56 protein-coding genes and 3 pseudogenes (2 of these 59 running past the window's edge) are annotated in these 55154 nt (G+C 65.3%); 41 read left to right on the top strand and 18 right to left on the bottom strand.

Going from position 1 to position 55154, the window contains the following annotated elements:
- From cydB to BCO18175_RS09835, 3 genes are all read left to right on the top strand, one after another.
- Positions 1 to 206, top strand: the end of a protein-coding gene (gene cydB / locus BCO18175_RS09845; RefSeq protein ID WP_174969668.1) for a cytochrome d ubiquinol oxidase subunit II. Its footprint begins 802 nt before the window's first position; 206 of the gene's 1008 nt are visible here — the last part of the coding sequence; its start codon lies beyond the left edge, outside the window; it ends in the stop codon at positions 204 to 206.
- 186 nt (positions 207 to 392) lie between these two features.
- Positions 393 to 1313 carry a bestrophin family protein gene (locus tag BCO18175_RS09840; RefSeq protein WP_174980416.1) on the top strand — a complete coding sequence of 307 codons (921 nt, stop codon included), beginning with the start codon at positions 393 to 395 and terminating at the stop codon, positions 1311 to 1313.
- Between the two features lie 260 nt (positions 1314 to 1573).
- Entirely contained in the window at positions 1574 to 1960 is a 387-nt protein-coding gene (locus BCO18175_RS09835; RefSeq protein WP_174980415.1) for a VOC family protein, read from the top strand.
- A gap of 26 nt (positions 1961 to 1986) precedes the next feature.
- Here the strand turns inward: BCO18175_RS09835 and BCO18175_RS09830 are convergent, their stop codons facing one another.
- The 3 genes and pseudogenes from BCO18175_RS09830 to BCO18175_RS40970 form a co-directional block, all read right to left on the bottom strand.
- Positions 1987 to 2427, bottom strand: a complete 441-nt coding sequence (locus BCO18175_RS09830; protein WP_174969671.1) for a nuclear transport factor 2 family protein — start codon at positions 2425 to 2427, stop codon at positions 1987 to 1989.
- Between the two features lie 129 nt (positions 2428 to 2556).
- A complete protein-coding gene (locus BCO18175_RS09825; protein ID WP_174980414.1) occupies positions 2557 to 2907 on the bottom strand; it encodes a DUF1493 family protein in 351 nt (116 codons plus the stop codon).
- Positions 2907 to 3370: pseudogene (locus BCO18175_RS40970) on the bottom strand (STM2901 family protein). The gene BCO18175_RS09825 and the pseudogene BCO18175_RS40970 overlap by 1 nt, the downstream one beginning before the upstream one ends.
- A gap of 424 nt (positions 3371 to 3794) precedes the next feature.
- Here BCO18175_RS40970 and BCO18175_RS09820 point away from each other — a divergent pair.
- Entirely contained in the window at positions 3795 to 4208 is a 414-nt protein-coding gene (locus tag BCO18175_RS09820; RefSeq protein WP_174980413.1) for a VOC family protein, read from the top strand.
- 111 nt (positions 4209 to 4319) lie between these two features.
- Here BCO18175_RS09820 and trpS read toward each other — a convergent pair whose 3' ends face one another.
- Both trpS and BCO18175_RS09810 read right to left on the bottom strand, forming a co-directional pair.
- Positions 4320 to 5333, bottom strand: coding sequence for a tryptophan--tRNA ligase (gene trpS, locus BCO18175_RS09815; RefSeq protein ID WP_174969674.1), 1014 nt, complete (start codon positions 5331 to 5333; stop codon positions 4320 to 4322).
- 212 nt (positions 5334 to 5545) lie between these two features.
- Positions 5546 to 5701, bottom strand: a complete 156-nt coding sequence (locus BCO18175_RS09810; protein WP_174980412.1) for a hypothetical protein — start codon at positions 5699 to 5701, stop codon at positions 5546 to 5548.
- A gap of 478 nt (positions 5702 to 6179) precedes the next feature.
- Here BCO18175_RS09810 and BCO18175_RS09805 point away from each other — a divergent pair, with 478 nt between their 5' ends.
- The 4 genes from BCO18175_RS09805 to BCO18175_RS09790 all read left to right on the top strand — a co-directional run bounded on the left by BCO18175_RS09805 (position 6180) and on the right by BCO18175_RS09790 (position 8290).
- The gene (locus BCO18175_RS09805; protein WP_174980411.1) at positions 6180 to 6821 is read left to right on the top strand and encodes a hypothetical protein; all 642 of its coding nucleotides are present in this window, start codon (positions 6180 to 6182) and stop codon (positions 6819 to 6821) included.
- An 82-nt stretch (positions 6822 to 6903) separates the two neighbouring features.
- The gene (locus BCO18175_RS09800; RefSeq protein ID WP_174950012.1) at positions 6904 to 7236 is read left to right on the top strand and encodes a RebB family R body protein; all 333 of its coding nucleotides are present in this window, start codon (positions 6904 to 6906) and stop codon (positions 7234 to 7236) included.
- A 187-nt stretch (positions 7237 to 7423) separates the two neighbouring features.
- Complete coding sequence (locus BCO18175_RS09795) at positions 7424 to 7780, top strand: RebB family R body protein (protein ID WP_174973447.1); 357 nt, start codon at positions 7424 to 7426, stop codon at positions 7778 to 7780.
- Positions 7781 to 7963: 183 nt separating this feature from the next.
- On the top strand, positions 7964 to 8290 hold the full coding sequence (locus BCO18175_RS09790; protein WP_174980410.1) for a RebB family R body protein: 327 nt from the start codon (positions 7964 to 7966) through the stop codon (positions 8288 to 8290).
- A gap of 81 nt (positions 8291 to 8371) precedes the next feature.
- On the opposite strand, the gene BCO18175_RS09785 is transcribed toward BCO18175_RS09790, so the two are convergent.
- Positions 8372 to 9046 (bottom strand): Crp/Fnr family transcriptional regulator, encoded by a 675-nt coding sequence (locus BCO18175_RS09785; RefSeq protein WP_174980409.1) that lies wholly within the window; start codon positions 9044 to 9046, stop codon positions 8372 to 8374.
- 407 nt (positions 9047 to 9453) lie between these two features.
- Between BCO18175_RS09785 and BCO18175_RS09780 the strand changes: the two genes are divergently transcribed.
- The 4 genes from BCO18175_RS09780 (at position 9454) to BCO18175_RS09765 (ending at position 11821) form a co-directional block, all read left to right on the top strand.
- Positions 9454 to 10011 (top strand): RNA polymerase sigma factor, encoded by a 558-nt coding sequence (locus BCO18175_RS09780; RefSeq protein ID WP_174980408.1) that lies wholly within the window; start codon positions 9454 to 9456, stop codon positions 10009 to 10011.
- Positions 10012 to 10125: 114 nt separating this feature from the next.
- A complete protein-coding gene (locus tag BCO18175_RS09775; RefSeq protein ID WP_174938291.1) occupies positions 10126 to 10431 on the top strand; it encodes a RebB family R body protein in 306 nt (101 codons plus the stop codon).
- A gap of 35 nt (positions 10432 to 10466) precedes the next feature.
- Positions 10467 to 11072: a hypothetical protein gene (locus tag BCO18175_RS09770; protein WP_254608017.1), complete on the top strand. Its 606-nt coding sequence runs from the start codon at positions 10467 to 10469 to the stop codon at positions 11070 to 11072.
- Positions 11073 to 11374: 302 nt separating this feature from the next.
- A complete protein-coding gene (locus BCO18175_RS09765; protein WP_174980406.1) occupies positions 11375 to 11821 on the top strand; it encodes a hypothetical protein in 447 nt (148 codons plus the stop codon).
- Positions 11822 to 11936: 115 nt separating this feature from the next.
- Here the strand turns inward: BCO18175_RS09765 and BCO18175_RS09760 are convergent, their stop codons facing one another.
- The 3 genes from BCO18175_RS09760 to BCO18175_RS09750 form a co-directional block, all read right to left on the bottom strand.
- Positions 11937 to 13679 (bottom strand): thiamine pyrophosphate-binding protein, encoded by a 1743-nt coding sequence (locus tag BCO18175_RS09760; protein WP_174980405.1) that lies wholly within the window; start codon positions 13677 to 13679, stop codon positions 11937 to 11939.
- A gap of 79 nt (positions 13680 to 13758) precedes the next feature.
- Positions 13759 to 14637, bottom strand: a complete 879-nt coding sequence (locus BCO18175_RS09755) for a helix-turn-helix domain-containing protein (RefSeq protein ID WP_174980404.1) — start codon at positions 14635 to 14637, stop codon at positions 13759 to 13761.
- A 221-nt stretch (positions 14638 to 14858) separates the two neighbouring features.
- Entirely contained in the window at positions 14859 to 14999 is a 141-nt protein-coding gene (locus BCO18175_RS09750) for a hypothetical protein (protein ID WP_438820022.1), read from the bottom strand.
- A gap of 435 nt (positions 15000 to 15434) precedes the next feature.
- On the opposite strand from BCO18175_RS09750, the gene BCO18175_RS09745 reads away from it, so the two are divergent.
- From BCO18175_RS09745 to argE, 9 genes are all read left to right on the top strand, one after another.
- Entirely contained in the window at positions 15435 to 18320 is a 2886-nt protein-coding gene (locus tag BCO18175_RS09745; RefSeq protein ID WP_254608016.1) for a type VI secretion system Vgr family protein, read from the top strand.
- Positions 18321 to 18355: 35 nt separating this feature from the next.
- On the top strand, positions 18356 to 20437 hold the full coding sequence (locus BCO18175_RS09740; RefSeq protein ID WP_174980403.1) for a phospholipase D-like domain-containing protein: 2082 nt from the start codon (positions 18356 to 18358) through the stop codon (positions 20435 to 20437).
- A 340-nt stretch (positions 20438 to 20777) separates the two neighbouring features.
- Positions 20778 to 22109 carry a DUF6396 domain-containing protein gene (locus BCO18175_RS09735; protein ID WP_438820489.1) on the top strand — a complete coding sequence of 444 codons (1332 nt, stop codon included), beginning with the start codon at positions 20778 to 20780 and terminating at the stop codon, positions 22107 to 22109.
- A 10-nt stretch (positions 22110 to 22119) separates the two neighbouring features.
- Positions 22120 to 22422 carry a hypothetical protein gene (locus BCO18175_RS09730; RefSeq protein WP_174980401.1) on the top strand — a complete coding sequence of 101 codons (303 nt, stop codon included), beginning with the start codon at positions 22120 to 22122 and terminating at the stop codon, positions 22420 to 22422.
- Positions 22419 to 22922, top strand: coding sequence for a pentapeptide repeat-containing protein (locus BCO18175_RS09725; RefSeq protein ID WP_174980400.1), 504 nt, complete (start codon positions 22419 to 22421; stop codon positions 22920 to 22922). Before BCO18175_RS09730 ends, BCO18175_RS09725 begins: the two co-directional genes overlap by 4 nt.
- Positions 22923 to 23836: 914 nt before the next feature.
- A complete protein-coding gene (locus tag BCO18175_RS09720; RefSeq protein ID WP_174980399.1) occupies positions 23837 to 25177 on the top strand; it encodes a flavin-containing monooxygenase in 1341 nt (446 codons plus the stop codon).
- A 74-nt stretch (positions 25178 to 25251) separates the two neighbouring features.
- A complete protein-coding gene (locus tag BCO18175_RS09715) occupies positions 25252 to 25689 on the top strand; it encodes a RidA family protein (RefSeq protein WP_089454353.1) in 438 nt (145 codons plus the stop codon).
- An 8-nt stretch (positions 25690 to 25697) separates the two neighbouring features.
- Complete coding sequence (locus BCO18175_RS09710; RefSeq protein WP_122950566.1) at positions 25698 to 26375, top strand: DUF1028 domain-containing protein; 678 nt, start codon at positions 25698 to 25700, stop codon at positions 26373 to 26375.
- Positions 26368 to 27531: an acetylornithine deacetylase gene (gene argE, locus BCO18175_RS09705; RefSeq protein WP_174980398.1), complete on the top strand. Its 1164-nt coding sequence runs from the start codon at positions 26368 to 26370 to the stop codon at positions 27529 to 27531. Before BCO18175_RS09710 ends, argE begins: the two co-directional genes overlap by 8 nt.
- Before the next feature lie 69 nt (positions 27532 to 27600).
- Here argE and BCO18175_RS09700 read toward each other — a convergent pair whose 3' ends face one another.
- Complete coding sequence (locus BCO18175_RS09700; RefSeq protein WP_174980397.1) at positions 27601 to 28524, bottom strand: LysR substrate-binding domain-containing protein; 924 nt, start codon at positions 28522 to 28524, stop codon at positions 27601 to 27603.
- Between the two features lie 395 nt (positions 28525 to 28919).
- Between BCO18175_RS09700 and BCO18175_RS09695 the strand changes: the two genes are divergently transcribed.
- On the top strand, positions 28920 to 30341 hold the full coding sequence (locus BCO18175_RS09695; protein ID WP_174980396.1) for a purine-cytosine permease family protein: 1422 nt from the start codon (positions 28920 to 28922) through the stop codon (positions 30339 to 30341).
- 329 nt (positions 30342 to 30670) lie between these two features.
- The gene (locus BCO18175_RS09690; RefSeq protein WP_174980395.1) at positions 30671 to 31057 is read left to right on the top strand and encodes a RidA family protein; all 387 of its coding nucleotides are present in this window, start codon (positions 30671 to 30673) and stop codon (positions 31055 to 31057) included.
- A gap of 86 nt (positions 31058 to 31143) precedes the next feature.
- Here BCO18175_RS09690 and BCO18175_RS09685 read toward each other — a convergent pair whose 3' ends face one another.
- The 4 genes from BCO18175_RS09685 to BCO18175_RS09670 form a co-directional block, all read right to left on the bottom strand.
- The gene (locus BCO18175_RS09685; RefSeq protein ID WP_174980394.1) at positions 31144 to 33423 is read right to left on the bottom strand and encodes an FdhF/YdeP family oxidoreductase; all 2280 of its coding nucleotides are present in this window, start codon (positions 33421 to 33423) and stop codon (positions 31144 to 31146) included.
- Positions 33424 to 33548: 125 nt separating this feature from the next.
- Positions 33549 to 36398 carry an ATP-dependent Clp protease ATP-binding subunit gene (locus tag BCO18175_RS09680; protein WP_174980393.1) on the bottom strand — a complete coding sequence of 950 codons (2850 nt, stop codon included), beginning with the start codon at positions 36396 to 36398 and terminating at the stop codon, positions 33549 to 33551.
- Between the two features lie 621 nt (positions 36399 to 37019).
- Complete coding sequence (locus tag BCO18175_RS09675; protein WP_174980392.1) at positions 37020 to 37289, bottom strand: hypothetical protein; 270 nt, start codon at positions 37287 to 37289, stop codon at positions 37020 to 37022.
- 104 nt (positions 37290 to 37393) lie between these two features.
- A complete protein-coding gene (locus tag BCO18175_RS09670) occupies positions 37394 to 38209 on the bottom strand; it encodes a family 1 encapsulin nanocompartment shell protein (RefSeq protein WP_174980391.1) in 816 nt (271 codons plus the stop codon).
- Positions 38210 to 38656: 447 nt separating this feature from the next.
- On the opposite strand from BCO18175_RS09670, the gene BCO18175_RS09665 reads away from it, so the two are divergent.
- A complete protein-coding gene (locus BCO18175_RS09665) occupies positions 38657 to 39046 on the top strand; it encodes a GIY-YIG nuclease family protein (RefSeq protein ID WP_174980390.1) in 390 nt (129 codons plus the stop codon).
- 190 nt (positions 39047 to 39236) lie between these two features.
- Here BCO18175_RS09665 and BCO18175_RS09660 read toward each other — a convergent pair whose 3' ends face one another.
- Positions 39237 to 40298 carry a Dyp-type peroxidase gene (locus BCO18175_RS09660; protein ID WP_174980389.1) on the bottom strand — a complete coding sequence of 354 codons (1062 nt, stop codon included), beginning with the start codon at positions 40296 to 40298 and terminating at the stop codon, positions 39237 to 39239.
- A 368-nt stretch (positions 40299 to 40666) separates the two neighbouring features.
- On the opposite strand from BCO18175_RS09660, the gene BCO18175_RS09655 reads away from it, so the two are divergent.
- The 6 genes from BCO18175_RS09655 to BCO18175_RS09630 all read left to right on the top strand — a co-directional run bounded on the left by BCO18175_RS09655 (position 40667) and on the right by BCO18175_RS09630 (position 44381).
- Entirely contained in the window at positions 40667 to 41044 is a 378-nt protein-coding gene (locus tag BCO18175_RS09655) for a LysR family transcriptional regulator (RefSeq protein WP_174980388.1), read from the top strand.
- Entirely contained in the window at positions 41041 to 41490 is a 450-nt protein-coding gene (locus BCO18175_RS09650; RefSeq protein ID WP_174980387.1) for a phosphate-starvation-inducible protein PsiE, read from the top strand. The genes BCO18175_RS09655 and BCO18175_RS09650 overlap by 4 nt, the downstream gene beginning before the upstream one ends.
- A 54-nt stretch (positions 41491 to 41544) precedes the next feature.
- Positions 41545 to 41742, top strand: coding sequence for a hypothetical protein (locus BCO18175_RS09645; protein WP_174980386.1), 198 nt, complete (start codon positions 41545 to 41547; stop codon positions 41740 to 41742).
- Between the two features lie 68 nt (positions 41743 to 41810).
- The gene (locus BCO18175_RS09640) at positions 41811 to 42266 is read left to right on the top strand and encodes a DUF1269 domain-containing protein (RefSeq protein WP_174980385.1); all 456 of its coding nucleotides are present in this window, start codon (positions 41811 to 41813) and stop codon (positions 42264 to 42266) included.
- Between the two features lie 34 nt (positions 42267 to 42300).
- Positions 42301 to 42555, top strand: coding sequence for a hypothetical protein (locus BCO18175_RS09635; RefSeq protein WP_174980384.1), 255 nt, complete (start codon positions 42301 to 42303; stop codon positions 42553 to 42555).
- A gap of 401 nt (positions 42556 to 42956) precedes the next feature.
- Positions 42957 to 44381 (top strand): PLP-dependent aminotransferase family protein, encoded by a 1425-nt coding sequence (locus BCO18175_RS09630; protein WP_174973503.1) that lies wholly within the window; start codon positions 42957 to 42959, stop codon positions 44379 to 44381.
- Positions 44382 to 44415: 34 nt separating this feature from the next.
- Here BCO18175_RS09630 and BCO18175_RS09625 read toward each other — a convergent pair whose 3' ends face one another.
- Positions 44416 to 45576: an NAD-dependent formate dehydrogenase gene (locus BCO18175_RS09625; protein WP_174980383.1), complete on the bottom strand. Its 1161-nt coding sequence runs from the start codon at positions 45574 to 45576 to the stop codon at positions 44416 to 44418.
- Between the two features lie 239 nt (positions 45577 to 45815).
- Between BCO18175_RS09625 and BCO18175_RS09620 the strand changes: the two genes are divergently transcribed.
- Positions 45816 to 47348 (top strand): FAD-dependent oxidoreductase, encoded by a 1533-nt coding sequence (locus BCO18175_RS09620; RefSeq protein WP_174980382.1) that lies wholly within the window; start codon positions 45816 to 45818, stop codon positions 47346 to 47348.
- A 37-nt stretch (positions 47349 to 47385) separates the two neighbouring features.
- Positions 47386 to 47763, top strand: a complete 378-nt coding sequence (locus BCO18175_RS09615) for a DUF5594 family protein (protein ID WP_174980381.1) — start codon at positions 47386 to 47388, stop codon at positions 47761 to 47763.
- Positions 47764 to 47801: 38 nt separating this feature from the next.
- On the opposite strand, the gene BCO18175_RS09610 is transcribed toward BCO18175_RS09615, so the two are convergent.
- Together BCO18175_RS09610 and BCO18175_RS09605 are read right to left on the bottom strand one after the other, a co-directional pair.
- A complete protein-coding gene (locus BCO18175_RS09610; RefSeq protein ID WP_011349700.1) occupies positions 47802 to 48020 on the bottom strand; it encodes a DUF6566 family protein in 219 nt (72 codons plus the stop codon).
- A gap of 220 nt (positions 48021 to 48240) precedes the next feature.
- Complete coding sequence (locus BCO18175_RS09605; protein ID WP_174980380.1) at positions 48241 to 49443, bottom strand: RNA-guided endonuclease InsQ/TnpB family protein; 1203 nt, start codon at positions 49441 to 49443, stop codon at positions 48241 to 48243.
- Between the two features lie 112 nt (positions 49444 to 49555).
- On the opposite strand from BCO18175_RS09605, the pseudogene BCO18175_RS09600 reads away from it, so the two are divergent.
- The 9 genes and pseudogenes from BCO18175_RS09600 to BCO18175_RS09560 all read left to right on the top strand — a co-directional run.
- Positions 49556 to 49645: pseudogene (locus tag BCO18175_RS09600) on the top strand (IS200/IS605 family transposase); the annotation flags it as partial.
- Between the two features lie 106 nt (positions 49646 to 49751).
- Complete coding sequence (locus BCO18175_RS09595) at positions 49752 to 50336, top strand: MarC family protein (RefSeq protein WP_174980573.1); 585 nt, start codon at positions 49752 to 49754, stop codon at positions 50334 to 50336.
- Between the two features lie 45 nt (positions 50337 to 50381).
- Complete coding sequence (locus tag BCO18175_RS09590; RefSeq protein ID WP_174980379.1) at positions 50382 to 50846, top strand: DUF1269 domain-containing protein; 465 nt, start codon at positions 50382 to 50384, stop codon at positions 50844 to 50846.
- Between the two features lie 93 nt (positions 50847 to 50939).
- Positions 50940 to 51113 carry a hypothetical protein gene (locus BCO18175_RS09585; RefSeq protein WP_174980378.1) on the top strand — a complete coding sequence of 58 codons (174 nt, stop codon included), beginning with the start codon at positions 50940 to 50942 and terminating at the stop codon, positions 51111 to 51113.
- A 193-nt stretch (positions 51114 to 51306) separates the two neighbouring features.
- Positions 51307 to 52674 carry a sigma-54-dependent transcriptional regulator gene (locus tag BCO18175_RS09580; protein WP_174980377.1) on the top strand — a complete coding sequence of 456 codons (1368 nt, stop codon included), beginning with the start codon at positions 51307 to 51309 and terminating at the stop codon, positions 52672 to 52674.
- A gap of 244 nt (positions 52675 to 52918) precedes the next feature.
- Positions 52919 to 54370 carry an RNA polymerase factor sigma-54 gene (gene rpoN, locus BCO18175_RS09575; protein ID WP_174980376.1) on the top strand — a complete coding sequence of 484 codons (1452 nt, stop codon included), beginning with the start codon at positions 52919 to 52921 and terminating at the stop codon, positions 54368 to 54370.
- Positions 54371 to 54441: 71 nt separating this feature from the next.
- Positions 54442 to 54631 (top strand): annotated as a pseudogene (locus BCO18175_RS40520) (DUF3008 family protein).
- Between the two features lie 46 nt (positions 54632 to 54677).
- Positions 54678 to 54839, top strand: a complete 162-nt coding sequence (locus tag BCO18175_RS09565; RefSeq protein ID WP_174949968.1) for a DUF1328 domain-containing protein — start codon at positions 54678 to 54680, stop codon at positions 54837 to 54839.
- Positions 54836 to 55154, top strand: partial view of a DUF3022 domain-containing protein gene (locus tag BCO18175_RS09560; RefSeq protein WP_174980375.1) — the 5' portion only. It continues 68 nt past the right edge of the window; the window shows 319 of its 387 coding nt (coding positions 1-319); it begins with the start codon at positions 54836 to 54838; the stop codon falls past the right edge of the window. The genes BCO18175_RS09565 and BCO18175_RS09560 overlap by 4 nt, the downstream gene beginning before the upstream one ends.

The raw sequence follows: 55154 nt of genomic DNA, 5'->3' as shown, positions 1-55154 counted from the left end.
TCGGCTACACGGGGCTCGTGATCAGCATCTGGCCGAACATCGTGCCGCCGTCCCTGTCGATCTGGGACGCGTCGTCGAGCCCTTCGAGCCAGAAGTTCGCGCTCGTCGGCACCGTGATCGTGCTGCCGATCATCCTCGTGTACAACGCGATGCAGTACCGTGTGTTCCGCGGCAAGGTGCGCGAGGGCGATATCGGCTATCACTGAGCGGCTATCACCGAACCCCACACGATGTGACGGGCGAGGCGGGTGCAGTGGGCGCGGGCGTATCATCACGCGCAGCGCGGCGCCCGTGCCCGGCACTCACCCGACAGCGGCCCGCCACGCGCGGGCCGTTGCGCATCGGGCGCCGGCGCGCCGTTTGATGCACCCCCTGGCAGTCGAGAAAACACCATGATCGTCCGACCACAACAAAACTGGCTCAGGATGCTGTTCGTCTGGAACGGCTCCGTGCTGCAATCGATCATTCCGCAGCTCGTGTTCATGGCGGTCGTCAGCACGCTGGCGGTCTTCACGAACGGGCGCATCTTCGGCGAGAAGATCCCGCTCAACACCGCGCCGTTCACGCTGTTCGGGCTCGCGCTCGCGATCTTTCTCGGGTTTCGCAACAGCGCGAGCTTCGAGCGCTTCAAGGAGGCGCGGCATCTGTGGGGCAACCTGCTGATCGCGGCGCGTACGCTGACGTCGCAGTTCAATCGCTACCTGCCCGACAGCGTGAGCGACGCCGAGCGCAACAGGCTGGCCGACCTGCTGATCGCGCTCACCTATGCGCTGAAGCATCAGCTTCGTCATACCGATCCGACGGCGGACCTGCAGCGCATTCTCGGGGCGGAGCGCACGGCTGAGCTTGGCGGCAAATGCTTCAAGCCCGTCGCGATCCTCGACGAGCTGCGTGGCGGCATCGTCCGCGCGCTGGGCCGTGCGCCCGGCAGCGACGCGACCTGCTGGATGTTCGAGGCGCAACTCGATGAGGTGGGCAAATCGGTCGGCGGGTGCGAACGCATCCTGTCGACGCCGATCCCGTTCTCGTACAGCGTGCTGCTGCATCGCACCGTGTATGCGTATTGCGTGCTGCTGCCGTTCGGCCTCGTCGATTCGACGGAGTTCTTCACGCCGCTGATCTGCGTGTTCATCTCGTACACGCTGATCGCGCTCGAAGCGATCGCGAGCGAGGTGGCCGAGCCGTTCGGCCTCGCGCCGAATGCGCTGGCGCTCGATGCGATGACGCGCACGATCGAGCGGTCGGTGCTCGAACTGGGCGAACGCCCGATGCCGGAGGAATTCGTGCCGGCGTCGACATACCAGATCACGTAGGCGGGGGCGCGTCGCAGCGCTACATCGATTTCGAGCCGGCACCGGGCGGCGAGGTCGGGCAGGTCGTGCGCTTCCTGCACGATCCCGACAGCTATGCGGTGATCGCCGACGACTTCGACGGGTACCTGCGCAAGCTGATCGACGACGGTTATGCGTTTGTCATCGATTTCGACGAAGAATAGCGGCGGGGCGAGGCCCGTGATCGATGTGGCGTGACCGCGCGAGCGGCGGCGCCTGCTGCAATTTCAGGAGAGGTTGAAATGCGAATCTACGTGACGAGTATCTTTGTCGACGACCAGGACAAGGCGTTGACGTTCTACACCGACAAGCTCGGGTTCAAGCTGAAGAACAGCGTGCCGGTGGGCGAGTACCGCTGGCTGACCGTGGTGTCGAAGGATCAGCCGGACGGCACCGAGCTGCTGCTCGAGCCGAGCAACCATCGCGCGGTCGGGCCTTACAAGCAGGCGCTGTACGAGGACGGCATTCCGGCGGCATCGTTCCAGGTCGACGATCTCGATGCGGAGTTCGTGCGGCTCAGGGATCTCGATGTCCGCTTCACGCTGGAGCCGATGGACGCGGGGCCCGTGCGCGTCGCGGTCGTCGACGATACGTGCGGGAACCTCATTCAACTGATGCAGTTGAAGTGACTCATTGCGCCGCGCGGGGCGCTCGCTCAGCGCACCGCGACCGGTGGCGCATGGTGCATCCAGCTGCGCTCCTGCGTACGGCTTCGGATGCGCCACCCGCATTCGGTTCGCACCAGCAGGTCGCGATACCAGAGCCCGACGAAGCACACGCGATCGTCGCCGGCTTCATCTGCCGAGATCATCATCGCCTGGCCGGCCGTTCGCGCGGTTGCGGCGTCACCGTCGACGATCAGCAGCGCCGTCGAGATCGTATGCTGCGTGCCGCGCAATGCCGACGTCACCTGTTCCAGATAGGCGGCTATCTCCGCACGGCTGCCGGCCGGACCGCCGAAGGCCGTGTAGTCGAGGTTCGCATTGGCCGCGAAGAGGCGCTCGAATTCGTGCCAGTCGTGGCGATCGACGGCGTGGCAGTAGCGGGTCAGCAGATCCTGGATCTCCATCCGGTCGATCGTTTCCTGTGGCGTCATGGTGTCGTGGGTTGGGGGATGACGGGGAAACGATAGCGGGGGCGTGCGGGGGCGGCATCGGCGGAGTGGACTAAGGGCCGGCAGAGATTGACGACCGGTCGCGCAAGTGCGGGTGGCTGCCGGTGCCGATCATTCCTTGATCGCCTTGGCGTCCCACTTGCCCAGTGAGACAGCCTTGCACAGCATGCTGACGGTCAATGCCTCCCGTTCGAATGTATGGGGTTTCCTGAACAGGTACTTGCGCACGATGTGATAAAGGAACCCTTCGCCCTCCATCAGGAAGTAGCGTCCGAAATCGTAGTCGCCGCGATCCACCTCGAATCGGGTGAAGAATCGATCCATGAAGATGTCCGCATCGTTTCCGGTTTGTCCGAGATCGTCGGATACCGATGTACTCCCGGTAATCCGGCGCTTGCTCGATACGGCTGCTTCCTCGCGAACGAATGCTTCCAGTTTTTCCCACAATTGACGGTCGTCCATTACAGAATCCTGTCCTCCGGTTTTGCAATCTGGTTGTACCGGGAAACGTGTTCCGGACAATATGGAAGGCATCTTTGGCGAGCAGAACCCAGCCGACGCCCGGCACGGTCCGGCCAACGAACACTGCAAGACGATGAGTCAGGATCACACGCAGATTCTTGATGCTTTGTAGCGTGACGGTCGGTAGTACCTTGCGTTTGAATTCATGCCGGAATACCGATCGTGCCATCACGGATGCGACGGAGGTACCTTGGGTCGCCCCGAGCGGTTTGGCGCGGGTCGGCAGGATCGGCAGGCCGGAAAGAATCAGAATAACGGCTTCCACATCGTCTATTCCGGCTTGTTTGCGCGTTTCGTCGGCGGCAATCAGGAAGAATAGTTCGGTCGGACTCAGGTTTTGCTGGTTCTGGTAGCGATAGGTATTCACTCGCTGCCCTCGAGGTGCAGGCGAAACGAGCCGCATGTGCTGCATGTCTCGCTTGCTGTCTTTGCTATTGGTGGGGCACGTTAGCGAGACCGTCGCTGCAGGTCAATTTCGGAGAGAGGGAATGCGTGCGGCTTGCGATGGCTCGCGCGCTCGAGCGAAGGCTGCCTGATGGCCTGCGTTTGCAGTGCCGTCACCGACGAGCGGTGTGGAGGCCGTCAACGCACGCGCCGTTTCTGCAGCGACGGATGGCTTGAATCGAAAGGTTTCCAAGTGTCGCTGGCCGTGTTCCGGACCGACGCCTGCCTTGAAAGCGGCTTCGTGCTGCATCTGTGTGGGCGCGCAGTGAGTCGAAGTACTGACCGACATGCCGCATGGTCGCACGGGCGCCAGGAAAGATGGTCGGTCGGACGGAAACGGGCACGCTTGTGTAGACTCACGCTCATTCAATGGAGCAAACATCATGCAACTGCTTGATCACGTGTCAATCAGCGTGCCGGATATCGAACTGGCGCGCCCGTTCTACGATGCCGTGATGACTGCGCTGGGCGCAGCCAAGGTCTATGACCGGCCGGCCGCGCTCGGCTATGGCGAACGCTGCAATGCGAACGACACCGCATCGACGTTTCTGGCGGTCTATCTGGATCCCGCAGAAGTCGGCGTGAGCAAGCGGCACTGGTGCTTCAAGGCCGCGAGCCGCGAGCAGGTGGATGCGTTTTTCGAGGCCGGCCTGGCGACGGGCGGGCAATCCGACGGTGAACCGGGCTTGCGGCCGCATTACCACGGCGACTACTACGGCGCATTTCTCGTCGACCCGGCCGGCAACCGGGTCGAGGCGGTGTGCCACGCGTCCGTGCCGGCGCACGCATCGCGATGAAGTGGCAGTGGCATCGACGCGCGTTCACACACGCGATGCAGTGATCGCCGCGCGCCGGCGCGATACCGACCGGCGCGCGAAGTACGTTCTCGCGTGCTCTGCCTGCGCAGCTCAATCGAAGTAGTTCAACCCCATCGCCCCCTTCACCTCCGCAAGCGTCGCGCCGGCCACGTCCCGTGCGTGCATCGTGCCGCGCTTCAGGATCGCCATCACTTCGGCCTTGTCGGCCTCGAATTCGCGGCGGCGCGCGCGGATCGGTTCGATCAGCGCCTGCAGCCGCTCGTTCAGCACGCGCTTGACGACGCTGTCGCCGAGCCCGCCGCGACGGTAGTGCGCTTTCAGCTCGTCGACCTTCTGCACGTCGGGTTCGAACGCATCCAGGAACGTGAACACGACGTTGCCCTCGACCTGGCCGGGATCGCTCACGCGCAGGTGGTTCGGGTCCGTATACATGTCCTTCACGGCCTGCGTGATCTCGTCCGGCGTCGAGCCGAGCGTGATCGCGTTGCCGAGCGACTTGCTCATCTTCGCCTTGCCGTCGATCCCCGGCAGCCGCGTGACCGGCGACAGCACGGCCTCGCATTCGACCAGCACGGGCTGCTCGACAGTCGCGTTGAAGCGGCGCACGAGTTCGTTGGTCTGCTCGATCATCGGCAACTGGTCGTCGCCGACCGGCACGTGCGTTGCCTTGAACGCGGTGATGTCGGCCGCCTGGCTCACCGGATAGGTCAGGAAGCCGGCCGGGATGTCACGCTCGAAACCGCGCAGGCGGATCTCTTCCTTGATGGTCGGGTTGCGTTCGAGGCGCGCGACCGTGACGAGGTTGAGCAGGTATTGCGACAGTTCGGCGAGCTCGGGCACCTGCGACTGCACGACGATCGTCGAGATCGCCGGGTCGATGCCGACGGCGAGATAGTCGAGCGCGACTTCGATCACGTTCTCGGTGACGCGCTGGCGGCGGCCCATGTTGTCGGTCAGCGCCTGCGTGTCGGCGAGCAGCAGGAACTGCTTCGCTTCGTGCTGCATCTGCACGCGGGCGCGCAGCGAGCCGATGTAGTGGCCGAGATGCAGCGGGCCGGTCGTGCGGTCGCCGGTGAGGATGGTCGGTCGAGTCGGGTGGGTCATGTTTGGTCGTTGCTCCGGGTTATCGAAGCCGCCAGCCATGGTGTCTGCGCAGAAACGCAAATGCCGCCATCGCTGGCGGCATCACGTTTGGGACATGCAAAAGGAAACGGGCCGCCTGGGTCAGGCGCGCCACCAGCAATGCACGATCGGCGAGGCGGGTTGGGTTTCCATTGCGTGAGTATAGCGTAGTGCGTGCCGGACGGCCGTGCGCGTCAGCGGATCACCGACTCCATCGCGAGGTACGCGGTTTCGGCCGAAGGCCACAGCAGGTACAGCAGGCCGGCCATCAGCAGCAGCGCGCCGGCACGTGCGAACGGCGTGCGGTCTTTCTCGCGCGAGGGGCGGGTGGGCGGCTTCGGGTTCTTCATGCTTGCTGGCGCACGAGGCGCCACTCCAACGGTTGCTGCAACGGGTCGGGTGGGGCGACGCCGGGGTGTTGCGGGGTTCGACGGGGGCTGGGGTGCGGTTGGGCACCGTGTCGCCTGGACGGGACGGCACGGATGACCGGTCTCGCGGCCCATTAAAAGGGATCGATCGGGTGTCCGGTGTCCGCTTTCCATGCTGAGGCGACCGGCATCCTACCAGTTTGGCGGGGTGGGCACAGTCAAGAATTGTCGGGGAGGGGGCGGCCGGAGGAGGCATCTCCAATTTCACAGACTCGTCTCACGGTTCGTCCCTACAGCGGTCCTGCCGAACTTTACGGTGAGGCCGTCGCACGTCCATTCCCGGGAGAACACCATGCGATATCCATTGCAGCCTGCTGACCAGGGCGCCTCGGCACCGCGTCCGTCCGCCCTCCAACCGCACGCACCGGCGTCGCGGGCGGACATCGAGGAGAGGTAAGCCATGAGCCACGAAGCACTCGACCCGCTGCTGCGGCAGTTTGCGGAGAAGCGACTGGGGCGGCCCCTCGCGCCGGCCGAAGAACAGGCGCTGCTGGAGCAACTGCCGGGCAGGAGTGGGAACCCGTCAGCGCCGGCGGCGGGCACGGCCGTGCCGGCGCCCGCCGCGAACCGGCCGTTGCCGCAGTTGAAAACCCGGCAGGAGGCGCGCGAACAGATCAAGCATTTCCTGCAGCTCAACCAGCAGAAGGCGTACGAGAAGATGCGCGGCATCCTGCAGACGATCGAAACACAGAACGAGACGACTCTCGGCATGCTGGCGTCGGAACAGCGGAAAGTGTCGGGCGTACTCGACGCGCATGAGCCGCCGGGCGATACGCAGGCATCAGGCGCGGCCGAGATCCAGGACAGCACCCGCGAGGCGCTGGCGATGATCGGCGAACAGCTGACGGGCCTGATCCGGCAGGAAATCGACGCGTGCTTCCGGCAATACGTCGATTCGCTCGCCGAACGGCTCATCGCAAGGCTCGACGCGATGGACGACCGGTTGCGAAGCGTCGGCGCTACCTCGTCCGAACCGACCGAACCGACCGTCGTCGCCGCCGCTGCCGTTCACGATACCTCCGGCCAAGCGTCCATGGAGTAGCACGCGGGTTATTCCGGCAGAAAGCGAAACCGGCCGGCCCCCGATGTGCGACCTCTCAACTACGTGAACCAAGGAGCAACAAATGGCTGATACGTGTCAAGTGTGCCAGGTGAATCCCGCGATTACCGATGCGGTCACACAGGTCAACGTCAAGGTGGTCGCGGAAGCGCCGGCAATGGCGATGGGCTCGCTGTACCAGGCCCAGAGCCATTCGCTCAGCATCCTGTTCGAGAACGCGGTGCAGCAGCAGTCGCAGGCCGCAATCCAGTCGCAGACGTCGACGAACGTGGGGACGATGCAGCTCTACACGATCGGGCCGGAAAGCGCGGGCGCGGCCGCCACGGAAATCGGCGCGAACGGGATCATCTCCATTCTGGCCGACGTGATCGCAATCGGGAAGGCAGTCAAGGCCTGACGCGCCATCGCAACGCCGCGGTTGAGCGGCGGCGCAAGCGGCGGGAGCCGCCAATGCCGCCGCCGCGCCGTGGACCCGCATGGCCGCCGGCGCCTGAACAGCGGTGCCGCGTGGTGTTCCGGAGCAAACGACAGAACGGGCAGAGCCGATTCGATGCGGCGCCTGTTCGCGAATCAGGAGAAATACGATGGCAGATGGCGCAAACGACTCGAAAGACCCCTGCAACTGCAAGACGTGCGCGGTGAACGCCGCGATCACCGACGCGGTCACGCAAACCAACGTCAAGGTGGTTGGCGAAGCGCCTGCGATGGCAACGGGCTCGCTGTACCAGGCTCAGAGCCACTCGCTCAGCGTGCTGTTCGAGAACGCGGTTCAGCAGCAGTCGCAGTCGGCGGTGCAGCTGCCGACCTCGACGAACGTGGGCACGATGCAGCTGTACACGCTCGGGCCGGCAAGCGCGGGGGCCGCCGCGACGGAAATCGGCTCGAACGGGGTGCTTTCCGTGCTGGCTGATGTACTCGCGCTCGGCAGGGCGCTTGCCTGACGCGTAGCCTGGCGTCGACGCCGGGCGGCGGCCCCGATCGGTGGCTGCCGCCCGGCGCCAGACGTCGTGTCGACGCCCGCGAAGGCGGGCCCCGGCGGCGGCATGCGGCACGCATCGCCGACCGACCCACTCATGCTTTCGCCGTGACAGCGCCGCAGCGGCGAGCCAACCAGGAGCAACGACATGCCGGAACAGGTTTCCCCCGCGGTGACCGATGCGGTCACGCAAGCCAACGTCAAGGTGGTGGGCGAAGCGCCCGCCGTGGCCTTGGGCACGCTCATGCAGTCGAACAGCCATGCGTCCGCGATCCTGCTGCACAACGCGGTGCAGATGCAGGCGAACCAGGCGATGTCCAACCTTGCCGCCACGACCGTCGGCGTCATGCAGCTCTATGCGGGCTCACCGGCGGCTGCGGCGGCCGGCGCGGCGCGGTCGGCGAACGACAGCTTTGCGTCGCAGCTGGCCGCCGTCGCGCAACTGATGAACGCCATCAGCCACTGGCGCGGCTGACCCTCGCCACGCGCGGCCCGAACCGGCGCGCGCAGCCGCCCCGCGCCGCGGCACCGCACGACGCACGTGCGTGCCGGGCCCTCAATTGGTGTCGACGATGGTCCGGAGCTGCTCCGGTTTCTCGATCGTCACACCGTGCTCGTGTAGCCGGATCAGGCCGTCGCGCTGCATCTTCTGCAGGCTGCTGTTCAGTCGCGGCCGGCTGACGTTGAGCATCGCCGCGAGGATGCTCTGGTTCTCCGGCAGCGGCACCTCGAGATCGTTCCCTTGCATGCGGTTCAGCAGATGGCGCGCGAGCCTTGCGTCGAGCCGGTACAGGCATGCCGATTCGACGAAGTCGCTCAGCTGGTGGATATGCCGGCACAGCTGCTCGTGGATGCGCCCCATGAATTCCGCGTTGGCCAGCAGCGGCGCGAAGTATGGGCGATGCAGCAGCGAAATGCGGCAGTCGGGGCTCAACTGGGCGGTGAAGTTGCGCTGGTGTGCGCGAATCAGTGTGTTTTCGCCGATGAGTTCGCCAGGCATCGAGTGGCCGAGAATGACCTCGCGTCCGCCGGGTTCGTGCAGCGTCCTGTAGACGCGGCCGCGGTGCACGAACGCGACGAAATCACCCGGATCGCCCTTGAAGAACAACAGGCGATTGCCGTGTTCGGGCCAGAGGGTGACATGCCGCTCGATATGGGCGATCAGACTTTCCGGGAGATCGGCGAGTATCGGTATGTTGCGCAACGTTGGAGCGTTAGCAAGGGCAGGCATGTTTTCCGCGCGAGGTTGTTAGACGATGCGGCCACCTAGCGAAAAACGCTGCCTTCGGCATTGCGTGAAGAATGAATAACGAATATATCGGGATAATCGGCAAGCAGTCCGGATATCGCGGCACTCTGACGGTAACGGCGCTTGGCCGATTGACATGGATAGCCGTATGCCGGCGCATGAACCCATCGCGGCGGCAGTTGTCCTCTTTCATCGCAATGCCGTTATTCAGGTCCGGCGACGCCCCTTAAACGACGGATCGGAGCATGCCGGGGGATTAATATTTCTGTTCATAATAATCAAGAAAATTTACCGGAACCGATTATCGTTATAACGGTGTTACGCGGGTAACAGCGCCATTCCCGGTATCGACTCGATTCTGTGTTTTCCAATAAAAAGGAAGGCACGGGATGACAACCTCGAACCAGCACGCTGCCCCGGCGCCCGAGTCTCCGGCGCAGCAGCTCGATCGCACGTGGCGGGAAATGCAGGGGAAATTGCGGCGCCGCGCGCGCCTGTTGTGCAAGGGCGATATTCACCGCGCCGACGAACTGCTCTCCGACACCGCACTCAAGGTCCACATTTACCTGCAGCGCTCGCCCGAGCGCGTTCAGAACCTGGCCGGCTTTCTCTTTCTGGTGCTGAACCATGCGTTCCTCGATGGCGCGCGCCGCCGTCTGCGCGAAAGCGGCATGCTCGAATTCGACCCGGGCTGGGACGACGATCACGCCGTCGAGCTGGCCGGCCACGCGCCGTCGGTGGAGCACCAACTACTCCTCCGGCAGCAACTGCTGCGTCTCGAGCAGGCGCTGTCCACGCTGCCCCCGCAGCAGCAGATGCTGTTCACGCTCAAGTTCGAGGAGGACCGGCCCTATCTGCACATCGCGACGACACTCGGGATCAACGAGCCGCTTGCCAGAAAGCGCGTCGAGCTGTTGCGCAAGAAGTTGCGCGAGCAACTCGCGTAAGCGCGTTCACGAACGCGGGCACGCAGCGTTCCTAACGGCATGTGCGGCGTCGCTGGCCTGCCGGCCCGTCCGTTCCTTCAATCGCATGCCGGAGCCGGGTTCCGAGGAGGCCTCGTGGCAGACAAAGTCAATGAGCAGATTACCGACGCGGTGACGCAGACCAACGTCAACGTCGTGGCTGGGTCTCCGGCCCAGGCGCTGGGCACGCTTTACCAGATGTTCAGCCAGGCCGTCGGCATCTCGGCGCAGAACATGACGCAGCAGCAGGCAGCGCTGAACCAGATTTCGAACGCCGTCGTGTCGAAGGCGGTGGCCATGATCCTGTCCGTCGAAGCATCGCCGAAGGGCGCATCGGGCGGTGGGTCCGGCGGCGCGCCGCAGGTTCCGGCGGCCGGGCCGCAGACGGGCCCCACGCATTAGGACGCGACGACTCTCGGGATACCTGAACCATGAACATGAAAGGACTTTTGGGCGGACGCGGTGACGGCACGACGCAGACGCCGGACGATGTCGCGGACACCGCAGCCGAACCCACGACGCCGGCCGATGTCGCGCCGGACACCGCGACACCCAAAGCCGGCGCGCGCACGTGGCCGGTCAACCGGCTGCGCCGCTTCACCGATGCATTGAAAGCACCGAACCAGGTCGCGGATGCGCCCGGGTCCGGCGGCTCGGCGCTGCAGACCGTGCAGGCGATCAACGCGGAGGCGGCGTCCTATGCGACGACGCAGATCGCCGTCGGCCCGAACATGATGATCACGCAGGCGGGCGGCATGGTCGCGCAGGCGGCGGCCAACTACTTCGAGGCGACGACGTCGCTGGCGATCGCGGGCAAGAGCGTGCTGATGAAGGACCTTGCGCAGAAGACCGTCGACGAGAACGTGCCCGGCATGGCAATGGATGCGGTGGGCCTGTTGTTGACCGATCTGTTCGTGGCGACCGCGGCGATCGTCGCGGGTGCCGCGGAAGCGATCGAAGGGGAGGCCGCCAGTGTCGCACTCGACAGGATCGACGAAAGCCTGCAGAAGTATCAGGCGCTGCTGGACAAGAAGGGCGCGTAGGGTGCGCCGACGATGCAGCCGCGGGCTGCGTGGGCAGCGTCGACGACGACCCGGGCAGGCGCGAAACGGCAGGCATTGAATCGATGCATGCGTGATCGTCCGCGTGGTGTGGATGATCGCGCCGATGGGGAACGTCGCGGGCAATTGCCGTCCGCATGCGCACCGACGAAGCATCAATCGACACGACCCGCCGGGCCGTCAGGCTCGATGCGGGATGTGAGCGGCGGGACCGACGCACGGCCATTCTGTCGAACACGTCGCGGCTTGCCAACAGCAGTCCTATCTAGTCATGTGAGGCACTCATGTCCTACATCATTCACGACGTACACGGTCCCGCGCCGCTGGGGGTTGGCGAGCTCAACTGGGGAGATGCGACGGAAATCGACTTCGGCGCGATGACGAGCTGCATCGCGCTCGTCGAGCAGACACCGGGCCAGCCGACGATGGTGCGCGGGATTCATCTGTCGATCGTCAGCGCCGGCGGCACGAACGTCTACGATCCGGCGGCAGACGTAGCCGGACAGGTCGAGACGATCATGCAGCAGAGTGGCGATCTGCGCGCGTGCCTCGGGCGCATCGACCTTTGGCAGGCCAGCGAGTTGCAAGAGGTGCAGGATTTCTTCGCCGGGTTGATGCAGAGTCTCGACATGACTGACTGGGTGCCGGTGCCGGACGGCAACCTGCGGGTGCGGATCCACGGTGGCGTGATGCAGTATCAGCAGGGCACCGGCGCATGGACCAACGTGTAGCCGGCACGATCCGCTGAAGCCGGTACCCGCCATGCGTGCGGGCGCCGGTTCGAATGGATCTTGACGGGGCGGAGTGATTCCGCGAGGCCATTCGGATCAGGACCATGAGTACCGGTTACGTCACGCTGACCGGAATCTCTATCAGGTTCGGCTGTCCCGATGCGATTCCGCACGCGACGGCGGCCGCGATGTCTCCCGGCCGCGCCACGCGACGGGCGGCCAGCCCCCAGGATCTCGCGAGTGCCAGGAAGTCGATGGGCGGGTCCTTGAGGTCCATGCCGGCGAAGCGATCGGCATGGGCGCTGACGAAATGATGCTGCGATTTCATGTACTTCTTCAGGATGTTGTACTCCTGATTGTTCACGACGACGAACGTGACCGGAAGACATTCATGCGCCGCGGTCCACAACGCTTGCGGCGCGTAGAGGGCGGAGCCGTCGCCGATGATCGCGACGACGGGCTCCCGTCCGAGCCCCAGCGATATGCCGACCGCCGCGCCCATGCCCCATCCGAGGATGGCGCCCCGGGTACCGTAGTACTGCCGGGTACCGGCGGAGTGGAGCGCGCTGCGAATCAGCGGCATCGTCGCCGGCGATTCATCGACGACAGGCGTCGTCGGACCGAGCGCCCGCGCGACTTCGTGCGCGGCGACGAGCGGTGTCGTCATCGTGGCGCTCAACCCGGACGCGACCTGCTCCTCGAGGTTGATGCGCCGTCGTGTGCGACTGCGCTGCGCGTCGGCGCGCAAGGTATCGATTTCGGCGCGCCGATGCTGCGACGCGTCGCGCAGCATCGGCAGGAGTGCCTGGAGGGATGCGCGAAGGGCGCCGACGCAGCCCAGTGCTGTTGCATGTATCCGGCCCAGGTCGTGCGGGTCGCTTGCCAGCTGATAAAGCCTGCACGTAGACGGAATGGCAGGGCCGACGGAGTAGAGGATCGTGATGCTGAAGTGACCGCCGAGCACGAAGACCGCGTCGAAGGCGCCGAGCGTTTCATGCATGTCGGCGGCCGTCATGGGCAGGTTGCCGCACCACAATGCATGCGACGTCGGAAACGGCAGGTGGGCCGGCCAGGATGGACCAAATACCGAGGCTCCCAGCGTTTCGGCGATGGCTACGGCTTCCGCGCTGGCGCCGGCCGCGAACACTTCGTCGCCCACCACCATCGCAACGCGTCCGGGAAGGATCGAGGCCAATGCCTTCGCCAGATCGGGCAGCGCCGCCGGGATCGAGGTGCGGTCGATCGCCGATTGCCGCGCGACAGGCCGGGACGTGGTGCGCTCCATGACATCCATCGGCAGGGACAGAAAGACCGGCCCGGACGGGGCCGCCGCGCTGTCGTTGAATGCGCGCCTCACGAGCACGCCGATTTCATCGGGGTGAGCGACTTCCCGTGCCCATTTGACCGCCGGACGGGCGACACCCAGCGAATCGCCGTACAACAGCGGATCGGTGTATGCATGGCGGGTATCCTGCTGGCCAGCCGTGACGACCAGCGGCGTTCTGGCCGCCTTTGCATTCAGAAGGGCGCCCATCGCGTGGCCGAGGCCGCCCACCGTATGCAGGTTCGTAAAGCCGGGCCGGCCCGAAGCCTGGGCATAGCCATCCGCCATCGCCACGACCGCGGCCTCCTGCAAGCCCAGCACATACGACAGGTCGGGCGCGTCGGTCAGTGCATCGATGAATGACAGCTCGGTCGTGCCGGGATTGCCGAAAACGTAGCGTACACCTTCGCTTCTCAGCACCTCGACGAGCACCTCCGCGCCGCGTCGGGGCTGGATGTCGTCGAGCGCTACGAAGCCCGTATCGGCTTCTGTTTCCCCGTTCGTCACCGGGCGTCGTCGTTGATTTGCGTCCATGTCTTCCTCCCATTGAGGGCGAGGATAGGACGCGATACGACGCTCGCGCTTGAACGTTCTTGCGCTGTGCGCCTTTTTGTTACCGGGTGTCGCTCCAGCGACTCGGCGCGACACCGTTTGCCTTCTTGAAGTGACGGTTGAAGTGGCTCTGGTCCGCGAAGCCGAAAGTCGCGGCCACTTCCGTTGCGGGCATGCCGGCACGAAGCGCATCGCAGGCGCGGGCCAGTCGGACCTGGTTGCGCCAGGCATGCGGTGCCATGCCGACCTCGCGCGAGAAGATGCGCGCGGCATGGAATTTCGACACGCCAACGACGTTGGCCAGCTCGGCCAGGTCGAGCGACGCGGTCAGCTCGTCGAGCATGCGCGCCTTCATCCGCTCGACACGCATGCGATCGATGCTCATCGGCCGGGAAGGCGGGCGCATCCGTCCATAGCGCTTCAGCAGCGTGGAAACGGCGTCGAGCAACACGTACTCCACGGCAAGCATGTCGGTGCCGGTCTCGAGTACGCGGTGCGCTCGCAGCGCGCGGCCGACCAGGTCGACATCCTTGATGATGTCCGAGTCGAACCAGGGCGTGCCGTGATAGGACAGCCCGGCCTCTTCGGCCACGCCCTGCACGAAATCGACCGGCAAATAGAACGTGCGGCATTGCCAGCCTGCGTCGGCCGCGCTCGAACCGGTATGGATTTCGCCGGGATTGATGATGGGAAGGGACCCGGCGTCGGCGACGAACCGCGTGCCGCGATAGTCGTAACGTTCAGCCCCGCGTTCGATGACCGATATCGTGTACGCGTCGTGCCAGTGGGGAGAGTAGACATGGTCGGTGAAGCGGGCCGTGACCATCTCTCCGCCGGGGACCAGCGTGGAGCGCCAGACGCGCGCGTCGTTTCGGCGCGTCGGCTTGCCGTTCGCGTGAGGCGCGTGTTGCTCGATATCGTCGGAGTCGATTGCAGACATAGGTCACTCGGGCGTGGTCATCCATGTTCGAGCCGCAGGATAGCGTCAAAATGAAATGTTCGCCGACGCGGTTTCACGGGTGATCCGTTGGTCGACGAGCCACGCATTTGAGACTGTCGTCGCGGACGCGTGCCACGCGACGACAATTCATCGCCGCTGTCCCGTTCAATCCAAGTACGTCAACCCCACCGCGCCCCTCGCCTCCGCGATGGTCCGCCCGCCTAGCCCCGCGCGCGGGCCGGTTCGCTGCCCCGTAGTCGCGAGACCGACGACAGCATGGCCTCGCATTCAACCAGCACCGGCTGTTCGACGGTCGTGTTGAAGCGTCGCGCGAATTCGTTGGTGTGTTCGATCATCTGCAACGGGTCATCGCCGGCTGGCATAGCCGGTTGCATAAAAAAGGGGATCGATCGGGCATGCCGAGGAAGCGGCTGGGAAGGGAGTGCCGCCCGTCGCGAAGTGCCGGGAATACCAACAGTTTGGCGGGGTGGGCATAGTCAGGAATTGACGGCCGAAGGTCGAATCCGGTCGGGCGGAAGATGAGTAATATTTACTTTCGAGTGATGGAAAGAATGTTAAATGTCAATGGAATCAACATGTTCCATTCTTTTTGATGTCAAAAGGTGTGGGTGTTGTTCCGCTGTATTCAAGGCGCGTGCATGTGTTGCCGTCTGTTACCACAGCGCAATTGTTTTTGTGTGAACGTTGCATTTAAAATCGACACTCAAATCAATTAAGTGCGCAGGTGACGTAGCGGTCTGAGAGCGTCGTCGCCGAATGCCCATCGATAAGTGAACGTGACCGAAATTCTGCGTGCCTTCGTGAGCGCGCTCGATCAGAACAATCGTGCAATCCGGTTTCATTGGGGACGACATCAAGAGGCGCTGGCACGTGTCCTCGTACCGCAAAGCATCGATTTGACGGAAGGCTTGTGTACCGGCATCGAAGGGCATTTGACCTGTCTGTCTTCGCGCCCGGATCTTCCGCTGTCCACGTTTCTGGGGTTGCCGCTTTCCGTGCAACTGATGACGGATCGAGGCAAGCCGTACCCGATCAACGGAATCATCACCGACGTGCGTGCCGGTCAATCGGACGGCTCGCTCACGTGCGTACAACTGACGTTGCGCGACGCGCTTGGAATCCTCGAGCAGCGTGTCAACAGCAGAACGTTTCGTTCGACGAGCGTCCCGGACATTCTGGAAACACTGCTGCACGAATGGCAGCAACGCAGTTCGGCGTTGGCGCAGGCTTTCGATTTCGAACTCGTGCTCGATCGCAATCAGTATCCGAAGCGCGAGCAGACGCGTCAGGCGGGCGAATCGGATGCGGCTTTCATTCGCCGGCTGTGCCGGCGTGACGGCATTTTCTGGTATGCACGGGCCGGCAAGCATGACGGAGCGGCAACCGATACGCCGGTCCACACGCTCGTGTTCTGCGACGATCCGACGAAGTTGCCTCAGGCGGCGGCAGGCCAGGTGCCTTATCACCGCGGTTCGCAGTCGCGGGAGCGTGACGCGGTCACGCTCTGGTCCACGGCCCGAGCGCTGACGCCCGGCAGCGTGCGACGTTCCAGTTGGGATTACAAAGCCGGCAGGATGGCACAGTCCGAGCAGGAGACGATCGTCGATCAGGGGGAGGCAGGCAACGATCTCGCGAAATTGCTGGCTGATTCGGTCATCGACGTCCCGCACGCAGGCGATTCGGACGCCGATCAAGAGCGCTTGGCGAAGGCACGCATTCTGGCGCACGAACGTCGTGCGGAGTGCGTATACGCGGCGAGCGATGTCCGGGACGTTTCACCAGGTTTTTGGTTCACGCTGCTTGGGCATCCCGAGGTCGACACGCGGCCGGACGAACAGCGGCAATTCGTGATCACCAGCCTTCATCATCGGGCCAGCAACAACTACTCCAAGGCGCTCGATGAACGGGCGCAGGCACTGTTTGCCGCGAGTCGCTGGAGCTTCGACACGTTACCGGCGGAAGAAGAGGGGGCCGGGGTTCGATACGAGAACACGTTCACGTGCGTGCGCCGGGGCGTGCCGCTGACGCCAGCTTACGACCCGCGCGTTGATTTGCCGCCCGTGCATCCGTTTACCGCGAAAGTGGTTGGTCAGGATGGCGAGGAAGTGCATTGCGACGAATTCGGCCGCATCAAGGTGCAGATTCTTGGCTTGCGCGCCGACGACCACACTCATGCACAGGGCGCCGGCACCAGTGGAACCGAGCGGGACAGCGCGTGGGTGAGATGGGTCAGCCCCTGGGCCGGCCCGAACTACGGCATGGACATGCTGCCGCGTGCCGGCATGGAAGTGCTGATCGACCATCTGCATGGCGATCCCGACAAGATGATCGTGACCGGGGTGCTGCACGGCGGTCCCAATATGCCGACCACGTTCAGCCACACGGGCTCGCTTCCGGGCAATCGATATCTGTCCGGTATCAAGACGAAGGAGGTCAAGGCGGATCGCTACAACCAGCTGCGCTTCGACGATACGCCCGGCCAGATCAGCAGTCAGCTTGCCAGCGAGCACACCCATACCCAGTTGAACCTGGGTTACCTGACGGAGCCTCGCGACGACGGTAAAGGCGCGCCTCGCGGCGACGGTCTGGAGGCTAGAACCGATGCCCAGGCGGTCATTCGCGCGGCGAAGGGCGTCTACGTGACCGCGCAGCAGCAGGGACGTGCCGAAGGCAAGATGCTCGAACGCACGGCATTGCAGACGTTGATCGAACAGTTGCAGGAACTGGTACGAAACCTCGGTGATGCGTCCGCTGCGAATGACGCCGAGAATACCGATCTTGCACGCATCGAGAAGATCACATCACAGATCAAGGGCTGGGACGCCGGCAGCAACGTCGACCAGGGTGGTGGAGGCGGTGGTGGCGGTGCGCCGATGGTTGCAATCGAGGGGCCGGCCGGTGTGACCGTGGCCAGCGAGGATGCGATGGTGCTCGGTGCGCAGACCAACATCGATGCCGTAAGTATCGGCAACACGCAGATCAGCGCGGGACGTCGTCTGCTGATGCGCGTCGGAGACTGGATGAGTGCCTTCGCGGCCAAGGGCATGACGCTCGTCACGGCAGAGGGCAAGCTCCGGATTGAAGCGCACAAGGAGGACGTCGTCGTGAAGGCCGCCAAACGGATCATTCTGGAGGCGGGTGAGGAAATCGTGTTTCGCTCGCCTAAGGTCAATACCCAGGCGAGCGACGAAGCGTCGATCAACGGCGGTTCGAGCTACAGCCAGTGGAATGGTGGCGGCGTCGTGCATGGCACGAGCGGCGTGTGGCGCGAACATGCGGCGTCGCACAGCCTCGTCGGCCCGGACAACAAGCCCGTGAAAGCGCCCGATCCCCTGACCTTCAAGGAACTGGAGCAACAGGACAGCCTGGCTGTGGTGCTCCGTTCGCATCCGGAGGACGGCCGGCCGCTCGCCTATGAGCCGTACACGCTTTACAAGGGATCGGCCAAGATTGCGGACGGCGTGACCGACGAGCATGGTCAACTGATCATTGCGAATCACCAGAAGGGCACGTCTTCCTATACGGTCAAGCTGCACAACGGGCATGAGATCGACGTGCCCGTGAAGGAGGAGGGCTTGACCGATGACGAGCAACTGGCCGCGCAGGGATGGCGAGCGGTCGACGGCGATCCGGAATCGCGCCAGCGCCACGCAGAGGGCTGACCGGCGATTTGCCACAGTTTTTGACGAGAAACCTGATGTCCGATACCAATACCCAAAACAAATCGAAGGCGCCGGTCGATGTCGGTAAGCGGCAGACGGTCGCCAGTGCACAGTGGTTTCTGGAAAAGCAGGCGGACTACTACGCGCCGCCATACGAAAAGAACAATCTCGACGTATTCATCTGCGGCGAGGATGCGTTCAAGCAGATTGCGGCCGATTTGAAGGCGGCCAAGCACAGTGTCGAGATCATCTGCTGGGGCTTCGATCCCGGGATGGAGTTGATCCGGAACGGAAAGGTCTGGCCGCGAGGAGATACCTGGGGTGGATTGCTGCGCGACGTAGCGGCAGGGAAATTCAACAATGGCAAGCCGGTGCAGGTTCGTTTGCTTTCGTGGTATGGCTTCATCGGAAGTCTCGGCTCGAACAACATGCCGGGTCACAGCAGCGGTCGCCTGAACTATGAAGAGAAGATGGCCATGGAGGTCGCCATGGCAGGCGGTATCTATTTGCCGACCGAGAATCCGCCTCAACCGCAGACTCCGCGGGAACGGCGCGAGGATTTCAATTCGCGATGGTATGACGATGCGTTTGCCGGCCGGCTGCCCAACCTGTCGATTCGTACGCGGGACGGCAGCAGCAAGGACGTCCATGAAAGCCTGAAGAGCGAGCCGGGCAAACGTGATTTCACCGAGGTACTGGGGCTGGAGAAGGTGGCCACCGACCATCAGAAGACTATCCTGATCGATTACGACCATGAAGGCGGCGTGCACGCCGTCGGCTACGTGATGGGGCTGAATAGCGTGACGGACTATTGGGACACGCAGCAGCACCTCTTCAATGATCCACGCCGTGGTGAGGCGTGGGAAGGGGCCAATGACACGGAGCCGGGCCTCAAGCCTTACCAGGACTATGCAAGTCGGATTCGGGGTGAGGCGCTGGTGGCGGTGAGCAAGAACTTTACCGACGCGTGGAACCGTGCCAAGGGCAAGGGCACGAACCTGTCGCGAACGCACGATTTCAAAAAGGTGCCCCCGGGATTGACGCAGAATCTCGGCACGCCGTGCCAGCGTGCGCAAATTGTCCGTACGCAGCCTGAAGAAAAGGACAAATCCGTCAAGGCCTTGTATAACCAGGCGACGTCGTTTGCGCGCAGCTATATCTACATCGAGAACCAGTATTTTCAGTATACCGAGTGGCCGACGAAGCTGAAGGAATTGCGAGCTGAGTTTCTGTCATGCAGCCAGGCGGCCGGAAAGAATCCCGCCGACATACCGAATTTGCACGTGATGGCTGTCATTCCCACGCCCGAGCGGGCACAGATGGTGCCGCGCACGCATGATACGGTCAAGGTGCTGGGCCATGGCACTTCGATGCCCAATCAGGACAAGGCGGTGGAAGACGAACTCGCGCGCAACCGGCAGCAGCAGGCAACCTGGGATGCTTACGTCAAGCGTCAGAAAGCGAGCGGCGCGAGCATCGACCCCGACTATTACCCTGCTCCGCTGTCGCCTGCGGCGCAAAGCGCCAAGGACCTCGGTGACAAGGCGTCCCTGACGAAATCGCTGGATCAGATGGGTATCCGCGCGCTGGTCGGTAGCCTGTGGTCATTTGATTACAATTGGCGCAGTTCCAAGCTGAATACCGAAACTGAGAAGAAGCAGGCTCGCTGGGACGACTACGTAAAAAAGCAGCAAGCCAAAGGCGAACTGCCAGACCCGGATCTGGCGCCGATGCTACCGTTACAGGCACAATCATTCGCGGCCCGGTACAGGGAGATCTACATCCACAGTAAACTGCTGGTGATCGACGACAGTTTCTTCACGTTGGGCAGTGCCAATCTGAATTTGCGGAGCATGGCAGTGGATGCCGAGATCAACGTGGGAACCGACGACCCTATGAAAAGCGAAGATCTGCGCAAGCGGGTGTGGAAGCTTCATACCGGAAATGCAGCGGATTGCAATCCGTCGTCGTTGACTCCGCAGGCCATGTCAAAAGCGTTTCGCAACTGGGTGCAATTGCTGCGGGCCAATGAGCTTGCCCGAAAGAAGGGTGATGCGCCGACCGGCTTCCTGCATCCGTTCCATGATGAGCGTGCGACAGGCGTTCGCTTATCCTGAGTAGGTTTCCCAAATCGTGCTAAATCAATTGCGATCGACTCCCACCAACCGTATCGGCTTGACCCGGTTAGTTTCTGCTTTCCTGTTCCTTGCATGTGCAGCCTGCTCAATGAACGATTCTCTTCCTCGCAACATGTCGTTGACCGCCTTCAACCCTCATCGCACAGCATTTGAGTGCAAGCACGAGGTTGACGTGGTTCCCCCCCTCGACCCCGAGGCCGATCGATGGAACCAGCAGGCAATGGCGTTGACCAGCGCGCTGTTGTGGCCGAACCAGCGCGATTACAAGGGCGCTGTCGATTTGTGGACGAAGGCGGCCGAGCGCAAGCACTGGAAGGCAATGCTGAATCTGGCGAATGCCTACGCCCAGGGGCAGGGGGTGGATCGTGATTCCGAACATGCCGTGCAGATCACCGAACAGGCGATGAAACTGGGTATTCCGGCGGCTTACGATCTGATGGGTACGTATCACATGAACGGGATGGGCGTAACGCAGGATGCCAGCCGCGCCTATGCATTCTGGCAATTGGCCGCCGATATGGGCAGCCCAAGTGCGATGGCGTATCTGGGTGGCAAGATGGACGCGCTCTATGATGATCCCAAGGCGGGTTTCTGGGGCAACCGCAAGATCGCACTCCAGATGCTTGAATGTGCGGTCGCACAGGGCAACGGAAGTGCAGCATATGAGTTGGGAACGACGATTACGGGTGATCGAGCCGAGTTGAGCGAGAACAACGAACGTGCGCTCAAGACGCTGCATGCGGGCGTGAAATTCGGCAGTGCCGAGAGTGCGGGATGGTTGAGTGCGTCGTTTGGCAAGGGGGACGCGCTGGTCGGCCATGTCAAGGATGAAGCCCGCGCCGAGCGCTACGGTGTCCTTGCCGATCGCCTCGAGCGCGACCCCGACCTGCGTCTGCCGAACCTGGACAAGGTGGTGCCGCTTCCGCCCGCCAAACTGCCCAAGTGGGACGGCAACAAGGAGACGTTGATCAACGCGGCGAAGGCGGTGACGTCCGCGCCGGCGTCGCCGGTCAAGCCCGCCGTGCACCCCGTGTCGCTGCATACGGGCCGCGCGCACGTGCCCGATGGCTACATGCTGCCGGAGAAGCCGCAGGTCACCGTGCCTCCGCAGGCGGAAACGACTGCCGCTCCTGTCGGTGGTTACTGGCTGGCACAACTGAAATATCCGGTCGCCGATCGTCACCTCGCATGGAATATGGCTCAGCTACCGATGCATTACCGGAAGGAGGAGCTGTTCGATCGGAGCCGCCCCGGTTTGATGCCGGAGGATGGCCGCATCTTCTTCCACTATGTCGGTGACGTGATTCCCATGCCCGCGCAAACGGTGGAATCGCATCCGCGCGTCACGCAGGGCATCGTGCGCGCCGCCGAATTTCCCGACCCGGCCATCCGGTGTCGCGGCACGCGTGCGTGCCCGGTGACGGGCATCTGGCAAGCCGATGTGGCAGGCGATCATCCTCGGGCGGCCACGTTCAACCAGTGGTATCGCCAGGCGTACGTCATGCAGGGCGATACGTTCCCCGATCCGCGGGCGACGCATCTGGACGTATCGCCGGCTGACGTGACGTGGACGTGGTGGAACGAGGCCAATCACCTGGGGTTCGCGAAGCTGCCTCAGGTCAGCGTCGGCAACGCGTCCGAGAACGCTTGAGGGGGCGGAGATGCGTAAATCGACGATTGCCGCGACGGTGTGTGTCGGCGGTCTGATCCTGGCCGCCTGGGGTGCGATCGCGGCAATGGGCTCCGTGGCCCAGATCAGCGGAGGTAGCTACGGTTCGCACGATGTGAGCGATTTCGCGATCGAGAATTTCCTGTTTCTCGGTCCGCTGCTTGCTTTGGGTGGCGTGGTCGCATGGTTCGCCAGCCGGGGTTCGGCAACATCCGGCGACGATGACGAGGAACAGCACTCGGACAAGGATGAGACCGATGCCGTGGCTCCCGCGCACCGGGAAGCAGATCGATGAGCAGTTCTGAAATCATCTACAAACACGATCAGTGGCGCAAGGGCGCGGGCGGTGCGCCCGCGGGACTGTCTGGTCAGGCAGACAGTTCGGCCTACGCCGGCCTCGATCTGGGTCTCGCGCAATTTGCCGGCAGCAGTTTCAACGGTAGCAGTTTCGCCGGCACGTCATTCCGGCAAGCCGGCTGGACGGGCTGCCGGTTCTCGGCCTGCACGTTCGCAGGTTGCGATTTTGCCGGGATTGCGATTTCCGGATGCACATTCGTCGATTGCAGCTTCAATGACGCCGCCTTTCAGGGCAGCACGTTCAACGGCGTGAAATTTCTCGGATGCAAGTGGAACGGTGTCAGGTTCGACGGCAACACGTGGCATTCGGTGCAGGTGCTGGACTGTACAGGCACCACGGTTGAAGCTCACGGTCTCAAGGGACTGGACGTCGATTTCACCGGGAGCTATTTCGAGCATCTGGCCTTCGAAGATACGGAAATCAACGGCGGGCATTGAGTCGAGGCGGTGTCCGTGACCGGGTTTCGTCAACGTAGCTGCGAGTTGGCCAGCAAAGGCCTTTTTGGCCGTCAATACCCACAAAGAAACATCATTTCGCGCAAGGCGGTCTGTCAGCGGAATGTCTCAACTCCAACCAGGCGGTTTCGGCGGACAGCCACGGCAGATACAGCAGGCCAGCCATCAGCAGCAACGTACTGGCGCGTACCCAAGTGCTTGGTCTTCGTAGCGACGGGGCTGATGGACTACCTCGATTTCTTCATGCTTGCCGGCGCGGGGAGCGCCACTCTAACGGTTGCTGCAACGGCGCGCGCGGGATCAGGAAAGGGCGGTTGAAGATCCGGCAGCCGCTACCTGTCCGCCCGAAGCGCGCGATTCGCCGTACAAATTCCGCGTCGAGGTCAACGGCCGCTTCCTGAACATGGATTCGAGCGACGTGGTGAGCGGCACGACTGGAATATTCACTGCGTATGCGGCGCCTCACGATTTGCCGGGTCCGAATCATGGTCGCTGATGGCCGGGCAGGCGGCGAAAACGATCCGGGCATAGCGATCCGAACATCGCACATGGGGTTCCAGATCAGGAGTGGAATCGGTTACATCGCGACGTAGGGCGCGCGTAATTAGCCTGAGATGGGCCGGCCCGATGCCTGCGGCGGGCGTGTAGCGGGCAGTGCGACGAAAGGGGCGTGCGCTGGTGTGCGATGCGCTGATGTCTTGTCCGCAGGTACTTCACCTTGAACGGCTCTTCCGGCACCGCCCACCGCCCATATTCCCCCACCCCCAGCTTTTTTCTCGTCAACACCAACAAAAATCATCATTTCGCGCCCGCCTGCGCATCAGCAGAATGTCTCCATTCCAACTCACGCGACAGCACGAGCGTCGCACTGAGCCGCACTTCAGAAGGAGACAGCCGTGGCAGTCGAAACAACCTCAATCGATACGCTCGTCGTCGGCGCCGGTCAGGCCGGCGTGGCCATGAGCGAGCACCTGGGCAAGCTGGGCGTACCGCATCTCGTGCTGGAGCGCAGTCGAATTGCCGAACGCTGGCGCACCGGGCGCTGGGATTCGCTGGTCGCGAACGGCCCCGTGTGGCACGACCGCTTCCCCGGCCTCGAATTCGACGGCCTCGATCCTGACGCGTTCGCGTCGAAAGACCAGGTCGCGGACTACTTCGAAGCATATGCGCGCAAGTTCAACGCGCCGATCCGCACGGGCGTCGAGGTCAAGAAGGTCGTGCGCAATACAGGTAAGCCGGGTTTCGTCGTCGAGACGTCCGACGGCACGATCGAGGCAAACCGCGTGGTCGTCGCGACGGGGCCGTTCCAGCGCCCGGTGATTCCGCCGATCGCGCCGGACGACGCGCGCCTCGTGCAGCTCCATTCCGCCGACTATCGCAACCCGGGCCAGCTTCCGGACGGCGCGGTGCTGGTGGTCGGCGCGGGTTCGTCGGGCGTGCAGATCGCCGACGAACTGCAGCGCGCGGGCCGGCAGGTGTACCTGTCGGTCGGCCCGCACGATCGTCCGCCGCGCGCGTATCGCGGCCGCGATTTCTGCTGGTGGCTCGGCGTGCTCGGCGAATGGGACAAGGAAGTCGCGACACCCGGCCGCGAACACGTGACGATCGCGGTGAGCGGCGCGCGCGGCGGCCATACGGTGGATTTCCGCAGGCTCGCGAACCAGGGCGTGACGCTCGTCGGGCTGACGAAGTCGTTCGATGGCGGCGTGGCCGTGTTCGAACGCGATCTCGCGATCAATCTCGCGCGCGGCGACGAAAACTACCTGTCGCTGCTCGACGCGGCCGATGCCTATGCGGCGCGCAACGGCCTCGACCTGCCGGAAGAACCCGAAGCGCGCCACATCCTGCCGAACCCCGAGTGCGTCGCGCATCCGATCCTCGCGCTCGACCTCGCCGGCGCGGGCGTCACGTCGATCATCTGGGCAACGGGCTATGCGGTCGACTATGGCTGGCTGAAGGTCGACGCGTTCGCCGACAACGGCAAGCCGCAGCACCAGCGCGGCGTGTCGAAGGAGCCGGGCATCTATTTCCTCGGGCTGCCGTGGCTGTCGCGGCGCGGCTCCAGCTTCATCTGGGGCGTGTGGCACGACGCGCGGCACATCGCCGATCACATCGCGATCCAGCGTACCTACCTCGACTACCACGACGCATCGCAGCGCCGCTCGACATCGCACGCGGAGCAGGACGGCGCCGCGACTCACGCCCACGCGCAGCCGCTTGCCGACGCGGTGAACTGACCGAACCCACGCCGCCTGCCGCACCCCGTTCGCATCCGGTGCGGCGGCGTGACCTTGACGACCGAAGGATTCCGATGAGCCAACCCACCCATACCCGTATCCGCATGTTCAACACGAAGGATACCTACCCGAACCAGACGCTCGACAACGATCTGTGCCAGGCCGTGCGGGCCGGCAACACCGTCTACGTGCGCGGCCAGGTCGGCACCGATTTCGACGGCAACCTGATCGGCCTCGGCGATCCGCGCGCGCAGGCCGAGCAGGCGATGAAGAACGTCAAACAGCTGCTGGAGGAAGCCGGCAGCGACCTCACGCACATCGTGAAGACGACGACCTACCTGATCGACCCGCGCTATCGCGAGCCCGTGTACCAGGAAGTCGGCAAGTGGCTGAAGGGCGTGTATCCGATCTCGACGGGGCTCGTCGTGTCCGCGCTCGGCCAGCCGCAGTGGCTGATGGAAATCGACGTGATCGCCGTGATCCCGGACAACTGGCAGCCGAACCGCGCGTAGGAGGCGACATGACTTTCTCCATCGTCGGGCGTTGCCCGGAGACGGGCCAGCTCGGGATCGCGATCAGCTCGTCGAGCATTGCGGTGGGCGCACGCTGCCCGTGGGTGCGCGCGGGCGTCGGCGCTGTCGCGACGCAGAACATCACGCTGCCGGCGCTCGGGCCGCAGATCCTCGACCTGATCGAGCACGAGCAGCTTGCGCCTGCCGCGGCGCTCGACCGCGCGCTCAGCGCGAACGGCTGGAGCCAGTACCGGCAGGTCACGGTGATCGACGGGCAGGGGCAGACGGCGTGCTTCACCGGCAAGGAAGCGCTCGGCACGCATCACGCGGTGCAGGGCGAGCAATGCGTGGCGGCCGGCAACCTGCTGGCTGCGCCGGCCGTGATCGACGCGATGGCGCGCGCATTCGAGCAGGCGCCCGGCCTGCTCGCCGATCGCCTGCTGGCCGCGATGCATGCGGCGATGGCGGCCGGCGGCGAGGCGGGGCCGGTGCACTCGGCCGCGCTGAAGGTGGCCGGTGACGTGACCTGGCCGATCGTCGACCTGCGCGTCGACTGGGCCGATGCCGATCCGATCGGGCAGCTCGATGCGCTGTGGCAGGCTTATCGGCCGCAGATGCAGGACTACCAGACGCGTGCGCTGAATCCCACCGCCGCGCCGAGCTACGGAGTGCCGGGCGATGAATGACACGTCGAGCCGCGCTCTGCTGGAGCGGCTGATCGGTTTCGCGACGGTCAGCCGCGATTCGAACCTCGAGATGATCGGTTTCATCCGTGACTATCTCGCGGGCTTCGGCGTCGAGAGCGAACTGTTCTACAACGGCGAACGCACGAAGGCGAGCCTGTACGCGACGATCGGGCCGCGCGATCGCGGCGGCATCGCGCTGTCGGGCCATACCGACGTGGTGCCGGTCGACGGGCAGGCGTGGACGGTCGAGCCGTTTCGGCTGACCGAGCGCGACGGCCGCCTGTACGGCCGCGGCACGGCCGACATGAAGGGCTTCATCGCATCGGTGCTCGCGGCCGTGCCGGCGTTCGTCGCCCGACCGCTGAGTGTGCCCGTGCATCTCGCGTTCTCGTACGACGAGGAAGTCGGCTGCCTCGGCGTGCGGCCGATGCTCGAAGCACTGGCCGCGCGCGAGCACCGGCCGCGCCTGTGCCTGATCGGCGAGCCGACCGAGCTGAAGCCGGTGCTCGGTCACAAGGGCAAGCTCGCGATGCGCTGTCATGTAAAGGGCGCCGCGTGCCACTCCGCGTATGCGCCGTCGGGCGTCAATGCGATCGACTATGCGGCGAAGCTGATCGGCCGGCTCGGCGAGATCGGTGATGCGCTCGCGCGGCCCGAACGGCACGACGAGCGTTTCGATCCGCCGTTTTCGACCGTGCAGACGGGGCTGATCAAGGGTGGCCGTGCGCTGAACATCGTGCCGGCCGAATGCGAGTTCGATTTCGAGGTACGGGCGCTGCCGGATTTCGACGCGCACGACGTGCCGAGGAAGTTGCAGGACTATGCGGAATCCGAACTGTTGCCGAGGATGCGCGCGGTTCAGCCCGACACCGACATCCGGCTGCAGCCGCTGGGCGCGTATCCGGGGCTCGCGACTTCGCCGGACAGCGAGGCCGCGCGCCTGCTCGCGATGCTGAGCGGCTCCGATGCATTCGGGACGGTGGCATTCGGCACCGAGGGCGGGCTGTTCGGGCAGGCCGGCATTCCGACCGTGGTGTGCGGGCCCGGCAGCATGGACCAGGGGCACAAGCCCGACGAGTTCGTCACGCTCGACCAGCTCCACGGCTGCGACGCGATGCTGGGCCGGCTGGCCGCGCATCTCTCTGCGGCCACCTGAAACGGCGAGCGGCCGACACGCACGTACCGCGTCCTGCGGCGCGTGCGTTTTCCTGTTCCTTCCTGTTCGTTATCGCGCCGTTTCCGCGACGATCTGCGCGAGCCGCTCGCGGCAGAAATCGACGAACGACTGCGCCTGCTTCGTGAGCTGACCGCGCTTGAGCCGCGCGCTCACGAGCCCCGACGGGCTCACCGTTTCGCTGAGGCTGATCGTCACGACGCGCTGGCCGTCGTACGTGTATTCGGAATGCGGGCGCGTGACGAGTAGCGAGAAGCCGAACCCCTGGCCGACCATCCCGCGCACCATCTCGATCGAAGGCGATCCGAACACGATGTTCGGCGTGAGCCCGAGTTCGTGAAAGAGGCTGACGAAATACGTGCGGCTCGGCTGCACGTCGAGCAGGATCATCGGCTCGACGCAGAGGTCGCGCAGCGATACGTGCGTCTGGCCCGCGAACCGGTGGTTCTCCGGCAGCAGCACGTACGGCTGCTGCGGCGGCATCAGCGGCTCGGTCTCGATCGTGCCGTCGAGATCGTGGTCGTACATGAGCGCGAGATCGAAGGTGCCGGACGTCAGGCCCTGCACGAGTTCCTGCTGGTCGCCGTCGCGCAGCCGGATGTTCACGCCCGGGTAGCGCTCGCGAAAGCCCGCGATCAGTTGCGGCAGATAGAGCGGCGCGACCGTCTCGAAGCAGCCGATGTCGATCTGCCCGGTGATCACGTCGTTGTCGGCGAGCGCGTTCTGTTCGAATTCGTGCGCGATGCGCAGCAGCTCCTGCGCCTTCCGGTAGAAGCGCGTGCCGCTCGGCGTGAGCGACACGCCCTGCGCGTGATGGCGGATGAACAGCTTCACGCCGAAGCTTTCCTCCAGACCCTTGATCGCGCTGGAGATCGACGGCTGCGCGATGAAGAGCTGGCGCGAAGCCTCGGCGACGCTGCCGGATTCCACCGTCGTCACGAAGTATTTCAGTTGCCGCAAAGTGTAGTGAGCCACAAGCACCTCTGATGCACGGCCCCGGCATGCCGCCGCGGGCGCAATCTGTCCATGGTTGTGCGTAGCACCTTACCTGAAAGCCCCCCGGTGCCGGCATTTCCGCTGCAGAGCTTTTTCGTATGTCCCGGAAATATTTTTAGTATTTTCCGGCCGCGATGCTCGTGGCGCACCATCGTCTCCAACCTGGATCACGACGATCACGAAGCGGTTGCGCACGCGGCAGCGGGTCATGGCATCCGTCCCCGCATGCGCATCGTCCGCTTCGTTCGACACCGCCGCGCGTGCACGCGGCGCGTCGTCGCTCGCGTATCCGGACCCGATTGCAGGCGCGTACCCCAACGCGCGCCGGCTGACACGGCAAGCGCGCATCGTCGCGCAGGACAGGAGACATCACCATGACGAACGTGGACCGCAACGCGTCCCCGATGATAGAGAAGCACACGATCGGCTACGTGCCGCCCGCGGAACGCCACGGCAAGGTGCGCGACCTGTTCACGCTCTGGTTCGGCGGCAACATCGCGCCGTTGCCGATCGTGACCGGCGCGCTCGGCGTGCAGCTCTTCCACCTGAACCTGATGTGGGGCATCGTCGCGATCGTCGTCGGCCAGGCGGTCGGCGGCGTGCTGATGGCGCTGCATTCGGCACAGGGGCCGCAGATGGGCATCCCGCAGATGATCCAGAGCCGCGCGCAGTTCGGCTCGTGGGGTGCGTTGCTCGTGACCGTGATCGCGGCCGTGATGTACGTCGGCTTCTTCGCATCGAACATCGTGCTCGCCGGCAAGTCGGTGCACGGCATCGCGTCGTCGGTACCGGTGCCCGTCGGCATCGTGATCGGCGCGGTGGGCTCGGGGCTGATCGGTATCGTCGGCTACCGGTTCATCCACATCCTGAACCGGATCGGCACGTGGGTGCTCGGCATCGGGATCCTGGTCGGCTTCTGGATGATCCTCACGCACGTGACGACCGACGATTTCCTGACGCGCGGCGGCTTCAACTTCGCGGGATGGCTCGCGACGGTGTCGCTGTCGGCGTTGTGGCAGATCGCGTTCGCGCCGTACGTGTCGGATTACTCGCGCTATCTGCCGGAAAGCGTCGGCGTGGCGTCGACGTTCTGGGCGACCTATCTCGGCTGCACGATCGGCTCGACGCTCGCGTTCATCTTCGGCGCGGTCGCGGTGCTCGCGGTGCCGGCCGGCGCCGACGCGATGGATGCGGTCAAGCAGGCGACGGGCCCGCTCGGCCCGCTGATGCTCGTGCTGTTCCTGCTGAGCGTGATCAGCCACAACGCGCTGAACCTGTACGGCGCGGTGCTGGCGGTGATCACGTCGGTGCAGACGTTCGCATACAAGTGGATTCCGACCGCGAAGGCGCGCGCGGTGGTGTCGGTCGTGATCTTCGTCGCGTGCTGCTACGCGGCGATCGGCGCGTCGACGAACTTCGTCGGCAACCTCGTCGATCTCGTGCTCGCGCTGCTCGTCGTGCTGGTGCCGTGGACGGCGATCAACCTGATCGACTTCTACGTGATCCACAAGGGCAAGTACGACATCAAGTCGATCTTCATGGCCGATGGCGGGATCTATGGCCGCTTCAACCCGCAGGCGCTGCTCGCGTATGCGATCGGCATCCTCGTGCAGATTCCGTTCATGAACACGCCGATGTACGCGGGCCCGATTCCCGCGCATCTCGGCGGCGCGGACCTGTCATGGCTCGTGGGGCTGGCGCTGACGTCGCCGCTGTACTACTGGCTCGCGTCGCGCGACAGCGCGTACCGGCGCCGGCAGACGGCCGCGACGATGCCGCCGACGGCGGTGCACTGAACGGGGCGTGGTTTGCTGCGCGGGAGGCGGCCAGGGTGCCGTCTCCCGTGCTGCGTTGTGGAGGCGGCACTGAAGGCCGAGGGCAGGCTTTCCTTGCGGTCATGGCGCCGTAGTCCCGGCTCCGGCTCCGGCGGGCAACGCGTTCGGTTGATCGCGACGAGATGGGGAAACCGCCGATGGAGTAGAGTGCATCGTCCGGTCCGGCCGGATGTGCGGGAAACGCAGCGATGCGACCGCGCATGCGGCCACACACTACCGGATCGCATCTCCATCCGCCGATGCCGACATCCGGCCGACGCGAGCCCGACAATCGATCGTGGAGCAGGAACATGCCCCTTCAACTGCATAATCCGGCCGGCATCGCCGAGCCGTTTTCCCGTTACAGTCACGGCGTCTCGGCGCCGGCCCAGGCATGCTGGCTGCACATTTCCGGCCAGGTCGGGGCTGCGCCCGACGGCAGCGTGCCGGACGATCCCGAGCGGCAGATGGAACTGGCCTGGGACAACCTGTTCGCCGTGCTGGCCGATGCGGACATGGTGGCGTCGGATCTGGTCAAGGTGGACGGGTTCCTGACTCGTCCCGATCTGGTGCCGCTCTATCGCACCGTGCGTGAGCGGCGGCTGGGCGGCCATGCGAGCGCGTCGACCGTCGTGATCGTCAGCGGCCTGGTCGTGCCGGCGCTGCTGGTCGAGATCCAGGCGGTCGCGGCGAAGTAGCCGGGCGAGCCGTGCGCGGCAGGGCTCGCCGGCCGGCGGCAGGCCCGCGCGGCGCACCGATCCGCGCACGCGAGCCTGCCGCTGCTTCAGACCACCGACGAGCGCGCGACGTGTACCGGCACCGACTTGTACGACGGCGTGCCGCTTTCCTTGTCGATGTAGTCGAGCGGCACGAGCACGTTCGCCTCCGGGTAGTACGCGCCGACCGACCCCGGCGCGATGTCGTACTCGATCGCGGTGATCTTCTCGAGACGCAGCGCGCGGCCCGATGAGGTGACCGTTTCGATGTCGACGAGGTCGCCGTGTTCGAGCCCGTACTTCGCGAGATCGGCGGGGTTCATGAACAGCACGTCACGCCGGCCGAACACGCCGCGATAGCGGTCGTCGAGCCCGTAGATCGTCGTGTTGTACTGGTCGTGGCTGCGCAGCGTGATCAGCCGCAGCACCTGCTCGGCGCCGAGCACGTCGGCATCTTCCTTCACGCCCTTGTAGACCGAGAACATCGCCTTGCCGGTCGGCGTCGGCCACACGCGCTCGGTGGGCGGCAGCGGCAGGCGGAAGCCGCCCGGCGTGCGGATGCGCTCGTTGAACGCCTCGAAGCCGGACACCGTGCGGTCGATCAGGTCGCGGATGCGGTCGTAGTCGGCGATCAGGTCGAGCCACGCGACCTTGCTCGCCGGCAGCGTCGCATGCGCGATCCCCGCGACGATCGCAGGCTCCGAGCGCAACTCGTCGGACGCCGGCTTGAGCTTGCCGGCCGACGCGTGAACCATCGACATCGAATCCTCGACCGTGATCGACTGCCGGCCGGTGGCCTGCATGTCGAGCTCGGTGCGGCCGAGCACCGGCAGGATGAAGGTTTCCTTCGCGACCAGCAGGTGCGAGCGGTTCAGCTTCGTGCCGAGATGCACGCTCAGGTCGAGCTTCGCCATCGCCGGGAACGACTGTTCCGGATCGGGCAGCGCGACCGCGAAGTTGCCGCCGAGGCACAGCAGCGCCTTCGCGGTGCCGTCGATCATCGCCTGCATCGCCTGCACCGCGTCATGCCCGTGATGCGCGGGCGGCGTGAAGCCGCACACGTCCTCGATCTTCTTCAGGAACTCGGCCGACGGCTTCTCGGTGATGCCGACCGTGCGGTTGCCCTGCACGTTCGAATGGCCGCGCAGCGGGCACACGCCGGCGCCGGGCTTGCCGATGTTGCCGCGCATCAGCAGCAGGTCGGCGATCAGGCGCACGGTTGCCGTGCCCTTGTTGTGCTGCGTGACGCCCATTCCGTACGTGACGATCGTCGCGTTCGACTTCGCGTACGCGAGCGCGACCTGTTCGAGCTGCGCCTGGCTGAGCCCGCTCGCGCGCTCGATGTCGTCCCACGACGTGGCTTCGAGGTCGGCCGAGAACGCGTCGAAGCCGTTGGTGTGCTGCGCGATGAAGTCGCGGTCGAGCACGTCGCCGCGTTCGGCTTCGAGCTGCAGCAGCGCCTTCATGATGCCCTTCAGCGCGGCCGCGTCGCCGCCGGCGTCGACCTGGTAGTACGTCGATGCGATTCGCGTCGAGCCGAACGACGCCATCTCGATCATGTCCTGCGGATCGGCGAAGCGCTCGAGCGCGCGCTCGCGCAGCGGGTTGAACACGATGATCGGCACGTTGCGCCGCGAGCACTCGTGCAGCGTGCCCATCATCCGCGGGTGGTTCGTGCCGGGGTTGTGGCCGATCGAAATGATCAGCTCGCAGTGGTCGAAATCCTCCAGCGACACGGTGCCCTTGCCGATGCCGATCGACTGCGGCAGGCCGACGCTGGTCGGCTCGTGGCACATGTTCGAGCAGTCGGGAAAGTTGTTGGTGCCGAACTCGCGCGCGAACAGCTGGTACAGGTACGCGGCTTCGTTCGACGCGCGGCCCGACGTATAGAACTCGACTTGGTCGGGCGGCAGCGCGCGCAGCACTTCGCCGATGCGCGCGAACGCGTCGTCCCATTCGACCGTGCGGAACGTGTCGGTCGCGCGATCGTAGACGAGCGGATGCGTGAGGCGGCCCATGTTCTCCAGCTCGTAGTCCGACATGCGCAGCAGCGACGACACGGTGTTCGCCGCGAAGAACTCGGGCGTCACGCGCTTGGTGGTCGCTTCCCACGTGACGGCTTTCGCACCGTTCTCGCAGAACTGGAACGTCGACTTGTGTTCCTTGTCGGGCCACGCGCAGCCGGGGCAGTCGAAACCGTCGGGCTGGTTGGTCCGCATCAGCACGATCGGCGCCTCGATGGTTTCCATTTGCGTGCGCACCGCATCGGCTGTCGCGCGAAGCGCGCCCCAACCACCGGCGGGCCCGTCGTACTTCCTGATGCCTGGCACTTCGCGTCGATTTGTCATGTGAATCTCCATCAGCCGGTCCCGATACGGGCGGCTCGGTTTGCGCCGTGTCGCGGCGTGGGGCGGCTCCGTCCGGTGGACGGAGCCGGTCATGCATGCCCCGGGCGTGCGGGGCACGCTGGGTTTCAGTGCGCGTCCTTCTTCGCGCCGGACGACTTCTTGCCGGAGGGCTTCGCGGCAGGCGCGGGCGGCGGTGCGTCGGCGGGCGTGTCGCCGGCCTTCGCATCGTCGGTGGCCTTGGCCGCCTTGCCGTTCGGTTTTGCCTTGCCTTCAGCGTCCTTCTTCGCGTCCTTGGCCGCCTTCGCATCAGGCGCCGCGAGCATGTTGAACTTCACTTCGTCGCTGGCCTTGTCGTAGTCGACTTCGCACCGGTCGCCGGACTTCAGGCGATCGGCGAGGATCTCCTTCGCGAGCCGGGTCTCGATGGTCTGGCGGATCTGGCGCTTCAGCTCGCGCGCGCCGAATTCCGGCTGGTAGCCGGCTTCGGTCAGGTGCTCGACGAGCGAGTCGCCCATCACGAGCGTGATGTCCTGCGCGGCGGCCGTGCGTACCACGCGGTCGAGCTGGATCTGCACGATCGCGCGGATGTTCTCCTTCGACAGCGCATGGAAGACGATCACCTCGTCGATCCGGTTCAGGAACTCGGGGCGGAAATGGCCCTTCAGCACCTGCATCAGTTCCTCGCGAATCGCCTTGTCGGTCTTGCGCGCGGCTTCCGGTTGCGTGAGGTTGTCCATGATGATCGCGGCGCCGAGGTTGCTCGTCGCGATGATGATCGTGTTGCTGAAGTCGACCACGCGGCCCTTGCCGTCAGTCAGGCGGCCGTCGTCGAACACCTGCAGCAGTACGTTGTAGACGTCCGGATGCGCCTTCTCGATCTCGTCGAGCAGGATCACGCTGTACGGGCGGCGCCGTACGCGCTCGGTGAGCTGGCCGCCTTCGTCGTAGCCGACGTACCCGGGCGGCGCGCCGATCAGCCGCGCGACCGCGTGCCGCTCCATGTACTCGGACATGTCGATGCGGATGATCGCCTGCTCGTCGCCGAACACGGTCTCGGCGAGCGCCTTCGCGAGCTCGGTCTTGCCGACGCCCGTCGGCCCGAGGAACAGGAACGTCGCGATCGGCCGGTGCGTCTGACCGAGCCCCGCGCGCGACAGCCGCACGGCATCGCTGACGGCCACCACCGCGTCGCTCTGGCCGACCACGCGCTCGCGCAGTTGCTCTTCCATCTTCAGCAGCTTCTGGCGCTCTTCCTGCGTGAGTTCGGACACCGGGATGCCGGTGAGGCGCGACACGACTTCGGCCACCGATTCGACGGTCACTTCGAGCGTCTCCGAACCGGTCTTGCGCTGCCACGCCTCCATCATCTCGTCGACGGCCTTCTGCTTCGCGTTGATCTGCTCCTCGAACTGCTTCGCTTCGTCGAAGCGCTTGCGCGACGTCGCGTAGTCCTGCTCGCGCTTCAGTTGCGCGATCTGCGCTTCGCCTTCCTGGATGTCGACCGGGCGCGACGTCGCGCCGATCCGCACGCGCGCGGCGGCCTGGTCGATCAGGTCGATCGCCTTGTCGGGCAGGAAGCGCGACGTGATGTAGCGGTCGGCGAACTCCGCGGCCGCGACGAATGCGTCGTCGGCGAACGTCACCTGATGGTGCGCCTCGAGGCTGTCGCGCAGCCCGCGCAGGATCACGATTGTTTGCTCGACGCTCGGCTCCGGCACGAACACGGGCTGGAAGCGCCGTTCGAGCGCCGCGTCCTTTTCGATGTACTTCTGGTATTCGTTGAGCGTTGTCGCGCCGATCAGGCTCAGCTCGCCACGCGCGAGAGCGGGCTTCAGCACGTTAGCGATGTCGAGGCCGCCTTCACCGCCGCCCTGGCCCGCGCCGACGATCGTGTGCAGCTCGTCGATGAACAGGATCAGTTCGTCGTGCTTCGCAGTGACTTCGTCGATCAGCTGCTTCGCGCGCTCCTCGAATTCACCGCGATACTTCGCGCCGGCCACCATCGAGTTGATGTTGACTTCGACGAGCCGCTTGCCGCGCAGCACCTCGGGCACGTCGCCGTTGACGATCCGCTGCGCGAGCCCTTCGACGATCGCAGTCTTGCCGACGCCCGGCTCGCCGATCAGCACCGGGTTGTTCTTCTTGCGGCGCGCGAGCACCTCGATCGTGCTCTCGATTTCCTGCGCGCGGCCGAGCACCGGGTCGAGCTTGCCCTGGCGCGCGATCGCGGTGAGGTCGCGGCCGAACTTGTCGAGGTTCGGCGTGCCGGTCGGCGCATCGACGCGGCCGTCCTCGGCACCTTTGCCGACCACCTTCACGACTTTCTGGCGCAGCGCCTCGGGCGTCACGCCGTATTTCTTCAGCAGCGTGCCGGCGACGCTGTCCGGCACCGATGCGAGCCCGATCAGCAGGTGCTCGGGGCCGATGTACGAGTGACCGAGATCGCGCGACGCCTGGAACGCGTACTGTACGGCCTTCTTCACGCGCGGCGAGATCGACAGCTTGTCGAGCGGCGCGTCGGGGTCGGCCGTGCCGGTGTGCGCATGCTCGTCGATGTACGACCGGATGTCCTGCGGCGACAGCTTCAGTTCCTTCAACAGCGCGGCACACACGTCGGTGTCCGCGAGCGCGTACAGCAGGTGTTCGGAATCGAGCTCGCTGCGGCGCAGCTCGTGCGCCTTCTCGGCCGCGCGCTGCAGCAGTTCCAGCGTCTGCTCGCTGAACGCGTCGGTCGGGTCGACCGATTCGCGCGGAATCTCGGCGGCGAGCGGCGATTCGTCATCGAGCCCGCCGAACAGCGACGACGAGCCGCCGCCGCCCAGCAGCGAATCGAACGGGTTCAGCATGCTCTGATGCCGCATCAGCTGACGGAAGTGGTAATCGCAGATCGAGATCGTCTTGCGCTCGCCGTCCTGCATCACGGTTGCGCGCGCGACGGCCGGCCGGGCGTGGCAGATATCGCAAAGTGCGGGCATGGTGGTCTGGCTCCTGTCGGTGAAAGTGGGTCGAAGGGTGAAGTCCCGATGCGGTGCGGCGCTTGGCGCATCCCGACCGCGAACGCACGACGCGCGGCACGGCGGCGCGCGGGCGGCACCGGTGCTGTCGCGCAGCGCGCGCCGGCGTCGTGCAGGGTCGCGGTCAGGGCGGCAAGCGTGCGTGCCGGGAGGAGCCCACGGCATCGCTTCGACTGCGTTCAAAATAGCGAATCGGCGGAGGCCATCCAAGACACAGTTCCGCGCCGGGCAGGCAGGGAATTGCACCCTCGCATGCGCTTGCGCACGGGTGGCAAGGAGTACAGACGGGCGTGCGCGCGGCGGCGCGGGCGTGCGCGGCTTACGCAGCGTGTGATGGCAGGAAGCGGGAGCGGGCGGAACGCGAACGGAGCGCGGTGCGACATCGGCGCGCAGGGCGCCGGTTGCCGGTGGGTGGAGCGCACCGCGGGTGCGCAGGCGCGACGGAAGCGCCGCAGGGGGAACGTGCTTCGACCGGCCAAGTGCGACCACGCACGCACCGCAGCCGATGCGTGTGTGGTGGCCGAAGGAGAGGGCGGGTTGCACGGTCCGGGCCGGACACGGCGCAACCGTGGCGTGCCGCGATCAGTCCGGGAATGTCATCGCGAGCCGTTGCCGGGCGATCTGCTTCACGTCCGTTGACAGTGCCGCATTCGGCAGACCATTGGCCCAGACGGAGAACGAATCCTCGATCAGGTTGCGCGTGTCGGGCGGCAACTCGGCCAGGACCAGCGACATGACGGTGAACAGCACGGCGGTGTCGCCGGCCTGGCTGCTCGCGTTCGCATCGACCGTCTGCTTCAGGTGATCGACCGACGCCTGTAGCGCCTGCAATGCCTCATTCGAATCGCTCATCACACACTCCATGCAAGATGGGTTCGATCGGCGACGAACATGCGGCCGGCGGTGCGGTCGGTCGCGCGCGACACCTGGCGGGCATCGCGCGCGGGCAACCGTGATCAGGCTGCCGTGCTGGCCTGCGGCGCCACGGCCACCGATGCTTCGCTCGTCAGCATCAGGAACGTGAACGTCTCGCGCAGGTACAGGCGGACGACCTTGTCGGTATGGCTCGTGTAGCCGATTGATACGTCTTCCCCGAGATGCAGCTCGTAATCGCCGCCGCGCGTGGACAGCACGCAGCCGCCGCTGATCGCCGGCGCCCAGATGATCTCGCCGCTGACGATCCGCTTGATATGGCCGAGGACCGGATAGCCCTGGTCGCGCGCTTCGCTGAGCGCCGTGTACGCATCCGAGCCGAGCACGACCGAGTACGGGCCGTCGACGCCCGCGAGCCGCAGTGCCTCGAGCGCGTCGCTGATCGCGTCGGGATACGCGCTGACGTCCGCCGGCAGCGTGAGCTTGCGGTTCGACGTGCCTTCGCGGATGCCGACGATGCCGGCGGCTTGGTAGCCGTCGAAAATCGCGCCGTCTTCGGCGAACGCGAGCCGCTGCGCGGCGTCCTTTGCCGGTTGCCAGTCGGCGTCGCGCGCGCCGCGCTCGACGCTGTCGATCGCATCGCGGCTCAATTCGAACGGCACCGTCAGCTCGACGATCGTGCGGACTTCGCGCAGCCGTGCATTCACGAGCTCGCGCGGCGCGCTGACTTCGACCAGGTGCCCCGTGCCGACGGCCGACAGCTCGGGGCCTTCGGGGCCGTCGACGTCGACGACGCGGCGGCCGGCTACTGATCGTTTGAACGTGCGGGCCACTTCCTCCTCGATTTGTTCCCAGGCGGAGGACGAGATCGGGGCGAGTTCGCGGTGCAGGTTATTCATGGGTTCTTGTTGCCTCACGTCAGCGAAAACACTTCATGGTGGGCCGATCGGCTGACGGACTGCGCCTGATGCCAGGCATGCCGATCGCGGGCGAAAATGCATATTAGCAGGCTCGATTGACACCACTGCAGCACAAATCGAAACGACACCGTGCGGTGGCGCAACTGTTATGCAATTCGCGCGTGGGGTGAGGGTGTGCACATGTGCGGAATGCCGCGACCGGATGGCGATATCGGGTTCGTGCCGGCGCTGACACCGCTCGGGCCGCGCTCGACAACACGCCGAACCATTTCCGGTCGACGGCCCATCGCGAGTCGTGCATTCTTACGAACATTCATCCGGCAGGGTTTCCGGAAGCCGCGTTTGGCGGCGTTCAGTCGCCGGGCCTGCGCACGGATGAATCATAGACGCAGCCTATTGAAGCTTCACAACAAGTGGAGGTCATCCATGGCACTACAACTCGTCTCGCCCGAAGACAAATACATGCTGAAGACGGGCGTCATCAATCACGAGGCAGTCATCTCGCATTTGAAGCAGGTGTTGCGCTCGCTTGCCATGAAACCGGAGTACAGCAAGTTCTATATCGGCATCACCAGCGATCTGAATACCCGGCTGGCTTCACACCGGGCCAACAAGCCTGATTTCAAGTTGATGTGCCCGATTTATCTCGAGGCGCACAACCTGGTCGGGAATGCGTTCGATCGCCTTGAGCGCAAGGCCATCGAAACCTTCCGTAGTGGTATCACGCACCCTGACACCCATGAAATGATGCTGGAATGCCGCAACGGGCCGGGCGGCGCACTGCCGAAGAACTGGCTCTATATCCTGGTCGGCTGATTCGTCGAGCGGAGCGTCAGGAGCGTAAGCAGGTGCGCGCAACGGCCTGCATGCGGTGGTATCGCCGAGGGCGTGCCCATGCGCAGCGCAGCACGCCTTCACCACATGTGTGCTCCGGTCAGCCGGGCCGCGGCCATTCCGGACACGCCCGGCGCGGGGTTGCGCGCCGGACTGCCCCTGGCGCGTTGCCTTACGACGGCACGCCTTTCAGCGAGCCGATTTTCAGCGAGCCGTCGCGATGCGGCGCGGCTGACGACGCTTCCGGCTGCACGGCGTCCGCGGCCGGCGCCGCACGATCGGCGAGTGCTTCGAGCAGGTCGGCCGACGGCACGAAGAACAGCGAGCCGGTGACGGCGCGGCTGTAGTCGAGCAGGCGGTCGTAGTTGCCGGGCGGGCGGCCGACGAACATGTTCTCGAGCATCTGCTCGATCGGCGCCGGCGTGCGCGCGTAGCCGATGAAGTAGGTGCCGAATTCGCCTGCGCCCGGGCGCCCGAACGGCATGTTGTCGCGCAGGATCTTCACTTCCTGGCCGTCCTCGTCGAGCGTGGTCAGCGAGCTGTGCGAGCACGACGGCTTCACGTCCGGTGCGAGTTCGATGTCGGACAATTTGGTGCGGCCGATGATGCGCTCCTGCGTCTCGACCGCAAGTGCGTTCCAGCCGGCCATGTCGTGCAGGTACTTCTGCACGATCACGTAGCTGCCGCCCGCGAATTCCGCGTCTTCGTCGCCGATCACCGTGAAGTCGACCGCCTCGCGGCCTTCCGGGTTCTCGGTGCCGTCGACGAAGCCGATCATCGCGCGCTGGTCGAAATTGCGGAAGCCGTGCACCTCGTCGACGACCGTGACGGCATCGCCGAGCGCGCCGAGCAGCTGCGTCGCGAGTTCGAAGCACAGGTCCATCGCTTCCGCGCGAATGTGCAGCAGGATGTCGCCCGGCGTCGCGACCGCGACGCGCTGCCCCGCGCCGAATTCGCGGAACGGATGCAGCGTGGCGGGGCGCGGGTTGCCGAACAGCGCATCCCACGCGTCGGCGCCGAAGCCGCACACGCAGGTGAGGTTGCCGCCCGGTACGCGCTTGCCGACCGAGCGCACGAGCGCGGCGATGTCGCCGCACCATGAACGGATCGTGTCGGCGTGGTCGGCGCCGGGATTGATCGTCGCCACGAGGAAGATCGCGCTGCGCGTGATCGTGCTGTGAACGTTTTGGGAGAGCGGGGGAGGTGTCTGCATCGTGGCCTGCCGGTCAGTCATGTCGGGACGGAAGTGCCGTGGCGCGCGAAGGCGAACGGTTGAACTGTGTCATGCGACTGTTCTCTTTGTGTCATGCGGATGAAGGACGTTGCGCGGACCTCGCGCAACGGGCCGCAGCGGTGGCGGCCGGCCGCACGGCGCGTGACCTGCCCGCACCGCGTAACGTCGTCGAGCAAGCAATCTAGCAGCTTCGGCCAGTCTTTGGAACACGTATCGCCAATCTGTCATTCGAATGCGTCAAACAGGGCCGGATTTTGAGCGGCGCCCGCACAGCTGTACTCCTGGCGCGCGCGGCGCTGTGCTCTTGAGCGTGCGTGCCGCGTGCAGTAGATTAGGTCCCGCTGCGCCCGCCGACGAGGAGCGTCATCATGAACCTGCTGGAAGCGATGCGTGTGTATGTCGCGGTGGTCGAGCATGGCGGCCTGGCCGGCGCGGCGTTCGAACTGCAGCTCGACGAAGCACAGGTGAGCGAACGGATCGACGGCCTCGAACGGTATCTCGGCTGCCGCCTGCTGCTGTGCCGCGAGCACGACGACGTTGCCTGCACCGATGCGGGTGACGCGTTCCACGTGTGCTGCCGCCGGACGCTGTCCGCGGTCGAGCAGGCGGTCGGCGCGGCCGGCCCGCACGCGCCGGATGTGCCGGTTGCGTCGGACGCGCACGATACCGCGCATGCCGCCGCGCACGCCGCGGTTTTCCCGCCGCCCGGCGCCGTTCAAGCCTCATCACCGCGACTGTCACCTTGAATACGACCACCGTTTCCTGCTCGCCGGCCGAGCGCATTCGCCGCCGCTTCGGCCATTTCCTTCATGCAGCCGAACTGGCCGGGCTGATCGTGATCGGGCTCGCGACCGCGTTCGCGATGACGCAGGAAGCGTGGAAGGTCGTGCTCGCGGGCGAGGTGTCGCTGACCGACCTGCTGCTGATGTTCCTGTACCTGGAAGTGCTCGCGATGGACGTGCGCTACCTGCGGCTCGGCCGGTTGCCCGTGCGGTTTCCGCTGTTCATTGCGATGACGTCGCTCGCGCGCGACCTGATATTGCGCGGTGCAACCGACAGCCCCGAGCGGATGCTGATGACGACGTTCGGGATCGTGCTGCTCGCAGTTGGCGTGCTGATCCTGAGTTTCGGCCAGCACCGCTTCCCGGCCGACGTCGCCGATGTCGAGGACGATGCGCATGCGCGCAGGTGACACACGAGCGGCAGGCCGCATGCATGTTCCCTGTCCCTGCAAGGAGGATGCCGGATGAGCACGCATTCCGTTGAAACGAAACAGGCGATCGAACTGCAGCACGCGGCGTCGGACGCCTACCGGCTGGCGCGCGACACGCGCGATGCCGATCCGGCGCTCGCGCGCGCGCCGTCCGTCGCCAGGCTGCAGCGGGAGGCCGCGCACGCGTATGCCGATGCGGCCCGTGCACGCGTGGCGGCCACCGGCATCTGAATCGAACTCCGGCGTGCCGCATGCGGAGCGGCGGCTGTCACTGACCATCCAACCGAGCGAGGTGTCGCATGACCAAGCAACTGATCGTCGCCGTGTTCGGCAGCGTCGACACGGCCCGCCAGGCCGCGAACGATTTCGAGGCGCTGTCGGAGAAGAACGAAGGATTCCACATCGAGAACGGCGTCGTCGTCGAGAAGGACGCGACCGGCAAGCTCGCGGTGCTCCACGCCGAATCGAGGCCGTTCAAGGGCGGCGTGATCGGCACGATCGCAGGCGGTTTGCTCGGGCTGCTCGCCGGGCCGCTTGGCGTGGTCACCGGCATGGCGGCCGGTGCGGGCGCCGGCATTCTCGCGGAAGCGGCCGGTAATGCGCTGCTCGACGGCACGTTCGTCGAGACGATCGCGGCACGGCTCGTGCCCGGCAGCATCTCGGTCATCCTGGAAGCGAAGGAGGACACGCCGTTCTCGGTCGACAACGTCGTGACGGGATTCGGCGGCAAGGTGTTCCGCCAGTCGCTCGACTGACCTCGCCATCTTCGAACCGCATCGAGAGAACGACATGCGCATCGATCAATCGTACCGGCGCTTCGACATCGCGGCGACACTGTCGCCGCTGCCCGGCAACGCCAACCGCGCGATCGCGGTCGTCGACGTGACGACCGACGATCCGGCCCGCATCGCCGATCTCGGCACCGGGCAATTCCTGCAGATCCGCAAGTGGGTCGAGTCGAACGACGTCGCGTTGCTGACGGTGGTGTTCGACGAATGCAAGGTCGCGATCGATCACTACGCGGACAACGTCGACGACGCTTGAGCGCACGCGCGGCCCGCGCATGACCGGGCTTCGCGTGATTGCCGCCCGCGGCCATCGGCAAACCGCGCTGACGCGTGCCGGCATCGTGCCCGGCGAATGGCTGCCGCGCGATCGCGCGGGGCCGCGCCGTCGCGTTCGAATCTGTTCACCACGCCGGCCGGATTTCACGTTTCCTCGCCAAACTGTCACTTACATTCGTCGAAATGACGCAGTAGGATGCCGAACCTTGTCTAGATGAGATTCGCATTGCTATCCGCCTTCAATTTCGATAACGGACGAGGTTCGCACCGGCACGCCCACGCCCACGCCCACGCCCGGGCACGGCTATCCGGCTTCGTGCACCGGCGCGGCCATGCCGCCCGTGCACCGCAGGCCGGTTCACCGCTGGCGGGGCGAGGCGGATGAAGCTCTACGAGAAATTTGCAAACGACATAGAGAGACTCATCCGGCAAGGGGTATATCGACACGGCGATCGTGTGCCGTCGGTGCGGCAGGCGAGCCAGCAGCACCGGATCAGCATCACGACCGTGCTGCATGCGTATCTGCTGCTGGAAAGCCGCGGGCTGCTCGAAAGCCGTCCGCAGTCCGGCTATTTCGTGAACCTGCGGCGCGACGACAGCCATGCGCCGGTGCGCGAACTGCGACCGTCGAAGCCGATCGCGATCTCGTCGTCGGTCGACGTGAGCCGGCTCGTGCTGTCGACGCTGCGCTCGATCGGTACCGACGACGCTGTGCCGCTCGGCTCGCCGTATCCGGACCCGAGCCTGTTCCCGTTCGAGAAGCTGAACCGCTACGCGTATGCAGCCGGCCGCGACAAGTCGCTGTGGGGCGTGACGGACGGGCTGCCGCCCGGCCATCCGCGGCTGATCCGGCAGATCGCGCGCCGCTACCTGGAAAACGGGATGTCGGTGGACCCGAACGAGATCATCGTGACGGTCGGCGCGACGGAGGCGATCAACCTGTGCCTGCAGGCCGTTGCGAAGCCGGGCGACACGATCGCGGTGGAGTCGCCGACGTTCTACGCGATGCTGCACGCGATCGAACGGATGGGGATGAAGGCGATCGAGGTGGCGACGCATCCGGAATACGGGATCGACATCGCGGCGCTGGCTGCGATCGCGAAGTCGCAGCCGATCGCCGCGTGCATGGTGATGCCGAACTTCCAGAACCCGCTCGGCTTTCAGATGCCGGACGAGCGCAAGCGCGAGCTGGTCGAGTTCGCCGCGAAAGCCGACCTGCCGATCATCGAGAATGGCGTGTACAACGAACTGTACTTCGGCAACGTGCATCCGAGCACGCTGAAGTCGTTCGACCGTCACGACAACGTGCTGCATTGCTCGTCGTTCTCGAAGAGCCTGACGGCGGCGTACCGGATCGGCTGGGCGCTGCCGGGCCGCTATCGCGAGCAGGTCGAGAAGCTGAAGTTTCTGAACACGCTCGCGACGCCGTCGTTGCCGCAGCTCGCGATCGCGGAGTTTCTCGAGCGCGACGGCTACGAGCATCACCTGCGGCGGATTCGCAAGGCCTATGCGCAGCAGGCGAACCTGATGCGTACGATGGTGTCGCGGTTCTTCCCGGAAGGCACGCGCATTTCGAGCCCGGCAGGCGGCTACGTGCTGTGGATCGAACTGCCCGTGCAGGTCGACGCGATGCGCTTGTACCAGCTCGCGCTGGAGCAGGGGATCACGATCGGCCCCGGCTACATGTTCTCGATCGCGGACAGCTACCGCAATTTCATCCGCCTTAACTACAGCAGCCCGTGGTCGCCGGAGATCGAGCAGGCGGTCGTGACCGTCGGCAAGCTCGCGGCCTACTGCGTCGACTGAGCGTACCGCCGCGAGTTGGGTGCAGCGCGCAGCGTCACGTCAGCCGGTACGACTGCGCGCCCGTTCCCGCGAGCGTGCCGCCGTCGACGATCAGGTATTCATTGCGGATCGGCTTGCCGTCGAACCAGCATTGCAGGATCTCCAGCGTGCCGGCCGCATAGCGTGCCTGCGCGGACAGCGACGTGCCGGAGATGTGCGGCGTCATCCCGTTGAACGGCATCGTGCGCCACGGGTGATCGGCCGGCGCCGGCTGAGGAAACCACACGTCGCCGCCGTAGCCCGCGAGATGCCCGGACGTGACGGCATTCACGACCGCGTCGCGGTCGACCAGCTTCGCGCGTGCGGTGTTGATCAGGTACGCGCCGCGTTTCATGCGCGCGATCATCGCCGCGTCGAACAGGTGCTCGGTCGACGGGTACAGCGGAATCTGCAGGTTGACGATGTCGACGGCGCCCGCGAGCGACGCGGCATCGGCGTGATACGTGAGCCCGAGTTCCTGTTCGACCGATGCATCGAGCCGGTGGCGCTGCGTGTAGTGCAGATGCAGGCCGAACGGCTTCAGCCGGCGCAGCACGGCGAGCCCGATGCGCCCCGCGCCGACCGTACCGAAGTGCATGCCTTCGACGTCGTAGCTGCGCGACACGCAATCGGCGATGTTCCAGCCGCCTTGCCGCGCGATCGCATGCGACGGCAAGTAGTTGCGCACCAGCGCGAGCGTCGTCATCACCACGTGCTCGGCCACGCTGATGCTGTTCGAGCCGGTGACTTCGGCGACGGTGATGTGCGCGCGGGCGGCGGCGTCGAGATCGACGTGATCGGAGCCGATGCCGGCCGTCAGCGCGAGCTTCAGCTTCGGCGCGCGGGCGATCCGTTCCGCCGTCAGGTACGCGGGCCAGAACGGCTGCGAGATCACCACGTCCGCTTCGGGCAGCCGGCGCTCGAATTCGGAGTCGGGGCCGTCCTTGTCGCTCGTGACGATCAGCGTGTGGCCGTGCGCTTCCATGTAGTCACGCAATCCGAGCGCGCCGGACACCGAACCGACGAGTTCGCCGGGCCGGAAACCGGGCGGGCCGGCCGGTGTCGGCGCGGTTTGTCCGTCCGCGTAGCGCGTGATGACCGGAATCGCATCGCGCACGTAGCGCGGCGGATAGCCGTCCACGGGATCGGGATAGAGCACGCACAGGACGGTGGCCATCGGGTAGCACTCCTGGTGACGGGGGGAAGGCGCGCGGCATGCGGATTGCGCAGGGCCCGCGACATGCGCTGCAGGCGGCTGGCGTGTTGCGCCGCAACGTTGATGACGTTCTACGCCCGTCATGGATCTCGTACAAGCTACAGTCCGTGTTTGCGTGCGCTGCGGGGGCGTCTGTACCTGTTCTTTTCATGAGGGACGCCGATAATGGGATCGTTACCTGACTCTGCGGGAGCGATGTCATGTCCGGAAGCGATTCCTCGTCTTCACGTCCCGATCTCACGCAAGGCATCGCGCTCGACGATCTCGCCGACGGTGCAATGATCGAGGGCCATGTCGGCGACGCAGCGGTGCTGCTCGTGCGCCGCGCCGACGAACTGTTTGCCGTGGGCGCGCAGTGCCCGCACTACGGCGCGCCATTGGCCGACGGCCTGCTGGAGGGCGATACGATCCGCTGCCCGTGGCATCACGCGGCGTTCTGCCTGCGCACCGGCGAGCTGCTGCGCGCGCCGGCGCTCGACGGGCTGCCGTGCTGGCGCGTCGAACGCCGCGACGGCCGCGCTGTCGTGCTCGATGCGCGGCCGGCCGCCGCGCTGCCCGCGCTGAATGCGGCCGGACTGCCCGCGTCGGTGGTGATCGTCGGCGGCGGGGCCGCTGCGATCGCGGCTGCCGTGACGTTGCGGCAGGAGGGCTATCCGCATCCCGTCACGCTGCTCACCGCCGATGCCGATCCGCCGTACGACCGGCCGAACCTGTCGAAAGACTATCTCGCCGGCACGGCCGACGCCGACTGGCTGCCGCTGCGTGCGCCGTCGTTTTATGCGGACCATCGCATCGACGTGCGGTGCGGTGCGCGTGTCGCGCGGATCGATCCCGCGCGGCAGGCGGTCGAACTGGCCGACGGCAGCCGCGTCGGCTACGGTGTGCTGCTGCTTGCAACGGGCGCCGAGCCGAACCGGCTGACCGTGCCCGGTGCGGATCTGCCGCACGTGTGCGTGCTGCGCTCGCGTGCCGATTGCGATGCACTGATCGGCAAGCTGAAAACGGCACGTTGCTGCGTCGTGGTCGGCGCGAGCTTCATCGGGCTCGAAGCGGCCGCCGCGTTGCGCACGCGCGGGCTCGACGTGCGGGTCGTCGCGCCCGATGCGCATCCGATGGCGCGCGTGCTCGGCGAAGCGCTCGGCAGCACGATCCAGGCACTGCACGAGTCGCACGGCGTCGTGTTCCATCTCGGCGCGACGCCCGCGCAGATCACGCCGGACAGCGTGACGCTGTCGACCGGCGACGTGCTGCCGGCCGATCTCGTGGTGGTCGGCATCGGCGTTCATCCGAATGTGGCGCTCGCGCAGGACGCGGGGCTGGCCGTCGAGCGCGGCGTGACGGTCGACCGCTTCCTTCAGACGAGTGCGCCCGGCATCTACGCGGCCGGTGACATCGCGCGCTGGCCCGATCCGCTGACGGGCGAGTGGATTCGCGTCGAGCACTGGGTCGTCGCCGAGCGGCAGGGTATCGTCGCCGCGCGCAACATGCTCGGGCAGCAGCGGCCGTTCGACGCGGTGCCGTTCTTCTGGAGCCAGCATTACGACCTGACGATCAACTATGTCGGGCATGCGGAGCAATTCGATCGTGTCGAGATCGATGGCGACCTCGGCGCGCACGATTGTTCGATCGCGTACTGGCGCGGCAACACGCGGCTCGCGGTCGCGACGATCGGCCGCGATCTCGACAGCCTGAAGGCGGAAGCGGCATTCGAGCGGCAGATTGCCGCCGCGTGACAGCGGCGTGACGACATGATTCGAACCCGGAGGCAAGATGAATCCCGATGTCCGTACACGTTTCGAAACCGAGTTTGCGCCGCGCATCGCGGCGCGCGTGCTCGGCCTGTATCAGTCCGGCGAAGTGAGGGTGAACGTCGTGCCGCATGACGGGCAGGGGAGCCCGACCTGTGTCGACGTGATCGGCCTCACGTCGACGGTCGGGCTGCCGAACCGGCTGAACGCGCGGCTCGCGTGGCGCGACGATGCGATCGACGCGCTGCTGGCCGAGCCTGATCGTAGCCGCTTCGATCGCTATCTCGCGGCGCTGCCGGTCACGATCGAACGCTGGCAGATGGAACTGCCGGTCGACTTCAGCACGCGGACCCAGCGCGATCGCGAGATCCTGATCGGCGATCTGGATTTCGATGCGTGAAACGCGTCGCCCAATGCGTGCCGATGAACCGGTGGACGTTACCGGTCGCGTGTCTTGATGATCACGCGGCCCTGGTCGATGCCGCCACGCAGCGCTTCGTCGCACGTGAGCCATTCGGGGGTGACGAGCTCCGGTGCCGGAAGGTCGACCGGCGCGCCGTCGCGGAAGATCCGCACCTGGGCGACCCACGCGCCGTTCGCGTTGCGCGTCGCGTCGACGCGAATTTCGTGATCCATGAAGGTGTCGGTGGCTTGCATCGGTCGGGGCCCTCCGTCGTGCGTGAACGCGGTGCGTCGATCGTAGCAGCATGGCGCGCGCCGTGCATCGGAAACCATGCGGAACCTGCGCACGATTCGAAGCACGTTTCGTCGCGCGAGACGGGAGCCAGCCTGTGGCCTTCGACCTGACCTTTTCCTTGACATCCTCCCCGCCTGAAGACGGGAGATTCCTACCGCGTTTGAAACGATGATGCTTGTCTCAGATCGCCTCGGCGGGTTCCTGCTTCACGGAGCGGCCCGACTGCACCGGCTCTCCACAGGCTGCAACGCGGTGTCCACGCGCCAGAATGTTCAGAGCACCGACGACATCGGCGTTCTCCTCGTAACTGCATTCGACACAGGCGAATTTTTCCTGCGTGGTCCGGTTATCCGCACTCACGTATCCACAAGCCGGACACGTCCGGCTTGTATTCGCGGGCGGAACCGCCACCAGCCAGCCGCCATTCCAGGCCAGCTTGTATTCCAACTGCCGCCTGAACTCGAACCACCCTTGGTCGAGGATGGCCTTGTTCAGACCGGACTTGGCCCGAACATTTTTGCCAGGCGCATCGGTGCTGCCTGCCGCCGACCTGGACATATTCCGAACCTGCAAGTCCTCGATACACACCATCGCGTGGTTTTTGCTGATCGTGGTCGTGGCCTTGTGCAGGTAGTCGCGGCGAGCATTGCCGATGCGCGCATGGATGCGCTGGACTCTGGCCTTGGCTTTTATCCAGTTATTGCTGAACTTGACCTTGCGGCTCATCGCACGTTGGCATCGGCGCAGACGAGCCTCATGTTTCTTGAAACTGTTGAGCGGTGCGACAAACGTGCCGTCGCTCATTGTGGCGAAGCGGGCGATGCCCACATCGATGCCGATCACGCTGGTGGCATGGGGCACCGGCTGCTCGACCTCCCGCTCGGTCTGGATCGAGACACACCACTTGCCCGCGTTGAAGCTGACCGTTGCGTTGCGCAGTTCGCCCGGCACGGGACGCGACAACCTCAGCCGCATCCAGCCCAGCTTGGGCAGGAAAATGCGCCCATTGGGCTGGTCGAGCCTGAATTGCTTGGGGTCCGGGTAGCGAAAACTGTCGCGCTGGCCGCACTTCTTGAACTTCGGAAACGCCGCTCGCTGGGCGAAGAAGTTCTTGTAGGCCCGCTCCATGTCCTTGAGAGCCTGTTGCAACGGGTGAACGGGTGCGTCCTTGAGCCATGGCGTTTCGCCTCCGTTACGCCACTCCGTCAGATGCTTGGCCATTGCTACGTAGCCAATGAACTTGCCGCCCGCCTCGTAGTTCTCCTTCTGCAACGCCAGTGCCTTGTTGTAGACGAACCGGCACGATCCGGCGAAGCGGCGCATATCGCGCTGCTGCTCGCCGTTCGGCATCAGTTCGAACTTGAAGGCCTGGAGTCGTCGCATCGGACGATTGTATGTCTGGCCCACAAGAGCGAGTCAAGCCATTCGACGTGGTCGCAACTACGTCTTTCAAGTGCTACTCGAGCATTCGTAAAAAGTTGTGGGGCGGCGCGCGGGGTCTCTGTCTTACTTTGCCGGAAGTTGTGGCGGAGCGCCTGTCGAAATCGTTCGCAAATACATCGACCAACAGAAAACGCCCCGCTAGCCGCCCGAAAGGACCCCTACGACGTCCGCGCTATCCTTCCCTGCCCCCTGAAGGACGAGGTTTGACGCGCATTCAGATCAAGGTGTTCGCGGCGCTGTTCGCGATCATGAACCCGATTGCAAACATCCCTGTGTTCCTGTCGCTGACGGAAGGCGCGGCGGACGGCGTGCGCCGCAAGGTCGCGCTCACGGCGGCGATCGGCGTGACGGCCGGCTGCATCGTGTCGGCCGTCGCGGGTGGCGTGATCCTGCATGTGTTCGGCCTGACGATCGACGATTTTCGCCTCGCGGGCGGGCTGCTGGTGCTGCTGATCGCGCTGTCGATGCTGCACGGCGCGCCGAGCCGCCAGCATTCGCCGGGCGACGACGAAGGCGCCGACCCGGCGGCGGCAGAGAGCGTCGCAATCTATCCGCTGACGATCCCGCTACTCGTCGGCCCCGGCACGATCGCGACGATGATCGTGCTCGGGCACAGCGCGTGGTCGACCGGGCAGGAACTCGCGTTCGCGCTCGGGCTCGCCGCGTTTCTCGTGCTGCTGGCCGTTTCGCTGCTGTCCGCGCCGCTGATCGGCCATTACCTGTCGCCGCGAGTGACGGCGGTGACACAGCGCCTGATGGGGATGATTCTCGCGGCGATCGCGATGCAGATGATCGTCGCGAGCCTGAAGGCAGCGTTCGGGCTGCCGCATTGAGCGCGGCGCATCCCGAACTGGCCACCTGATTTCACGGAGTCGCTGATGAATACGCTGATTGTGTTGTCCTATCCCGACCTCGCGGCGGCCCATCGCGCGCTTGCCGAACTCGATACGTTGCGCGACCGGCACGTCGTTGCGCTGTCGGGTGTGGCGATCGTCGAGTGTGCAACCGATGGCCAGTTGCGCGCGCATGCGGTAGACCCCGGCCGCACGCCGCCAGGGTCGCTGCTCGACAGCGTGGTCGAGCACATCGAATCGTCGCTCGATGCATGGCGCGAGAAGCCGGTGGACGACGCACTGATCGACCGTGTCGCGCGCAAGGCGCGCCCCGGCACCGTATCGCTCGGGCTGGCCGCGACGCAACTCGACATCTACGCGCTGAGCGCGGCGCTCGCCCCGTTCGGCGGAGAAGTGATCGACACGACGCTGTCGATCGACGACGAACTGAAACTCGTCGAAGCGATTTCGAAAGCGCGCGACGGTGGCAGTCAGGCAGCGACCGACTGACTGACGAAGCGCACAGGGCGCGCGGCGTGCGACGCTTGAATCGGCAGGGTCTGAAGCGAACGTAAGCCGTCGAACCACCAGGTATCGTCGCCAATGGATTTCGACATGCGAAAAGTCAGGCCGGAAAGTTTGACCGCATCCGTCTCAGAAGTGCGCAAAAGATGTGATCACGATGACTTCACGCCGCATGATCCGCTCGAAAGCGGCGACGTTCTTACCGATCGCGATGCATTGAATCTGGCAATGCAGGTGACCTGCGCGGATTGATTTATTCGATGATCGGCGAATGCGCGACATCGCTCTTCTATACTGAAAGGGACTGCTTTTCACGGGAGGACAGCCAGTCGGCACGAGTACATCGATCATGCCGTATCGTCGTGCGATCGGTGGCCGGACTTCGCTGCAACCCGCCGCGGTCACGGCGGATACGCGCGCCGGGGCCGCTTCACAAGGAGCCACGATGCCCTACGTCCTGATCGTCGAAGATGACGCCGACACGCGGACGATGCTTGCGGCGCTCGCGCGTACGCAGCAGCTTTCATGCGATACGGCCGCGACGCTCGAAGAAGCGCGCACGCTCGTCACGACGCATACCCCCGATCTCGTGCTGTGCGATCTCGTGCTGCCGGACGGCAACGGGATGGAATTGTTCGATGCGTTGCCGAAGCATTCGCACTGCGAAATGGTGTTGACCACCGGCCACGCCAGCCTCGAAACCGCGATCGACGCATTGCGGCGCGGCGCGACCGACTACCTGGTGAAGCCGCTGAACATGCAGCGGCTGAACAGCATCTTCGCGCGCGTGCCGCGCACCACGGCGCTGCACGAGGAAATCGCCGAGCTGCGCTCGGAATTGCAACGCCTTGGCCGCTTCGGCCGCATGCTCGGCAGTTCGCCCGCGATGCAGGCCGTCTACGACGCGATCGGCCGGGTTGCCCGCACCGAGGCGTCGGTGCTGCTGACGGGCGAGTCGGGCACCGGCAAGGAGCTGGCCGCGCAGACGGTGCACGACTTGAGCCTGCGCCGGCGCGGCCCGTTCCTCGCGGTGAACTGCGGCGCGATCGCCGCGAACCTCGTCGAGAGCGAGATGTTCGGCCACGACCGTGGCAGTTTCACGGGCGCGGAGCGCCAGCACAAGGGCTTCTTCGAACGCGCGGACGGCGGCACGCTGTTGCTCGACGAGATCACCGAAATGCCGCCCGAATCGCAGGTCAAGCTGCTGCGCGTGCTCGAGACGGGGCGCGTCACAAGGCTCGGTTCGACGCGCGAGATCGACGTCGACGTGCGCATTGTCGCGGCGACCAATCGCGATCCGGAAGCCGCGATGGCGGACGGCAAGCTGCGCCCCGACCTGTTCCACCGGATCAACGTGTTCCCGATCCCGCTGCCGTCGCTGCGCGAGCGCGGCGACGACATCCCGATGCTGGCCGATGCGTTCCTGCAGCAGTTCAATGCCGAAAGCGGCCGGAACCTGCGCTTCGCACCGGCCGCACGCGAAGCGCTGAAGACCTACGCATGGCCGGGCAACGTGCGCGAGCTGCGCAACTTCGTGCAGCGCGCGAGCATCTTCAGCGACGCCGACCTGATCGATACGCTGCCGCCGCCGATCATGGACGAACTGTCGAACCTGGCCGATTCGCACGAGGATCGCGTGACCGTGCCGTTCGGCACGCCGCTCGAGGAAGTCGACCGGCGGCTGATCCTCGGCACGATCGCGCAATGCGGCGGCGTGAAGGCGCAGGCGGCCGAGGTGCTCGACGTCAGCCTGAAGACGATCTACAACCGGCTCGCGCAGCTCGAAGACGAAGCGGACAAGTCGGAATCCTGATGCCGCCGCGACGGCGCGCGCGCGACCTGCCGGATCCGCATGCGATCTCGGTCGACTGGGTCGGTGCGCGAAATGCGTGCCCAAAACTTGCCGTGGGCTTGTAAAAAAAGAACAGTCCCGGCATGCGCATGGGGAGAGGCGAACTCGCTCGCACCGCGACGCATGGCGATCGGCCCGGCTGGCATGAAAGCTGCCTGAATGCTGTATCCGAAGCGAAACCCGAGAAACGTCAGGAGGGCCATCGATGTCCGTCACGCTAGCGCTGCAGATGCGTCAGCATCTCGCACTGACGCCGAGGCTTCAGCAGTCGTTGCGGCTGCTGCAGTTGTCGTCGCTCGAATTTCAACAGGAATTGCGGCAGGCGCTCGACCTGAATCCGTTTCTCGAAGACGGGCAGGGCGACGAGGCGGCCGCCGCCGAGACGCCGGAGCAGGGGGCCGAAATCGCCGCGCCCGAAGCGGTGCCCGAATCCGTCGTCGTGGGCACGCCGGCCGGCGAGATGCCCGACGCACCCGAGGTACCGCTGACGGCCGCACCCGCACCGCGAGGCACGAGCCGCCAGGGTGATGATGCGGGTGGCCTGTCGCCCGGGGAATGGATGGCTGCGGAGCCATCGTTGCATCAGCAACTGCACGATGCGCTGCGGCTCTACCCGCTCAACGACCGCGACCGTGAAGCCGCGCGCCTCGTGATCGACGCGCTCGACGACGACGGCTACCTGCGCCAGGCACTGCCTGAACTGCTGGTCGCGGCCGACCCGGCGCTGCTGCTCTCCGAGCAGGATCTCGCGATCGCGCTGCGGCTCGTGCAGATGCTCGACCGCCCGGGCATCGCCGCGCGCTCGCTGTCCGAATGCCTCGTGCTGCAGCTCGACGCGATCCCGACCGGCACGCCGGCACTCGCGGAAGCGAAGGCGATCGCCCATGAGCATCTGGAACGGCTCGCGCGGCGCGAGACGGCCGAGATCCAGCGGCGCATCGGCTGCAAGACGCAGGCGCTGCATGCGGCCTTTGCGCTGGTGCGCGGGCTCGACCCGCGTCCCGGCAATCACTACGGCAGCACGCACGGCGACTACGTGGTGCCCGACGTGATCGTGCGTCAGGTGCGCGACGAGTGGATCGTGACGATCAACCCGGCCGTGCTGCCGCGCGCGCGCGTGCACGAACGCTATGCAACGCTGTTCGCGCAGTCGAGCGGCGAGCGCGATTCGCCGCTCGGCCAGCAATTGCAGGAAGCGCGCTGGCTGATCCGCAACGTGCAGAAGCGCTTCGATACCATCCAGCGCGTCGGCGAATGCATCGTCGCGCGGCAGCGCGATTTCTTCCGTTACGGCGAGATCGCGATGAAGCCGCTCGTGCTGCGCGACATTGCGGAAGCGCTCGACCTGCACGAATCGACCGTGTCGCGTGCCACGGGCAACAAGTACATGGCCACGCCGTACGGCACGTTCGAATTCAAGCATTTCTTCCCGCGCAAGCTCGAGGCAGCCGGCAAGGGCGTGTGCTCGGCAGCGGCCGCGAAGGTGCTGATCCGCGACATGATCGCCGCCGAGCGGCACGCCGATCCGCTGTCCGACGTCGCGCTTGCGCACCAGCTCGAGGGCCGCGGCATTCTGCTGGCGCGCCGCACGGTGACGAAATATCGGCAGGCGATGAAGATTCCGCCGGCTGACCTGCGACGTCGCGATGCCGCATGACGGCTGCGCGGCGATGCAAGCGCGCGTGCCGGCGTCGCGTCGACGTGTGCACCGACGACCGGAGCGCAACCATGCCGGCCATATCGCAGGCGCCGGCAGCTTGCGGCAGGAGCCGCGCTGTCGGCCAGACGCGGTCAGTCGAATACCAAGGATCTCAAGCCACCGGCGAAGTCGATGGCCAGATCGATGAGCGAAAAGGAACGCGAAAAAATGGCATCCACCCCGACGCGCGGCAAGCCGGAGCGCAAGTACGATGCGTGACCGGCGACGACGTGTCCTGACGACTGCTGCCATCCAGGAGGTATCCATGCTTCGATACGCAGTCATCTTTTTCATCATCGCGATCGTCGCGGCCGTGCTCGGCTTCGGCGGTATCGCCGCCGGTGCGGCGGAAATCGCGAAGATCCTGTTTTACATCTTCATCGTGATCTTCCTGGTCACGCTGTTGCTGGGTATCGTTCGACGATGAGCCGCGCGTCCAGCCGGTCGCGGTGCGTCGCGGAACTCGAGCGCGCGCTTGCGAACGGTTTCCCGTCGGAGTCGACTGTCGTCGTGCATGCGGACGACGCATCCGGACGGCCGACGATCCAGGTCGCGTGGGTGCGCGAGCCGACCGAGGACAACGCGCGCGAATGGCGCTGCGCGGTCGACCTGCGGTTCGACGCGGATGCGATCGGACGTTACGCATCGCTCGACGCGGCGGGCCGGCTGCGCGTGCGCACGCACCTGTGCGACCTCGCGCGGCGCGCGGTGGACGAGCGCAAGCCGCGTGTCGGGGATGCCG

Origin of the sequence: Burkholderia lata (assembly GCF_902499335.1) — a bacterium.
Classification (GTDB): Bacteria; Pseudomonadota; Gammaproteobacteria; order Burkholderiales; family Burkholderiaceae; genus Burkholderia; species Burkholderia lata_B.
The sequence above is the reverse complement of the archived record's forward strand: the minus strand, read 5'-3'. Positions and strand labels throughout refer to the sequence as shown.

What these genes read in the sequence shown, in the direction of transcription:
- BCO18175_RS09765 (WP_174980406.1), top strand. Translation starts at nt 11,375, where the DNA reads ATGTCCTACATCATTCACGACGTACACGGTCCCGCGCCGCTGGGGGTT.
- BCO18175_RS09835 (WP_174980415.1), top strand. Translation starts at nt 1,574, where the DNA reads ATGCGAATCTACGTGACGAGTATCTTTGTCGACGACCAGGACAAGGCG.
- BCO18175_RS09585 (WP_174980378.1), top strand. Translation starts at nt 50,940, where the DNA reads ATGGATTTCGACATGCGAAAAGTCAGGCCGGAAAGTTTGACCGCATCC.
- BCO18175_RS09605 (WP_174980380.1), bottom strand. Translation starts at nt 49,443, where the DNA reads ATGCGACGACTCCAGGCCTTCAAGTTCGAACTGATGCCGAACGGCGAG.
- BCO18175_RS09825 (WP_174980414.1), bottom strand. Translation starts at nt 2,907, where the DNA reads ATGGACGACCGTCAATTGTGGGAAAAACTGGAAGCATTCGTTCGCGAG.
- BCO18175_RS09665 (WP_174980390.1), top strand. Translation starts at nt 38,657, where the DNA reads ATGGCACTACAACTCGTCTCGCCCGAAGACAAATACATGCTGAAGACG.
- BCO18175_RS09785 (WP_174980409.1), bottom strand. Translation starts at nt 9,046, where the DNA reads ATGCCTGCCCTTGCTAACGCTCCAACGTTGCGCAACATACCGATACTC.
- BCO18175_RS09790 (WP_174980410.1), top strand. Translation starts at nt 7,964, where the DNA reads ATGCCGGAACAGGTTTCCCCCGCGGTGACCGATGCGGTCACGCAAGCC.
- trpS (WP_174969674.1), bottom strand. Translation starts at nt 5,333, where the DNA reads ATGACCCACCCGACTCGACCGACCATCCTCACCGGCGACCGCACGACC.
- BCO18175_RS09630 (WP_174973503.1), top strand. Translation starts at nt 42,957, where the DNA reads ATGAAGCTCTACGAGAAATTTGCAAACGACATAGAGAGACTCATCCGG.
- BCO18175_RS09590 (WP_174980379.1), top strand. Translation starts at nt 50,382, where the DNA reads ATGAATACGCTGATTGTGTTGTCCTATCCCGACCTCGCGGCGGCCCAT.
- BCO18175_RS09595 (WP_174980573.1), top strand. Translation starts at nt 49,752, where the DNA reads ATGAACCCGATTGCAAACATCCCTGTGTTCCTGTCGCTGACGGAAGGC.
- BCO18175_RS09670 (WP_174980391.1), bottom strand. Translation starts at nt 38,209, where the DNA reads ATGAATAACCTGCACCGCGAACTCGCCCCGATCTCGTCCTCCGCCTGG.
- BCO18175_RS09675 (WP_174980392.1), bottom strand. Translation starts at nt 37,289, where the DNA reads ATGAGCGATTCGAATGAGGCATTGCAGGCGCTACAGGCGTCGGTCGAT.
- BCO18175_RS09820 (WP_174980413.1), top strand. Translation starts at nt 3,795, where the DNA reads ATGCAACTGCTTGATCACGTGTCAATCAGCGTGCCGGATATCGAACTG.
- BCO18175_RS09795 (WP_174973447.1), top strand. Translation starts at nt 7,424, where the DNA reads ATGGCAGATGGCGCAAACGACTCGAAAGACCCCTGCAACTGCAAGACG.
- rpoN (WP_174980376.1), top strand. Translation starts at nt 52,919, where the DNA reads ATGTCCGTCACGCTAGCGCTGCAGATGCGTCAGCATCTCGCACTGACG.
- BCO18175_RS09655 (WP_174980388.1), top strand. Translation starts at nt 40,667, where the DNA reads ATGAACCTGCTGGAAGCGATGCGTGTGTATGTCGCGGTGGTCGAGCAT.
- BCO18175_RS09725 (WP_174980400.1), top strand. Translation starts at nt 22,419, where the DNA reads ATGAGCAGTTCTGAAATCATCTACAAACACGATCAGTGGCGCAAGGGC.
- BCO18175_RS09800 (WP_174950012.1), top strand. Translation starts at nt 6,904, where the DNA reads ATGGCTGATACGTGTCAAGTGTGCCAGGTGAATCCCGCGATTACCGAT.
- BCO18175_RS09695 (WP_174980396.1), top strand. Translation starts at nt 28,920, where the DNA reads ATGACGAACGTGGACCGCAACGCGTCCCCGATGATAGAGAAGCACACG.
- BCO18175_RS09685 (WP_174980394.1), bottom strand. Translation starts at nt 33,423, where the DNA reads ATGACAAATCGACGCGAAGTGCCAGGCATCAGGAAGTACGACGGGCCC.
- BCO18175_RS09610 (WP_011349700.1), bottom strand. Translation starts at nt 48,020, where the DNA reads ATGCAAGCCACCGACACCTTCATGGATCACGAAATTCGCGTCGACGCG.
- argE (WP_174980398.1), top strand. Translation starts at nt 26,368, where the DNA reads ATGAATGACACGTCGAGCCGCGCTCTGCTGGAGCGGCTGATCGGTTTC.
- BCO18175_RS09735 (WP_438820489.1), top strand. Translation starts at nt 20,778, where the DNA reads ATGCTGAATCTGGCGAATGCCTACGCCCAGGGGCAGGGGGTGGATCGT.
- BCO18175_RS09660 (WP_174980389.1), bottom strand. Translation starts at nt 40,298, where the DNA reads ATGACTGACCGGCAGGCCACGATGCAGACACCTCCCCCGCTCTCCCAA.
- BCO18175_RS09690 (WP_174980395.1), top strand. Translation starts at nt 30,671, where the DNA reads ATGCCCCTTCAACTGCATAATCCGGCCGGCATCGCCGAGCCGTTTTCC.
- BCO18175_RS09715 (WP_089454353.1), top strand. Translation starts at nt 25,252, where the DNA reads ATGAGCCAACCCACCCATACCCGTATCCGCATGTTCAACACGAAGGAT.
- BCO18175_RS09620 (WP_174980382.1), top strand. Translation starts at nt 45,816, where the DNA reads ATGTCCGGAAGCGATTCCTCGTCTTCACGTCCCGATCTCACGCAAGGC.
- BCO18175_RS09565 (WP_174949968.1), top strand. Translation starts at nt 54,678, where the DNA reads ATGCTTCGATACGCAGTCATCTTTTTCATCATCGCGATCGTCGCGGCC.
- BCO18175_RS09840 (WP_174980416.1), top strand. Translation starts at nt 393, where the DNA reads ATGATCGTCCGACCACAACAAAACTGGCTCAGGATGCTGTTCGTCTGG.
- BCO18175_RS09635 (WP_174980384.1), top strand. Translation starts at nt 42,301, where the DNA reads ATGCGCATCGATCAATCGTACCGGCGCTTCGACATCGCGGCGACACTG.
- BCO18175_RS09805 (WP_174980411.1), top strand. Translation starts at nt 6,180, where the DNA reads ATGAGCCACGAAGCACTCGACCCGCTGCTGCGGCAGTTTGCGGAGAAG.
- BCO18175_RS09680 (WP_174980393.1), bottom strand. Translation starts at nt 36,398, where the DNA reads ATGCCCGCACTTTGCGATATCTGCCACGCCCGGCCGGCCGTCGCGCGC.
- BCO18175_RS09625 (WP_174980383.1), bottom strand. Translation starts at nt 45,576, where the DNA reads ATGGCCACCGTCCTGTGCGTGCTCTATCCCGATCCCGTGGACGGCTAT.
- BCO18175_RS09810 (WP_174980412.1), bottom strand. Translation starts at nt 5,701, where the DNA reads ATGAAGAACCCGAAGCCGCCCACCCGCCCCTCGCGCGAGAAAGACCGC.
- BCO18175_RS09830 (WP_174969671.1), bottom strand. Translation starts at nt 2,427, where the DNA reads ATGACGCCACAGGAAACGATCGACCGGATGGAGATCCAGGATCTGCTG.
- BCO18175_RS09770 (WP_254608017.1), top strand. Translation starts at nt 10,467, where the DNA reads ATGAAAGGACTTTTGGGCGGACGCGGTGACGGCACGACGCAGACGCCG.
- BCO18175_RS09580 (WP_174980377.1), top strand. Translation starts at nt 51,307, where the DNA reads ATGCCCTACGTCCTGATCGTCGAAGATGACGCCGACACGCGGACGATG.
- BCO18175_RS09645 (WP_174980386.1), top strand. Translation starts at nt 41,545, where the DNA reads ATGAGCACGCATTCCGTTGAAACGAAACAGGCGATCGAACTGCAGCAC.
- BCO18175_RS09755 (WP_174980404.1), bottom strand. Translation starts at nt 14,637, where the DNA reads ATGTCTGCAATCGACTCCGACGATATCGAGCAACACGCGCCTCACGCG.
- BCO18175_RS09760 (WP_174980405.1), bottom strand. Translation starts at nt 13,679, where the DNA reads ATGGACGCAAATCAACGACGACGCCCGGTGACGAACGGGGAAACAGAA.
- BCO18175_RS09740 (WP_174980403.1), top strand. Translation starts at nt 18,356, where the DNA reads ATGTCCGATACCAATACCCAAAACAAATCGAAGGCGCCGGTCGATGTC.
- BCO18175_RS09615 (WP_174980381.1), top strand. Translation starts at nt 47,386, where the DNA reads ATGAATCCCGATGTCCGTACACGTTTCGAAACCGAGTTTGCGCCGCGC.
- BCO18175_RS09710 (WP_122950566.1), top strand. Translation starts at nt 25,698, where the DNA reads ATGACTTTCTCCATCGTCGGGCGTTGCCCGGAGACGGGCCAGCTCGGG.
- BCO18175_RS09780 (WP_174980408.1), top strand. Translation starts at nt 9,454, where the DNA reads ATGACAACCTCGAACCAGCACGCTGCCCCGGCGCCCGAGTCTCCGGCG.
- BCO18175_RS09730 (WP_174980401.1), top strand. Translation starts at nt 22,120, where the DNA reads ATGCGTAAATCGACGATTGCCGCGACGGTGTGTGTCGGCGGTCTGATC.
- BCO18175_RS09640 (WP_174980385.1), top strand. Translation starts at nt 41,811, where the DNA reads ATGACCAAGCAACTGATCGTCGCCGTGTTCGGCAGCGTCGACACGGCC.